The sequence below is a fragment of the Dactylosporangium sp. NPDC051087 genome, assembly GCF_055586325.1.
The window spans coordinates 315,899-358,344 of sequence record NZ_JBVJIJ010000010.1 but is presented as its reverse complement, the minus strand read 5'-3'; the positions used below and the strand labels follow the sequence as shown (position 1 = coordinate 358,344).

General features: G+C 73.6%; 31 protein-coding genes and 1 pseudogene. 15 read left to right on the top strand and 17 right to left on the bottom strand.

Going from position 1 to position 42,446, the window contains the following annotated elements; translation table 11 throughout:
- Positions 1 to 102: 102 nt before the first annotated feature.
- The 3 genes from ACZ6TV_RS21480 to ACZ6TV_RS21470 all read right to left on the bottom strand — a co-directional run bounded on the left by ACZ6TV_RS21480 (position 103) and on the right by ACZ6TV_RS21470 (position 3,212).
- Positions 103 to 882 carry a hypothetical protein gene (locus tag ACZ6TV_RS21480; RefSeq protein ID WP_465298968.1) on the bottom strand — a complete coding sequence of 260 codons (780 nt, stop codon included), beginning with the start codon at positions 880 to 882 and terminating at the stop codon, positions 103 to 105.
- Between the two features lie 262 nt (positions 883 to 1,144).
- Positions 1,145 to 1,804, bottom strand: coding sequence for a hypothetical protein (locus ACZ6TV_RS21475; RefSeq protein WP_465298967.1), 660 nt, complete (start codon positions 1,802 to 1,804; stop codon positions 1,145 to 1,147).
- 121 nt (positions 1,805 to 1,925) lie between these two features.
- Complete coding sequence (locus tag ACZ6TV_RS21470; RefSeq protein WP_465298966.1) at positions 1,926 to 3,212, bottom strand: citrate synthase; 1,287 nt, start codon at positions 3,210 to 3,212, stop codon at positions 1,926 to 1,928.
- Positions 3,213 to 3,453: 241 nt separating this feature from the next.
- Here ACZ6TV_RS21470 and ACZ6TV_RS21465 point away from each other — a divergent pair, with 241 nt between their 5' ends.
- Together ACZ6TV_RS21465 and ACZ6TV_RS21460 are read left to right on the top strand one after the other, a co-directional pair.
- Complete coding sequence (locus ACZ6TV_RS21465) at positions 3,454 to 3,927, top strand: hypothetical protein (RefSeq protein ID WP_465298965.1); 474 nt, start codon at positions 3,454 to 3,456, stop codon at positions 3,925 to 3,927.
- 35 nt (positions 3,928 to 3,962) lie between these two features.
- Positions 3,963 to 4,589 carry a class F sortase gene (locus tag ACZ6TV_RS21460; RefSeq protein ID WP_465298964.1) on the top strand — a complete coding sequence of 209 codons (627 nt, stop codon included), beginning with the start codon at positions 3,963 to 3,965 and terminating at the stop codon, positions 4,587 to 4,589.
- Here the strand turns inward: ACZ6TV_RS21460 and ACZ6TV_RS21455 are convergent.
- Entirely contained in the window at positions 4,558 to 5,676 is a 1,119-nt protein-coding gene (locus ACZ6TV_RS21455; protein ID WP_465298963.1) for a hypothetical protein, read from the bottom strand. The genes ACZ6TV_RS21460 and ACZ6TV_RS21455 overlap by 32 nt on opposite strands.
- 308 nt (positions 5,677 to 5,984) lie before the next feature.
- On the opposite strand from ACZ6TV_RS21455, the gene ung reads away from it, so the two are divergent.
- From ung to ACZ6TV_RS21440, 3 genes are all read left to right on the top strand, one after another.
- The gene (ung, locus tag ACZ6TV_RS21450; protein ID WP_465298962.1) at positions 5,985 to 6,659 is read left to right on the top strand and encodes a uracil-DNA glycosylase; all 675 of its coding nucleotides are present in this window, start codon (positions 5,985 to 5,987) and stop codon (positions 6,657 to 6,659) included.
- A 7-nt stretch (positions 6,660 to 6,666) separates the two neighbouring features.
- Positions 6,667 to 7,926 (top strand): MacS family sensor histidine kinase, encoded by a 1,260-nt coding sequence (gene macS, locus ACZ6TV_RS21445; RefSeq protein WP_465298961.1) that lies wholly within the window; start codon positions 6,667 to 6,669, stop codon positions 7,924 to 7,926.
- 133 nt (positions 7,927 to 8,059) lie between these two features.
- Positions 8,060 to 8,692: a response regulator gene (locus ACZ6TV_RS21440; protein ID WP_465298960.1), complete on the top strand. Its 633-nt coding sequence runs from the start codon at positions 8,060 to 8,062 to the stop codon at positions 8,690 to 8,692.
- Between the two features lie 3 nt (positions 8,693 to 8,695).
- On the opposite strand, the gene ACZ6TV_RS21435 is transcribed toward ACZ6TV_RS21440, so the two are convergent.
- Positions 8,696 to 8,995 carry a hypothetical protein gene (locus tag ACZ6TV_RS21435; protein WP_465298959.1) on the bottom strand — a complete coding sequence of 100 codons (300 nt, stop codon included), beginning with the start codon at positions 8,993 to 8,995 and terminating at the stop codon, positions 8,696 to 8,698.
- Between the two features lie 109 nt (positions 8,996 to 9,104).
- On the opposite strand from ACZ6TV_RS21435, the gene ACZ6TV_RS21430 reads away from it, so the two are divergent.
- Positions 9,105 to 13,469, top strand: coding sequence for an SCO7613 C-terminal domain-containing membrane protein (locus tag ACZ6TV_RS21430; RefSeq protein WP_465298958.1), 4,365 nt, complete (start codon positions 9,105 to 9,107; stop codon positions 13,467 to 13,469).
- A gap of 56 nt (positions 13,470 to 13,525) precedes the next feature.
- Here ACZ6TV_RS21430 and ACZ6TV_RS21425 read toward each other — a convergent pair whose 3' ends face one another.
- The 6 genes from ACZ6TV_RS21425 to ACZ6TV_RS21400 form a co-directional block, all read right to left on the bottom strand.
- Positions 13,526 to 14,419, bottom strand: coding sequence for a Gfo/Idh/MocA family protein (locus ACZ6TV_RS21425; RefSeq protein ID WP_465298957.1), 894 nt, complete (start codon positions 14,417 to 14,419; stop codon positions 13,526 to 13,528).
- A 44-nt stretch (positions 14,420 to 14,463) separates the two neighbouring features.
- The gene (locus tag ACZ6TV_RS21420) at positions 14,464 to 15,465 is read right to left on the bottom strand and encodes a 1-acyl-sn-glycerol-3-phosphate acyltransferase (protein ID WP_465298956.1); all 1,002 of its coding nucleotides are present in this window, start codon (positions 15,463 to 15,465) and stop codon (positions 14,464 to 14,466) included.
- Positions 15,459 to 16,295, bottom strand: a complete 837-nt coding sequence (locus ACZ6TV_RS21415; protein WP_465298955.1) for a patatin-like phospholipase family protein — start codon at positions 16,293 to 16,295, stop codon at positions 15,459 to 15,461. Before ACZ6TV_RS21415 ends, ACZ6TV_RS21420 begins: the two co-directional genes overlap by 7 nt.
- Positions 16,288 to 17,955, bottom strand: a complete 1,668-nt coding sequence (locus tag ACZ6TV_RS21410) for a protein kinase domain-containing protein (protein ID WP_465298954.1) — start codon at positions 17,953 to 17,955, stop codon at positions 16,288 to 16,290. The genes ACZ6TV_RS21415 and ACZ6TV_RS21410 overlap by 8 nt, the downstream gene beginning before the upstream one ends.
- Before the next feature lie 128 nt (positions 17,956 to 18,083).
- Positions 18,084 to 19,355 carry a glycosyltransferase family 4 protein gene (locus tag ACZ6TV_RS21405; protein WP_465298953.1) on the bottom strand — a complete coding sequence of 424 codons (1,272 nt, stop codon included), beginning with the start codon at positions 19,353 to 19,355 and terminating at the stop codon, positions 18,084 to 18,086.
- A 205-nt stretch (positions 19,356 to 19,560) separates the two neighbouring features.
- Entirely contained in the window at positions 19,561 to 21,480 is a 1,920-nt protein-coding gene (locus tag ACZ6TV_RS21400) for an amylo-alpha-1,6-glucosidase (RefSeq protein ID WP_465298952.1), read from the bottom strand.
- A 156-nt stretch (positions 21,481 to 21,636) separates the two neighbouring features.
- On the opposite strand from ACZ6TV_RS21400, the gene ACZ6TV_RS21395 reads away from it, so the two are divergent.
- On the top strand, positions 21,637 to 24,294 hold the full coding sequence (locus ACZ6TV_RS21395) for an MGH1-like glycoside hydrolase domain-containing protein (protein WP_465298951.1): 2,658 nt from the start codon (positions 21,637 to 21,639) through the stop codon (positions 24,292 to 24,294).
- Between the two features lie 35 nt (positions 24,295 to 24,329).
- On the opposite strand, the gene ACZ6TV_RS21390 is transcribed toward ACZ6TV_RS21395, so the two are convergent.
- On the bottom strand, positions 24,330 to 27,026 hold the full coding sequence (locus tag ACZ6TV_RS21390; protein ID WP_465298950.1) for a putative bifunctional diguanylate cyclase/phosphodiesterase: 2,697 nt from the start codon (positions 27,024 to 27,026) through the stop codon (positions 24,330 to 24,332).
- 47 nt (positions 27,027 to 27,073) lie between these two features.
- Positions 27,074 to 27,592: a TetR/AcrR family transcriptional regulator gene (locus ACZ6TV_RS21385; RefSeq protein ID WP_465298949.1), complete on the bottom strand. Its 519-nt coding sequence runs from the start codon at positions 27,590 to 27,592 to the stop codon at positions 27,074 to 27,076.
- 60 nt (positions 27,593 to 27,652) lie between these two features.
- Between ACZ6TV_RS21385 and ACZ6TV_RS21380 the strand changes: the two genes are divergently transcribed.
- On the top strand, positions 27,653 to 28,756 hold the full coding sequence (locus ACZ6TV_RS21380; protein ID WP_465298948.1) for an FAD-dependent oxidoreductase: 1,104 nt from the start codon (positions 27,653 to 27,655) through the stop codon (positions 28,754 to 28,756).
- 96 nt (positions 28,757 to 28,852) lie between these two features.
- Here ACZ6TV_RS21380 and ACZ6TV_RS21375 read toward each other — a convergent pair.
- A pseudogene (locus ACZ6TV_RS21375) lies at positions 28,853 to 29,599 on the bottom strand (PP2C family protein-serine/threonine phosphatase); the annotation flags it as partial.
- A gap of 63 nt (positions 29,600 to 29,662) precedes the next feature.
- Between ACZ6TV_RS21375 and ACZ6TV_RS21370 the strand changes: the two are divergent.
- A complete protein-coding gene (locus ACZ6TV_RS21370) occupies positions 29,663 to 32,539 on the top strand; it encodes a helix-turn-helix transcriptional regulator (protein WP_465298947.1) in 2,877 nt (958 codons plus the stop codon).
- A gap of 71 nt (positions 32,540 to 32,610) precedes the next feature.
- On the opposite strand, the gene ACZ6TV_RS21365 is transcribed toward ACZ6TV_RS21370, so the two are convergent.
- Positions 32,611 to 33,945: a serine/threonine-protein kinase gene (locus ACZ6TV_RS21365; protein ID WP_465298946.1), complete on the bottom strand. Its 1,335-nt coding sequence runs from the start codon at positions 33,943 to 33,945 to the stop codon at positions 32,611 to 32,613.
- 4 nt (positions 33,946 to 33,949) lie between these two features.
- The gene (locus ACZ6TV_RS21360) at positions 33,950 to 34,942 is read right to left on the bottom strand and encodes a LacI family DNA-binding transcriptional regulator (protein ID WP_465298945.1); all 993 of its coding nucleotides are present in this window, start codon (positions 34,940 to 34,942) and stop codon (positions 33,950 to 33,952) included.
- Positions 34,943 to 35,134: 192 nt separating this feature from the next.
- On the opposite strand from ACZ6TV_RS21360, the gene ACZ6TV_RS21355 reads away from it, so the two are divergent.
- The 5 genes from ACZ6TV_RS21355 to ACZ6TV_RS21335 all read left to right on the top strand — a co-directional run bounded on the left by ACZ6TV_RS21355 (position 35,135) and on the right by ACZ6TV_RS21335 (position 40,430).
- Positions 35,135 to 35,953 (top strand): serine/threonine-protein kinase, encoded by an 819-nt coding sequence (locus tag ACZ6TV_RS21355; RefSeq protein WP_465298944.1) that lies wholly within the window; start codon positions 35,135 to 35,137, stop codon positions 35,951 to 35,953.
- 190 nt (positions 35,954 to 36,143) lie between these two features.
- Positions 36,144 to 36,311, top strand: a complete 168-nt coding sequence (locus ACZ6TV_RS21350; RefSeq protein ID WP_465298943.1) for an LPXTG cell wall anchor domain-containing protein — start codon at positions 36,144 to 36,146, stop codon at positions 36,309 to 36,311.
- 3 nt (positions 36,312 to 36,314) lie between these two features.
- Entirely contained in the window at positions 36,315 to 37,625 is a 1,311-nt protein-coding gene (locus tag ACZ6TV_RS21345) for a glycosyltransferase family 2 protein (RefSeq protein ID WP_465298942.1), read from the top strand.
- A 13-nt stretch (positions 37,626 to 37,638) separates the two neighbouring features.
- Complete coding sequence (wecB, locus tag ACZ6TV_RS21340; RefSeq protein WP_465298941.1) at positions 37,639 to 38,808, top strand: non-hydrolyzing UDP-N-acetylglucosamine 2-epimerase; 1,170 nt, start codon at positions 37,639 to 37,641, stop codon at positions 38,806 to 38,808.
- A 20-nt stretch (positions 38,809 to 38,828) separates the two neighbouring features.
- Positions 38,829 to 40,430, top strand: a complete 1,602-nt coding sequence (locus ACZ6TV_RS21335; protein WP_465298940.1) for a DUF2334 domain-containing protein — start codon at positions 38,829 to 38,831, stop codon at positions 40,428 to 40,430.
- A gap of 143 nt (positions 40,431 to 40,573) precedes the next feature.
- Here the strand turns inward: ACZ6TV_RS21335 and ACZ6TV_RS21330 are convergent, their stop codons facing one another.
- Complete coding sequence (locus ACZ6TV_RS21330; RefSeq protein ID WP_465298939.1) at positions 40,574 to 40,942, bottom strand: hypothetical protein; 369 nt, start codon at positions 40,940 to 40,942, stop codon at positions 40,574 to 40,576.
- Between the two features lie 99 nt (positions 40,943 to 41,041).
- Here ACZ6TV_RS21330 and ACZ6TV_RS21325 point away from each other — a divergent pair, with 99 nt between their 5' ends.
- Positions 41,042 to 42,358 (top strand): hypothetical protein, encoded by a 1,317-nt coding sequence (locus ACZ6TV_RS21325; protein ID WP_465298938.1) that lies wholly within the window; start codon positions 41,042 to 41,044, stop codon positions 42,356 to 42,358.
- Positions 42,359 to 42,446: the final 88 nt, after the last annotated feature.

The following is a 42,446-nucleotide window of genomic DNA, read 5'->3' as shown; positions in this document are numbered from 1 at the left end:
CCTACCCAACGCCACCCACGCATACTACCTGAAATAGACATAAAACGATGGTCTGGCCCTCCGGGCCAGACCATCGTTTAACACCAGTCACCTAGTGCCGGTCTAGTACCGGTCCACGACGACGCTGGAGACGCCGGCGGCGTTGTCGATCTCGAACCGGTCCTTCGCGGCGGCGTCGCCGCTCTGGAACACGGAACCGCCGCCGACCCCGTCGTGGCGGGTGCCGTCGAGGGTGACGCTGCCGGCGCCGCCACCGGCGACGACCTTCACGGGCAGGCCCTGCGGCAGGTGGACACGGAAGGTGCTGGCGCCGCCGTTCATCCGGACGGGGACGGTGCCTTTCGCGGCGGGCAGGCTCAGCTCGATGCTGGAGACCCCTCCGACGTATTCGACGCCGCCGACCTCGCGCAGCCCGCGCAGGTCGGCGGTGTTGCTCGTGGCGCCGGCGGTGAAGCGGACGGTCCAGCGCACGTCGCGGTTGAGCTCGACGGAGACCGCGCCCCGGTCCGGCGCGCCGTTGCCGGTGTCGCTGAGCTGGACGCCGACCCGGCCGTCGAGGTCGGTGACGCTGGGGACCATCCGGCCGTCGCCGGGGGTGCGGACCCGGTAGAGGACGTCGCCGAGGTCCGCGGCGGTGACGGTGACGGCGGTGACGCCGCTGAGCAGGTCCAGTGTCGCCGCGTCGCGACCGGACACGGCCGCGGTGACGGTGTGCGAGGCACGGTCGACGGACGCGTGCCGGACCCGCCAGACGGCGACGGTGACCGCCGCGAGGATCAGGACCGCGAGCAGGATCATCCCGCCGATGAGCCACACGGTGCGCGGGGGCGGCCCGGCGGCGTGGGCGGGAGCGGTGGCGCGCGGACGAGCGGTGGTCACCATGTCGATGTGGTCTCCGCGGGCGCGCATATCGAAACGCGTCAGGCCCGCCGGCTCAAGACCGGGGCCGCCGCCACGGGGGAAGCGGCGGCCCCGGCGTCCTTGGGATGCAACGCAATGTACTCCCAACGTGAGCCACTGCACAGCCCCAAACCGTGCCGTCTTGACGGCTGGTCCGACCTGCGCCGATGGACCGTCCATTGTGGAACATCCGACCCGACGCAATCGCACAGATTCGCACACCGCCGCGGTGGTGCCGGCGGTCTCAGCACAGGGCGGCGGCGCGGCGGCCGACCTCCGCGGGGGTCAGCAGTTCGCCGTCGAGGACGACGGCCCAGAAGGCGGACAGCGGGATCCGCTCGAACAGCGGCGAGCCGAGTCCGTCGTACACCCGCTCCGGCACCAGCTTCAGCGACGTGGTGACCACGATCGTCGGGACGCTCTGCGCGAGCGCCAGGGTGCCCTTGATGTTGAGCACGCTGGTGGGGCTGATCGCGTCGGCGCCGGCGATGCCGGTCACCGGCTGCAGGCCCTCGGTGCCGGGCGCGTCGACGGTGCCGACGGGCAGCTGGGCGGCGACGGCCTTGACCAGCGCGCTGCTGGGTGCGGTGCGGGCCCAGCCGCCGCGCTGGTGCAGCAGCCGGGCCGCGGTGGCGACGCTGGCCTCGACGTCGCGGTCGAGCTGGTCGCGGATCGCGCGCAGGGCGGGGCCCGGGTCGTCGCTGTTGGCGGCGCGGGCGATGTGCCACATCGAGGCGTACCCCGGCAGGAGCCCGGGCAACGGCGCGACGACCGCACGCAGCATCGCCGGGTCGTGGACGAACTCGGCCAGTCCGTCGAGGACCTGCCGGGCCACCCCGGTCGCTCCGGAGGTCCGGTCCTGCACCGCCGCGGTGAGTAGCGGCGACAACGTTGGCGCGCTCATGAAAACCGGTCTCCCCTGTCGAAAACGGACAACGACCCCAGATGGACCTCATGTATGAGACAGCCGGGGTCGATCTCCGTCAAGGTACAAACGAGCAAGAACCGGTCGACGCTGCGGGTCTTTACCGAGCAGCAATCGGCGCGTAATCGCGGGCGCCGTAACCGATGTACACCTGCCGCGGGCGGCCGATCTTCGTCTCCGGGTCGCTGATCATCTCGCGCCACTGGGCGATCCAGCCCGGCAGCCGGCCGAGGGCGAAGAGGACGGTGAACATCGTGGTCGGGAAGCCCATGGCCTTGTAGATGAGGCCGGTGTAGAAGTCGACGTTCGGGTACAGCTTCCGGGAGACGAAGTACTCGTCGGACAGCGCGATCTCCTCGAGCTGCATCGCCAGGTCGAGCAGCGGGTCGGGCTTCGCCATCCGGCCGAGGACCTCCTGCGCGGCCTTCTTCACCAGCGCGGCGCGGGGGTCGTAGTTCTTGTACACGCGGTGCCCGAAGCCCATGAGGCGGGTGCTGGTGTCCTTCTTGTCCTTGACCCGGTTGACGAACTTGGCGACGTCGCCGCCGTCCTCGCGGATCACCTGGAGCATCTCCAGAACGGCCTGGTTGGCGCCGCCGTGCAGCGGGCCGAACAGCGCGTTGACGCCGGCGGAGACCGAGGCGAACAGGTTGGCCTGGCTGGAGCCGACGAGCCGGACCGTGGAGGTCGAGCAGTTCTGCTCGTGGTCGGCGTGCAGCAGCAGGAGCATGTCGAGGACCTTGACCGCGACCGGGTCGATCTCGTACGGGGTCGCGGGGACGCCGAACGTCATGCGCAGGAAGTTCTCGACGTAGCCCAGGGAGTTGTCCGGGTACAGCATCGGCTGGCCGATCGCCTTCTTGTAGGCGTACGACGCGATGGTCGGAACCTTCGCCATCAGCCGGATCGTGGAGATCTCGACCTGCTCCTGGTCGAACGGGTTGAGGCTGTCCTGGTAGAACGTCGACAGCGCGCTGACCGCGGAGGACAGCACCGCCATCGGGTGCGCGTCGCGGGGGAAGCCGTCGAAGAAGCGGCGCATCTCCTCGTGCAGGAGCGTGTGGTGCTGGATGCGGGTGGTGAAGTCCGAAAGCTGGGCCGGCGTCGGCAGCTCGCCGTGGATCAGCAGGTAGGAGCTCTCCAGGAAGCTCGAGCGCTCGGCGAGCTGCTCGATCGGATACCCGCGGTAGCGCAGGATGCCGGCGTCGCCGTCGATGTAGGTGATCGACGATACGCACGAGGCGGTGTTGACGAAACCGGTGTCGAGGGTGACCTGACCGGTGTCCTTGAGCAGTTTGCCGATCTCGAGACCCGCGGGCCCTTCCGTCGCCTTGCGGGCCGGCAGGTCGAGCTCGCCGTCAGGATATGTGATCTTGTACTCACTCATGCGCGTCGTTCCCGTCTCGTCCCGCAGTCCGGCTTCTGGTTGCGGCCGCCATTGCCCGCGACCGGCGCTTATGGCGCCTGCGCGCAGGATTTCAGATGCGCGAGGCCTTCCGCACGGCGGGGCGCTCACGTGCGATATTTCCTACTCGTTGCGGCCGATTCTGGAAGCCTTCCACTCTATCAGCCGAATTCCTACGCCCAGGGTGTTCAGCGGTCACCCCACCGTGACCGCCAATGGGAGCATGCGAACACTCCTGCTGTCCGGCGCCATGCTCGCCGGCACGACTGTCGCGCTCGCCGTTCCCGGCGTCGCGGCGGCCGAGGGCGCCGGCACGGTCACCCCCGAGACCGTGAGACCGGGCGGGCGCGTCACGTTCAGCACGGTCTGTCCCGACGGCGTGAAGTCCGCGGACGTCTCCGGGACCACGCTCGGGCTGGCCTCCCGCATCCCGATGGAGGCGGGCAAGTCGAACGGCACGTTCTCGGTGGCCGTCGACATCCCCGCGACGGTCAGCGCCGGTACGTTCAACGTGAGCATCGACTGCGCGGACGGCACTTCCTCGGTGGTCAAGCTCGTCATCTCACCGAGCGGCGGGGTGCCGACCGGCGGCGGGTCGACGGCGCGGGGACCCGACCGCACGCTGATGGCCGCCGGGGGCGGGCTGCTGCTGGTCGGCGCGGCGGGCGCGATGATGCTGCGCCGCAGGACGGCGTGAGCCCTGCCCACCGGCACCGCCCCCGGCACCTTCTGGTGCGCTCGAACGGGACCTGGCGGGCCGGGACGGCCGTCGGTGTCATCACCCTGGCCGTGACCGGCGTCTCGCTCATCGGCGCCGGCTACGGCACGTCCTCGCCGCCGACCGTCGTCGAGGCCAGCGGCTCGGCCGGGTTCGCCGGGGCCGTCGCGCGCGCCCCGGCGTCGGCACCGGTCGGGCTGCGCATCGACGCGATCTCGGTCGAGGCCCCGGTGGAACGCGTCGACGTCGACCGGGACGGCACGCTCATCCCGCCGTCGCTGCGGGAGGCGTCGAAGGTCGGCTGGTACCAGCGCGGACCGACACCGGGCGAGACCGGCAACGCGGTCATCGTCGGACACGTCGACACCGCCGGCAGCGGGCCCGCCGTGTTCTACCGGCTCGGGCGCCTGAAACCGGGCGATCCGGTGACCGTGACCAGGCGCGACGGCTCGGCGGTCACGTTCGCCGTGGACAGCGTGCGGCTCTATCCGAAGCACGAGTTCCCGGCCGATCTGGTGTACGGGCCCGCCGGCCGCGCCCAGCTGCGGCTGGTCACGTGCGGCGGGACGTTCGACCGGGCGACGAGCACCTACTCGGGCAACACCGTGATCACCGCGACGATGGTGTCGTGGCAACCCTGAGCCGGTCCAGGGTCACGGCGTGGATCCGGCCCGCCGGCACCGACCGCTCCAGCAGCATGTTGCGCATCACGCCGACCCCGAAGGGGGTGCCGCACAGGTAGACGTCGTGCGAGGTCCACTCGGCGAAGTCGACGACGACCTGCGGCAGGGATCCGCTGAGGTACGGGTGCGCCGGGCCCCTCGCCACGACCGCGTGCACGGTGGCGTGGGCGCACTGGGCGGCGTGCTCGCGCAGCGACTCCAGGTCGTACAGGTCGTCGCGGGTCGACACGCCCCAGAACAGGTGCACGACCCGCTCGTCCCCGCGCGCCGCGAGCTCGTCCAGCAGCCCCTTCACCGGTGCGACGTGCACATCCTCGGCGACGATGAGGATCGCCCGGCCGTGCGGCTCGATGACGAACTCACCCTCGGCCCGGTGCAGGCGCAGCGCGTCGCCGACCCTCGTGCCGTGCACCAGCGCGCCGCCGGCCTCGTCGCCCGGGCCGGCCTGGACGTGCAGCTCCAGGCGGTTGTCGCCGGTGGGCGGGGCGGAGATCCAGCAGGTCCGCCACGCGCCGGGCACCATCGGGTGCTCGACCACGGCGCGCTGGCCGGCGCGGGCCGGGTACGGCAGGTCGGTGGCCAGACGGAGCACGGCCACGTCGTCGCGGCGCTGGTCGTGGGCGACGACGGTGGCGGTCCAGAACGGGGTCTCGTCGGGCTGGAGCGCCTTGCCCTGGCGCAGCCAGCCGACGACGAACCGCCAGCCTTCGCGCCAAGCGCCCACCGTTTCGTCCTGCTGCTCCGGATTTTCGCCTTTTCCGGACGTTTCGGTCACGGCCTCGACCAGCGCCTCGCCGAAGAGGTCCAGCTGCCGGCTGCGCGGCCCGATCAGCGCGTCGAGCGCCGGTGCCAGCTGGGCGAACTGCGGCACGACGGCGCTCGGCCGGTCGAAGTGCTCCAGCAGCCACACGAACCCGCGCTCGGCCGCCGCCGGGTCGGCCGCGATCGCGCTGTGCAGGACGGTGCGCTGCTCCTGCGGCACGTCGGCGAGCCGCGCCACGACCGCCCGCACGTCGCGCACGCTGTCGCGCAGCCGCTGCTGCAACTGCGAGAGATAGCCCAGATCGCCGGGTTTCGGCCCTTCATCCGGTCCGTCCTGTGCAAGACTGTCCTTTGGCTGATCTTGGTGCCGTCTGGGTCGCGGGGACGCCGCCCGCTCCTGGCCGTTCTGCTCCAGCTGGGCTTGTCTCCATGCCCAGAGCACCGTCAACGGTTCGCCACCATGCCCGACTGGTCCCACGTGCGCCACGCCTCCAGTCTCCCGGGTTCAGCGCGGCAATGTTGGCAATTCCGACATACCCCCGCGTTTTGCCCGGCTGCAAAATGTCGTACCGCTTTCGTAGAGTGCGGTGCATGTCGTTGGATTTGCTCGAGCTGCTCCCCGCCGGCTGGCGGGACCTGATGAAACCGCACCTTGATCTCGAGATCGTGCAGAAGCTCGAGACGTTCGTGGAGGCGGAGTATGCGGCCGGCCCGGTCTATCCCCCGCTGCCGGACCTGTTCACCGCGTTCCGGCTCTGCTCGCCCGAGGCGGCCCGGGTGCTGATCCTCGGTCAGGACCCCTATTTCAAGGAGGGCCAGGCCCACGGCCTCAGCTTCTCCGTGCGCCCCGGCGTGTCGATCCCGCCGTCGCTGCGCAACGTCTACAAGGAGCTCCGCGACGACCTCGGCGTCACCCCGCCGGCCAACGGTGACCTCACCGGCTGGGCCAGCGACGGCGTCCTGCTGCTCAACGCGGTGCTCACCGTCCGCGCCGGCAAGGCCGCCTCCCACGCCAACAAGGGCTGGGAGCACTTCACCGACGCCGCGATCGCCGCGCTCAACTCGATGCCCCGCCGGGTCGTGTTCGTCCTCTGGGGCGCCTATGCCCGCAAGAAGGCCGTCCTGGTCACCAACCCGCAGCACACGATCGTCGAGGCCGGCCACCCCAGCCCGATGAACCCGGCCGGCTTCCTGGGCTCGAAGCCCTTCAGCAAGACCGACGCCGCCCTCGTCGAGGCCGGACTGCCCCCGGTCCGCTGGGTCTGAGCACGTCATGAAGGCCCTCGAGGGACCGTTGTGGCGGGCGCTGCTCGTCTTCCGCATCGCCGCGCTCGGCTACGCGGCGGTGCTGATGATCGGCAATTTCCAGCACTACCACTGGCCCCTCGGCGGCTGGCTCGTCCTGTCCGTCATGGCCGCCTGGACGGTGGTGAGCAGCCTGGCCTATGCGCGCCCCGAGCGCCGCGGCTGGCCGCTGCTCACCGCCGACCTCGCCGTCACCGCCGCCTGCCTGCTCGCCACCCGCTGGATCGTGCAGCCCGACGGCCTCGGCGTCGGCGCACCGACCCTGCCGATGGCGTGGGTGGCGAGCCCGGTCGTCGCCTGGGCCATCTCCGGCGGCCGCCGCCGCGGCGCGATCGCCGCGCTGCTGATGAGCGCCGCCGACGTGGTCGTCCGCGACGGCTTCTCCCAGGCCACCGTCAACGGGCCCGTCCTCATGCTCCTGGCGGGCGTCGGCATCGGCCACATCGCCCGCCTCGCCATCGACGCCGAGGCCCGCCTCCAGCGCGCGACCGAGCTGGAGGCGGCGACCCGTGAGCGCGAACGGCTCGCCCGCGGCATCCACGACTCCGTCCTGCAGGTCCTCGCGCTCCTCCAGCGCCGCGGCGCCGAGCTGGGCGGGGAGGCCGCCGAGCTGGGCCGCCTCGCCGGCGAGCAGGAGGCCACCCTGCGCAGCCTGGTCACGTCCAGCGGTCCGCCGCCGGCCACGACCGGTCCCCGCCGCACCACGCAGCCGGCCGCCGGGCCGGCCGCGGGCCGCGGCCCGTTCCGCCTGCCGGCCAGCCTCTCCCGCACCTCAACCCGCACCTCAGTCCGCGCCTCGGCCGGCACTCCCACCGGCTTCTCGGCCCGCGGCACCGATGCCGACCTCGTCGATCTGCGGCCGCTGCTCGACCGGCACAGCGCCACCGGTGTCAGCGTCGCCGCGCCCGCCACCGAGGTCCTGCTGCCGGCCCCGGTCGCCGCCGAGGTCGCCGCCGCCGTCGCGGCCGCCGTCGACAACGTCACGCTCCACGCCGGCCCCGACGCCAAGACCTGGCTCCTGATCGAGGAGCTCGACGACACCGTCGCCATCACCATCCGCGACAACGGCTCCGGCATCCCCGCCGGCCGCCTCACCGAGGCCGAGCAGGCCGGGCGCCTGGGCGTCGCCCAGTCGATCCGCGGCCGAATCCGCGACCTCGGCGGCACCACCACCGTCACCAGCAGCCCCACCACCGGCACCGAGATCGAGCTCCAGGTCCCCCGCTGACCCCGTCCGGCCCGCGACCTTCCGGCGTCCCGGCATCCGGTCGGGCACCGGCCGGGTGGCCGGCGGGCGGGCAGCCGTTGGTGGGGCGGGCCTATAGGGTGCTGGTGTGGACGCAGCGGGACGACTCCGGGTCATGGTGGTCGATGACCATCCGATGTGGCGCGAAGGTGTCGCCCGGGATCTGGCCGAGGCGGACTACGAGGTCGTCGCGGCGGTCGGCGAGGGAGCGCAGGCGGTCCGGATCGCCGGATCGGTCCGGCCCGACGTCGTGGTGCTCGACCTGCAGCTGCCCGACCGGTCCGGGGTCGAGGTCATCCAGGGGCTGCTCGCGTCCTGCCCCGAGGTGAAGATCCTGATGCTGTCCGCGAGCGGCGAGCAGCAGGACGTGCTCGACGCGGTCAAGGCCGGCGCGACCGGATATCTGGTGAAGTCCGCGGCCAGGGAGGAGTTCCTCGCCGCGGTGCGCCGGACCGCCGAGGGTGACCCGGTGTTCACCCCAGGTCTGGCGGGGCTGGTGCTCGGGGAGTTCCGGCGGCTGGCGACGGTGACCCGGGCCGAGGACCCGGACGCGCCCCGGCTGACCGAGCGGGAGACCGAGGTGCTGCGCCTGGTCGCGAAGGGCGTCACCTACAAGGAGATCGCCGAGCGGCTCGTGCTGTCGCATCGCACGGTGCAGAACCACGTGCAGAACACCCTCGGCAAGCTGCAGCTGCACAGCCGGGTCGACCTGGTGCGGTATGCGATCGAGCGGGGCCTGGACGAGTAGCGGTCACACGCCGTAGATGTCCAGCAGGTAGTGGCCGAGGACGGTCTCGGTCCGCATGTCGAGGACGAGGACCAGGAAGACGTTCGGGGTCTCGCAGTTGACGAGGACGTGCTGCAGTCCGCCACTGGGCATCTGCCACGCGTAGTTGACGCTGCCCTCACTGAAGTCGTGGCCGCCGAGATGTTCCTCGGGGATGGCGTCGAAGTAGGGCCAGAAGTCGAAGGGCGGCTCGTCGTCCGGGCCGATCTGCACCGGCTCGGGCTCCATCGTCGCCTTGTACTCAGCCTCCGTGAGCAACCGCATCCAGCCAGCATGCCGCGTCGCTCACCGGACAGGAAGATCCTGTTACTCAGACGAGGATGAGTAGGGCAGCCGATACCCGCAACCACCCCGCGAAGTCATCATGATCGGCATGATGACGTATCCGTGCCCGTTCTGCGGCGGCCAGGCCGACCTGGAGGCCGGTTGCTCCGGCTGCGGTCGCGCCCCGTTCCCGGACGCCGCCGAGGTGGTGCGGCTGGGCACGCGCGCCGACGAGCTGCTCGTCGAGGTCGAGGCGGCCCGCGCGCAGTTCGACGAGGCGCGGTCCAGGTACGACGCGGCGGTCCAGCGGCTGAACGCGGTGCGCGCACAGCGCAACATGCTTGCGGCGCGGGTGAGCCAGGCGGTGGAGGCCGCGAAGCGCGCACTCGGGTCCGTGGCTCCCGCGGCGGTACGCCCAGCGCCCGCTCCCCACCCGGCGGCCGCGCCGGTGCCGGGGCCGAACGGTCCGGTGTTCCACGGACGGCCGGGCGTGCCCGCGGTCAGGCCGGCCGGGCCTTCCGCTCCCACGCCGGCCGGGGCTTCCGCTCCCATGCCGGGCTGGGCACCGGCTTCCGCCGCGGGCTCGGCTTCCGGGTCGGGTCCGGGTTTCGGTCCGGGTTCGTTGTCGGGTTCGTTGTCGGGTTCGGGGTTGGGTTCGGGTTCGGGTGAGGCCAGTCCCCGGACGGTGCAGAATCTGCTGTTCATCCTCGGTGGCCTGCTGCTCGGCAGCGCGGCGATCGTGTTCGCGGCGGTCGCCTGGGCCAGCTTCGGGGTGCTGGGGCGGGCCGCGATCCTGGCGACGGTCACGCTGGTCACCCTGGCCGTGCCGCCGTTCGCGCTGTCGCGTGGGCTGCGGTCGACCGCCGAGACGTTCGCGGCGCTGGGACTGCTGCTCGTGCTGCTCGACGGTTACGCCGCCTGGTACGTCAACCTCGCCGGACTCGCCGACACCACCCGGCCGAGCACCTACGCGGGACTGGTCTGCGCGGTGACCGCCGTCATCGCCGGTGGGTACTCGCTCGCAACAGGCTTGCGCGGTCCCCGCTTCGCCGCCATCCTCACGGCCCAGCCGGTGCTGCCTCTCCTCGCCGTCGAGCGGTCGTTCGAGGCGACGGGGTGGACGGCCACGTTCGTCGCGCTGGCAGCGTTGGACGTGCTGCTCGCCCGCACGGTGGAGAAGGCGGCCTGGGCCGGCGCCGGGATCGCCGTCGCGGTCGCCGGGCCGCTCGGGCTCGTCGCGCTGTCCACCGTGGACGGCGTCACCGGCGCCCTCGGCGCGGGTGCGGTGATGCTGGCGCTGGCGGCGGTCATCATGGCGGCGAGCCTCGCCCACCGGGTCACCGCACACATCGGCGCGGCGGTCGCGACCTGCATCGTCGCGCTCGTCGCGGTGCGGATCCTCGCGGAGGCCGTGCCGGCCCGGCAGATCCTCACGTTCGCCCTCGTGCCGGTGCTCATCGCGCTCGGCGCGTCGGCGCTGCCGGACCGCGTCCGCACGGGCGCCCGCGTCGGCGCGTACATCGTCGCCGGCCTGGCAGCCGTGCCCTACACCGGCGCGGCCCTGCTCGCCGCCGGCAACGCCGTCGACCGGGCCCTGCCCGCGTGGCACGGCCCGGCGTCCACCTTGGAGCGGCTGTTCTCCTGGCAGGCCCCGGTCGCGTTGGTCACCGTCGCCGCGGCGTTCTTCGTCCTGACCCGGTCCCGCCTGGTGGTGTGGCCGGTGGTCGTGCTGGTCGCGTTCGCCGTGCCGGGCTCCTTCGACGCTCCCCTGCCGGTGGTGTCGGTCGTGGACTTCGCGGCCCTCGCCGGTCTGGCCGTCGCCGCCCTGCTCTGGTCCACCAGGCCCGGCACTCCTGCTGAGGTACCACTCGCGGCGCCACCACCTGCAACACACTTCCCGAGCGCCACCCCCGCAGACGACACCGCCCCGGCCACCGCAGGCCAGCCAGGTGGCGCAGGGCAGCCGGGCGGCGCGGGGCAGCCGGGCGGCGCGGGGCAGCCGGGTGGCGCAGGGCAGCCGGGTGGCGCAGGGGTGCCGGGTGGCATTGCGCAGGGGCCGGGTGGCATGGGTCCGGCGTGGACGGATGCCGCGGGGGCCGCGCGGGCGGGTGTCCCGGATCCAGCGCGGACCGGTGTTCCGGCAGGGTGGTGGGCGGCGTTGGGCCTGCCGGTCGTGGCGGCGCACGCGGTGCTCGTCGGGTTGGCCACTCCCCTGTCGACGCTGCTCACCATGGCCGGGTTGGTCGCGGTCTGTGCCGTGTTCGCGGTGCGGGGCACGAGGACCTGGTTCACGTTCCCCGCTGTCACGTTCGGGCTCGCGGGGCTGCCGTTGCTGTTCGCCGCGGCGGTCCGGCTCGCCACGGCCGGCAGCACGCTGTCGGTCCCGGCGCCGATGTTCGGTGCCGTGGCCGGTCTGGCGCTCGCGACGGCGCTCGTCGCCCTGGCACGCCGCAGATCCCCCGTCGCGCCGTCTGCCGTCACACCGTCCCCCGCCGCGACGCCCGCCGGCGGACCGTCTCCCGCCGCACCGTCCCCCGCCGCACCGTCCCCCGTCGGGCTGGCCGGCGCTGCGGGGCCGGCCGGCATCGCGGGAACGTCGGTCGCCACAGGGACGTCTGGCAGCGGACGAGTGGCCGGGGCGGGTGTGATGTCCGGGGCGGCCGGGGTGCTCGGCGTGATGCTCGGTGGGCTGGGGGTGACGCTGGCGGCGGTCGGGTTGTCCGCGGCCGGTGGTGGGCGGCTGCCGTTCGGGGTGTTCGCGGCCGTCGCCGTGCTGTCGGCGTGGTTCGCGACGGTGGGTGTCTCGCGTCGGACGCCGGTCGATGGTGGTCCTGCCGCGGGAGGATCGCAGCCCGCATGGCTCGTGCCGGTGTCGTTGCCCGCCGTCATCCCTGCGCTGGTCACGCTGATCGCGGTCGCGCCGGGGGTGGTTGAGGCGTTGCTGCGGCCCTATCGGTGGCTCGGCGCCGTCTGGCAGGGCGCGCCCGACGGGGTGGGGCTCGACCCGACCGGGCGGTGGTGGGCGGGTGAGGCGCCGGCGTTCGGGGCGGGACCGGCGGCGGTGGCGCTCGGACTCGTCGCGGTGCTGGCGGTGCTCGTCGCGCGGCGCACCCGGACCGCGGTGTGGACCCTCGCCGGGGCGCCCGCGACCCTCGCTGTCGTCCTGGCCTGCGTCGCCGCTGAGGCGCCGTGGCCGGCGGTGCCGGCCGTGACGCTGGCCGGTGGGCTCGCGACCGCTCTCGCGGCGGCGCTGGTCAGGCCGGGTACGCGGGCGACGCGGGTCAACGTGGGGGCGTTCACGTGCTGGTTCACCGCGGGGGCCGGGCTCGCCGGGTGCCTGGCGACGAAGCCCGTGAGCCTCGCCGCGCTCGCCGCCGTGCTCGTGACCGCCGCCGTCATCGGTGTCGCGGGCCGGTCCGCGGTGGCCAGGACGCTCGCGTGGCTGGTCGGTGCGGTCACCGCGGGCTGGCTGGCGTTCGCCGCGGCCCGTGCGGCTGAGCTGCCGCTGCGCTGGGCGGGCTACTGGGTGCTGCTCGCCGCCGCCGTCGTCCTCGCCACGTCGGTCGTCATCCGCCGGCTGCGGACGACTGCAAGCGCCTTGCAGGCAGCCCACCCGCAGGTCGGCACACAAGCAGACCACCCGCAGACCGGCCACCCGCAGACCGGCCACCCGCAGACCGGGGCGCAGGCAGACCACCCCCAGACCGGGGCGCAGACGGGCCACCCCCAGAGCGGAGCGCAGGCAGGCCACCCGCAGACCGGGGTGCAGGCGGGCCACCCGCGGAGCGGAGCGCGGGCAGGTGGTGCCGCTGGTGGTGAGGCGCTGGTGCTGGAGGTGGTCGCGCACGCCATGGCGGTGGTGGCGTTCCTGCTGACCGTCGGGGACCTCGCGGCCATGGCGGGGATCAGCAGCCTCTGGGGACTAGCCCTCGGGTTGCGGGCGCTGGCCGGGGGGCCGAGGGTCGCGTTCGCCGGGGTGGCGGGTGCGGCGCAGCTGGTCGCGTACTGGCTGGTGCTCGCGTCGAACGAGGTGGCGCTGCTGGAGGCGTACACGTTGCCGGCGGGGGCGATCGCGGCGGGCGTCGGGTGGTACGCGAGCCGCAGGCGCCAGGCGGGGGCGAGGCCGCTCGGGAGCTGGGTGGCGTACGGGCCGGCGCTGTTCGCCGCGTTCGGGCCGAGCCTGGCGTCGGTGCTGGTGGCCGAGGGCGACCCGGTGCGGCGGCTGTTGCTCGGGACCGGCGCCCTCGCCGTCGTCGTCGTCGGGGCGGTGCGCCGGCTGCAGGCCCCGACCGTCGCCGGCGCGGTGGTGCTGACGGTCGTCGCGGTGCACGAGATCGCCGTGTACTGGGACCTGCTGCCGAGGTGGGCGCCCCTGGCCGTGGCGGGTCTCGTCCTGGTCGCGCTCGCCACGACGTACGAGCGGCGCATCCGCGACGTGCGCCGCCTCCGCGCGGCCGTGACGAAAATGCGGTGACGAACCACGACAACGAAACGCGGTGAGGAAACGCCGAGACGAAAGGCGGAACCCCGCTAGACGGACACGATCATCTGGGTGCGGCGGGCCTGGTCGGCGGCGGTCAGGATGCCGGTGATCGTGGCCGCGTAGCGCACGTCGCACGGATGGGGAGTGCCGGCGGCAGCGGCGATCAGGGCCGTCACCGCGTGCCCGAAGGCGTCGACAGGCGTGTCGTCGCCCCAGGTGGGCAGGGTCAGGGCGCCGTGGTCGCCGAAGTACGAGAAGCCGAACGACGTCGCGTCGGGGGCGGCGTCGAGGGTGAGCGACAGCGTGCTCGCGGCGCCGCTGTCATGCCTGAGGAGGAGGTGCACGGTGTCGTGGGGGCCGTCGGCGGCGCTGAGGTCGACGACGGGGCCGAGCAGCGGCAGCACCACCGAAAGGGCGTGCGGGCCGAGGTCCCAGAGGCCGCCGTGCTCCTTGCGCCAGGTCGAGCCCGCATAGGGGTTGCCGGGCTGGAAGATCGAGGCGTACATGGTGGCGTGCGCGGCGTACCACCCGCCGAGTGCGGCGTTGGTGCGCAGGAAGGCGTCGACGGCCGGGACGAACCGGTTGGTGAAGAAGACGACGGACGCGACGCCGGTCGCGTCGGCCGCTTCGACGACCGTGGCGGCGGACTCGACGGTCAGCGCGAGGGGCTTGTCGAGCAGGAGGTGCTTGCCCGCGCGGGCGGCCCGGGCGGCGAGACCGGCCTGGATCTCCGGCGGGAGCGCGATCGCGACCGCGTCGACGGCGTCGAGGAGGGCGTCGACGTCGTCGTACGCCTTGGCGCCGAACTGCTCGGCGAGGGCGGCCGCCTTCGACGGGGTGCGTCCCCAGACGCCGGCGAGCGTGGCCCCGGGGTGCGCGGCCAGCGCCACCGCCTGTGTCTTCGCAGCCCAGTGTCCAGTGCCCAGCAGCCCGAATCGCATCCGGCCATTCTCCACGAACGCCACCCCGCCCGGCGCAAGAGGGGTTACGGGGAGGGGCGGTGCTGGTCGATCCACGCGTCGATGCGAGCCCACCACTCGTACAGCCAGTCGACCCGCTGCTCGTGTCCCGCCGGCACCTCGAGCGCGTCGACGGACCACCAGCGCATGGTGATGGTGAGGTCCAGCGGCAGGTGCCGCCACACGTCGCCGGCGGTGAGGAGCTTGTCGAGGCCGGTGTGCGCGACCCAGATGACCCCGGCCTCGGGCGCGGCGTCCAGCGCGGCGAGGGTGCCGCCGGGCCGGGGGGCGAGGACGTGCCGGAAGCGGGCGGCGCGTTCGGCCATGGCGTGCAGGCCGAGGTCGCGCAGCCGCTGGATGGCGCGTTCGCGGCGGGTCGGGGTGAAGTTGCCGCCCTCCGGGAAGAGGACGAGGACGTCGTTGTCGTCGAGGCCGGTGGCGAGCTGGGCGACGTGCGACGGGTCGCCGCCGCCGGCGGTGAGGAAATGGTTCGGCAGCCGGTTGAGCATGACGTCGATGACGGGGTCCCACTGCAGGGTGTCCTTGAGGATGATGCGCGGCTCCCGGTCGAACCAGTTGACCAGCGCGTGGACGAGCAGGAACGAGTCGCCAGGCCCGGCGTGCCGGCAGAAGACGAGCTCGGGCCGGCCCGGCGCGGCCACGTCGGGGTCGGTGCCGACCATCGCGACCTTCACGCCGAGCGCCCAGCGGGCCTGGGCGTACAGCACCCGCAGGAAGCGGCCGGTGAGCACGTAGTGGATCCGCTGGAACCGCGGCCCGCGCAGCCGGAGGCCGAACCCGCTGCCGACCCAGAGCGCGAAGAGCACCACCAGCGCGACCGCCTCCAGCAGCAGGTAGACGGCGAGCATCCAGGTGACCCGCAGCGCGCGCAGCCGTCCGGTCCCGAACGGTGCGAACAGCGCCGCGACGAGCAGCCAGACCGGCATGGTGAGCAGCACCGCGACGATGAGCACGAGGAAGACGGGGGTGAGCACGACCCGGCGCAGCCAGCGGGGCGGCATCAGCAAGCGTCTTGCAGATAGCGGCTCGACGCGTCGTACGCGCGGTCGATGCGGGCGCGGGCGAGGGTCATGTTGCGGTAGGACAGCGGCGAGTCGTCGCGGGCGCTGCCCCCGCCGGTGGGCAGGACGTGGACCTTCACCGACGGCGGCGCCTCGGACAGCTCCCGGGCGAAGCGGTGCCGGCGGGCGACCTCGAACGCGACCTGGGCGACCTCCCACGGCCGGCGCGGTGGGCGCAACGGCCGTTCGATGCGGCCGACCTGCATGACGAAGACGGTCCTGGCCCCGAGGGTGACGGCGCGGCCGATCGGGATGGAGTTGACGATCCCGCCGTCGATGTAGTGCTCGTCGCCGAGGTGGACGGGCGGCAGGATGCCGGGCACGGCCGAGCTGGCGAGGACGGCCTCGACGAGCGGGCCCTTGTCGAACCAGTGCTCGGCGGCGCGTTCGATGCTGGCGGCACAGCACTGGAACGGCACCGGCAGGTCGTCGAAGGTGGTGTCGGCGCCGAGCTCGCGGGTCAGCAGCCGGCGCAGCGGCGCCGGGGAGTGCAGGTGGGTGCGGCGGGCGAAGCGGCCCAGCTGCCGGGGCAGGGAGTCGCCGTAGACGGTGCGGGCCTCCGGGGACACCCACAGCTCGGTCAGCCGGTCGGCGACCCGCTCGTCCGGGGAGGCGGCGACGGCCGCGCCGTTGAACGCGCCGATCGACGTGCCGACGACGAGGTCGGGGCGGATCCCCGCGTGCAGCAGGGCGCGGGCCATGCCGACCTCGACGGCGCCGAGGACGCCGCCACCGCCGAAGACGAACCCGACGGGACCCGGGAAACGTTCATGCACGGTTCTGAACGTAACGCGACGGCGTCACCGTCGCAGTGTTCGCGGGACGGCTGCCGGAGGGGCGCGGGCCACCGCCGCCGCCGGGGTCGTCGAACCCGCCGGGCGGTGGACCAGGCGGCGGGCCGTTGGGATCCCCGCCGGGTGGCGGGCCGTCGAAGCCCTCCGGCGGCGTGGTTGCCGCCGGACGCTTGCCGGTGTCCGGCGCGGGGATCAGGTCCGTGATCGGCGGGAGGCTGGCGCCGCGCCGGAGGTCGGCCCACCGGGTGTCGCAGGCGACGTCGTTGACGGTGAAGCTGGCCGGCATCGGCATCACGCCGTTGGCGCCGTTCAGCCCGACGGTGACCGCCTTGCCGGGCGGGATCGAGTAGGCGCCGGTCATCCACACGCCGCCGCCGGCCCGCTCCCATTTGGCGAGGCCGCCGGTGACCTGCAGGACGTCCTGCCCGCCGGGCAGCAGGAAGCGCAGCGTCCACGGGTTGACGGGCCGGTTGCCGGTGTTGGCCACGACGAGCCGGGCGGCGAAGCCCCGGTCCACGCCTTCGACCGGCTCGGGGCGGCTGTAGTAGTCGACGCTGCAGGCGTACCGCGGTGCCCACGGCTTCCAGATGGCGAGCCCGCCGGCGCCGACGGCGAGGGTCACGGCGGCGACCGACGCGGCGAGGGCGCGGCTGCTGCGGCGCTTGGCGGCGCGGCGGCTGCGCGGGATCGTCACCTCCCGCCCGAACGTCGCCTCGACCGGCTCCCGGTGCCGCGGCAGCGGGGGCGTCGGGGCGTGCACCTCCTGGGTGGAGGAGCCGTCCTCCCCGGGGAGGACGACGTGGATGCCGGTGGCGGCGGCGAGGGTCCGGGCGACGTACGCCGCCGGCGGCCGCGTGTCGGGGTCCTTGGCGAGGCACTGCCCGACGAGCTGGGCGATGCCCTCGGGCAGGCCGGGGATGTCCGGCAGCGGGTGCGGCGGCTCGTAGACGTGGTTGGCGATCATCTGCGTCGGCGTGTCCGCGTGCCACGGCAGGCGGTCGGTGAGGCAGCGGTAGACGAGCAGGCCGACGGTGTAGACGTCGGTCGCGGGGATGACGCCGCCGCCGAGGAGCCGCTCCGGTGCGAGATAGGCGGGTGTACCGAAGACGGTGCCGTCCTCGTCGTCGGGGTCGAACGAGCCGGTGAGCCCGGCGACGCCGAAGTCGAGGATCTTCGCGCCGGCGGAGGTGAGCATGATGTTGCTGGGCTTGATGTCACGGTGCACGACGTGCCGCTCGTGCGCGGCGGCCAGGCCGGCGGCGACCTGGGCACAGATCTGGGTGGCGCGCCGCCACGACATCGGACCGCTGCGCAGCCGGTTGGACAGCAGCTCGCCCTCGAGGAGCTCCATGACGACGTACGGGCGGCGCCCGTGCCGGCCCGCGTGCGGGTCACCGGCCTCGCCGTAGTCGTGCACGGCGGTGATGTTGGGGTGCTGGAGGCGGGCGACGACCTGCGCCTCGGCGCGGATCCGCTCCCGGTTGCCGGGCTTGTTGGCCAGTTCCTCGGCGAGGAGCTTGATGGCCACGTCCCGGTCGAGCACGAGGTCCTGGGCCCGCCACACGACCGCCATACCGCCGGTGCCGACGGGTGCGATGAGCCGGTACCTGTTGCCGAGGACCTCGTCAGCCGTCCCGCTCACCCATCGCCGTCCTGATCGATTCCGGTCGCTGTACCCCAGGAACCCTAATCGCCTTCCGGCCGGGGCGCGAGACCCCAAATGCGAACGGTCCCGGCAAACTTCCTGCCGGGACCGTTCAAAGATGCGACTCAGATGGTCAGAAGGTTGCCGTCCGGCACGACGATCTGCGGCCGGCCGTGCTCGAGGACCGCGGCGGCCTGCCTGGCGGCGAAGCCGGGCGCCTCGGTGATGGCCGTGCGGTACACGTCCGCGGTGTTGGCCGCGATGGTGGACCAGCCGTACTTCTGGCCGACCATCGTGCGGGCCCGCTTCGCGACCCGGCGGGCGAACGGCTCGTCGTCCAGCAGGGTGCCGACGGACGCGGCGAGCGCGTCGGGGCTCTTCGCCGGGAAGGTCACGCCGGTCTCGCCCGGCTCGACGATCTCGGCGAGACCGCCGGTCGCGGCAACGGCGAGGGGCGCGCCGGCGGAGGCCCCCTCGAGGGCCACCATGCCGAACGGCTCGTAGATGCTCGGCACGACGAGGGCGTCGGTGGCCGCCATGAGCGCGGGCAGCTCGCCCTCGCCCATGAAGCCGGCGAAGCTGACGGCCCGTTGCAGCCGCAGCCGCCGCACGTCCTCCTGCAGTTCGGCGCGGTGCGGGCCGTCGCCGGCGATGACGACCCGCAGGCCGTTGTGCCTGGCGCGCAGCTCCGGCAGGGCGGCGATCAGGTCCTGCACGCCCTTCTCGTACACCAGCCGGCCGGCGTAACCGAGCAGCGGTCCCTCACCGGCGAAGCGGGCCCGGGCGGCGTTGATCGCGCGGGACGGCGCCTTCCAGACGCTGGAGTCCACGCCGTTGGCGACGACGGAGACGCGGGCGGGCGCCAGGTCGAGCAGGCGGGTGACCTCCCAGCGCATGTACTCGGAGCAGACCACCACCCGGCAGGCCTCGTGGCCCAGCCACCATTCCACGGAGTGGATGCACTTGTTCATCTCGTCGGGCAGCCAGCCCTGGTGCCGGCCCGCCTCGGTGGCGTGGATCGTCGCGACCAGCGGCAGGTCGAGGCATTCCTTGAGGGTCACGGCTGTGTGCGTGACGAGCCAGTCGTGGGCGTGGATGAGGTCGTACTCGCCGGTGGCCGCGGCACGCAGGGCGGCGCGGGTCAGCGTGTGGTTGAACGCCATCGTCCACGCCAGCAGGGTGGACGTGGCGAGGGGGAACAGCGGCGGGTCCTCCGCCGCGCGGACGACCCGGACGCCTTCGGAGTACTCCTCCAGGGGCGCGCCGGGCGCGTGCCGGGTGACGACGGTGACCTCGTGGCCCGCCGTCACCAGTGAGGTGGCGAGGGCGTGCACGTGCCTGCCCAGCCCGCCCACGACGACAGGTGGGTACTCCCACGAGAGCATCAGGATTCTCATCGGTCTCGCCGCATTTCCGATGGTCTGGTCCACGTGGCCGCCCCCACAGTTGAGTCGTCGATCAAAAACGCCCGCCCGTTACCCACGCGCGCCAACGCTGACACACGCAAATCGGACTCACGTGTGACGCGGTGGGTGGGCTTGAGACTCATCCTGCCGGGCGAGGGTTACCAGGGAGGCAAATCTCATTTCTAGGGTGTAACGGTCAACCGACATTTCGGCGGGCGCGGAGGGTCTCCGCGACGGACCAGGCCTGGAACGGGCATCCGGTGGCCCGGTGCGGCGCCTGCCCGTCGGCGGTCTCGCTGACCGATCCCACGCCCCATTCCCACAGATGCGCCTCGATGCCGGCGAGCAGCTCCCGGTGCCCGTCGCGCGTGCCGTGCCGGGCCGCGTCGGCGTACGGGCCGATCAGCCAGGGCCACACCGTCCCCTGGTGATAGGCCCGGTCGCGGTCGCCGGGCGACCCGCGGTGCGCGCCGGTGAAGGCCGGGTCGCCGGGTGCCAGCGAGCGCGGCCCGAGCGGCGTGAGCAGGCAGGACAGCGCCTCCGGCAGGGGGGTGCCGCGCAGCGGGCCGTGCGGCAGGCTCCACGCGAGGAGCTGGTTGGGGCGGGTCGCCGGGTCGTCGCCGTGGGGGCCGTCGACCACGTCGTGGAGGGGTGCCGCGTCCTGCCCGCCGCTAGCGGCGGGCAGCGTCCGGTAGCGCGACCCGAAGCTGACGGTGGCCTGTTCGCGGAGCCGGTGCAGCCCGGCGGCGTCGCCGCCGAGCCGTTCCTTGAGCGCCGCGACGGCGGCGAGGCCGTTGATCCACAACGCGTTGACCTCGACCGGCTTGCCGGCCCGGGGTGTGACGGGGATCCCGTCGACGCGGGCGTCCATCCAGGTGAGCGCGACACCGGGGGCGCCCTGGGTGACGAGGCCGTCGGCCGGGTCGACCCGGATCCCGTACCGGGTGCCGGCGACGTGCGCGGCGACGACCGCCTCCAGGCCGGGCAGGACCTCCCGGGCGAGGTCCTCGTCGTCGGTGGCGGTGACGTGCCGCTCGACCGCGTGCAGGAACCACAGCGTGCCGTCGACGGTGTTGTACTCCGTCTGCCCGGTGTCGGCGGTGTTGGCGAGCATCCCCTCGGACAGCGTGGCGGCGTACGCGCGTAGCAGCTCGCGGCCCTCGTCGCACCACCCGGTGGTCAGGAACAGGCCCTCGTAGCTGGTCATCGTGTCGCGGGCCCAGGTGCCGAACCACGGGTAGCCGGCCACCACGTCGGGGGCGCCCTGCGCGCCGGCGACGACGAACGCGTCCGCCGCCAGTACCAGAGCGGCATCCACCGCGTCGGAAGCGTCGTGCGTCAGCGCGCGGTTGCGCTCCTGCGCACGGACGACGATCCGCTCCGCGCCGCGCGCCTGGCCCTCACCGGCCCACGCCTCGACCTCCATGGCCTCACCGGCGCGCAGCTCGGCGCTGAACTCCCCCGCGTACCAGAGGTCCTCGCTCGCGTTGAGCCCGCGGGCCGCCTCCTCACGGGCGTGGGCACCCCGGTACCACTGACCGCCGGGCCGCCAGGAAGGGCCTTGCAGCCGGAACGCCCGGTCGACGACGGCACCGTCGCCGGTGGACACCACGACCGGCGGCGGGCCCGAGGCGCCGCGCTCGCCGTGGGCGTCGCGCCAGGTGACCAGGGCCTTGAGCGTGAGCGTCACCGGCCCGGGTGCGCTGATCAGCCGGTGCACGACGCCGACGTGCGGACGGCCGTGGATCATCGCGAGACTGCGCTCCACGACGACCGCGCCGATCCGCCAGCGCCAGCGGGGCAGGCCGTCGGCGAGCTCGAACCGCTCCAGGAGGGTGTGCCCCTCGGGGCTGATCACGCCGCCGTCCCACTCGTGCGTGGCGAGCGACACAGTGCCGCCCGACTCCAGCGTCAGGACGGGGTCGAGGGCGGCCAGGCCCATGTGCCGGCGGGCCGGTCGCCCGGGCTCCGCGACCACGAGGAGGCCGTGGTACCTGCGGGTTCGCAGACCTGAGACGGTGCCCATCGCATAGCCGCCGGTACCGTCCGGAACCAGCCACTCACGCTCCGCGCCAGCCGACAAATCACCGCATACCTGCGCACCGAACACCACCATGGGCACAATCTTGGTGGCAAGGAGTGGCATGACGCGAGCGACTCGCGACAAGATTATTGATCAAGGCAAGATTGGACCTACTGACAAAAGCGACATCAGCCGACAACAGGACCGCGCTCAACTTGAGCGAAACATCTGCGACGGAGAATGACTTTCGTGATCGAGGACGATGGGAACGCCGAACGCCGACGGCTCGCTGAGGCCGACAGCGGGGAGCGCCCATGGCGGGGCTGGGGGCCCTACCTGTCCGAGCGCGCCTGGGGCACGGTCCGCGAGGACTACAGCGCCCACGGCACGGCCTGGGACTACTTCCCGCACGACCAGGCCCGCTCCCGCGCGTACCGGTGGAACGAGGACGGGATGGCGGGCATCTGCGACGACCGCCAGACGTTCTGCTTCGCCCTCGCCCTGTGGAACGGCAAGGACCCGATCCTCAAGGAGCGGATGTTCGGCCTCGGCGGCGACCTCGGCAACCACGGCGAGGACGTCAAGGACTACTGGTGGTATCTGGACTCCACGCCCACCCACTCGTGGATGAAGTGGCGCTACCACTACCCGCAGCAGGCGTTCCCCTACGACGACCTGGTCGCCGAGAACTGCCGCCGCGGCCGGGACGAGCCCGAGTACGAGCTGGTCGACACCGGTATCTTCGACGAGGACCGCTACTGGGCCGTCGAGGTCGACTACGCCAAGGCCGGCCCGACCGACATGTGCGTCAGGATCACGATCCAGAACATGGGCCCGGAGCCCGCGACCCTGCACCTGCTGCCGACCCTGTGGTTCCGCAACACGTGGGCGTGGGGGCTGCCCGGCCGCGACTACATGCCGGAGATCCGCGCGAAGGACAACGGGCTGCTCGCCGAGCACCGCCTGCTGGGCCGGCTCCAGCTCACCGGCGACGGCGCGCCGCGGCCGCTGTTCTGCAACAACGACACCAACGGCGACCGCATCTGGGGCAAGCCCGGCCGGGAGTACCCGAAGGACGGAATCAACGACCACATCCTGCACGGCAAGGACACCGTCAACCCGGACCTCGTCGGCACCAAGGCCGCGCTGCACTACCTGGTCTCCGTGCCGGCCGGCGGCACCCACGAGATCCGGCTCCGCCTCAACCTCAACGCCCCCGGCGCCAAGGACCTCGCCCCCGCCGACCTGCGCACCGACTTCGACACGACGATCTCGCGCCGCTCGGCCGAGGCGGACGCCTACTTCGCCGACCTGGTGCCGCCGACCGCCACCCCGGAAGAGGTCATGATCGTCCGGCAGGGTGTCGCCGGGCTCATGTGGGGCAAGCAGTTCTTCCACTTCGACGTGGCCCGCTGGCTGGAGGGCGATCCGGTCTCCGAGCCGCCGCCGGACAGCCGCCGCCACGGGCGCAACAGCCACTGGTGGCACATGAACAGCTGCGACGTGCTGTCGATGCCCGACCCGTGGGAGTACCCGTGGTACGCCGCCTGGGACCTCGCCTTCCACTGCGTCGCCATCGCCCGCGTCGACCCCGGCTTCGCCAAGGACCAGCTGCTGCTGCTCCTGCGCGAGTGGTACATGCATCCCAACGGGCAGATCCCGGCGTACGAGTGGGCGTTCGGCGACGTGAACCCGCCCGTGCACGCGTGGGCGGCGCTGCGGGTCTTCGCGATCGACGGCTCCAAGGACTTCGACTTCCTCGCCCGCGTCCTGCACAAGCTGCTGCTGAACTTCACCTGGTGGGTCAACCGCAAGGACGCCGAGGGCAACAACGTCTTCGAGGGCGGCTTCCTCGGCCTGGACAACGTCGGCCCCTTCGACCGTTCGGCGGCGCTGCCGGTCGGCGGCCGCCTGGAGCAGTCCGACGGCACCGCGTGGATGGCGATGTACGCCCTCAACATGCTGGACATGTCGCTCACGCTCGCCGTGCACGACCGCGTCTACGAGGACATCGCCGCCAAGTTCCTGGAGCATTTCGCGTACATCGCCGACGCCGCCTACGAGTTCGGCCTCTGGGACGAGGAGGAGGCCTTCTTCTACGACGTGCTGCGCACCGCCGACGGCCAGCGCATCCCGCTGAAGGTCCGCTCCGTCGTCGGCCTGCTCCCCCTCACCGCGACCACGATCATCAGCTCCTCCACGCTGCGCCGTCTCCCGGACGTCGCCGCGCGCCTGCGCTGGTTCCTCACCAACAAGCCCGAGTACGGCGATGTGGTCGGCGCGAAGAAGAGCCGCGGCGGGCAGCAGCTGCGCCTGCTGTCGATGGTCGGGCCCGACCAGCTCATCCGCATCCTGCAGCGGATGCTGGACGAGGAGGAGTTCCTGTCGCCGTACGGGCTGCGGACCCTCTCGAGGGCGCACCTGGACGAGCCGTTCACCGTGCACATCGGCGAGGCCGACTACACCGTCGGCTACGAGCCCGCCGAGTCGACCAGCGGCCTCTTCGGCGGCAACTCCAACTGGCGCGGGCCGATCTGGTTCCCCGTCAACTACATCCTCATCGAGGCGGTCCGCCGCTTCTCGGAGTTCTTCGGCGACGACCTGCAGGTGGAGTACCCGGCGGGCAGCGGCAAGATGGCCACGCTCGCCGCGGTCGCCGACGACCTGTCCCGCCGCCTGGTGAACCTGTTCCGCGACGACGACGCCGGCCGCCGCCCCGTCTTCGGCGACGTCCCCCTGTTCCAGAACGACCCCGCGTGGCACGACCTGCTGGTGTACTACGAGTACTTCCACGGCGACACGGGCGCGGGCCTCGGCGCGGCGCACCAGACCGGCTGGACGGCACTGGTCCTCGACCTGATCCTGACCCTGCACACCCCGCCGCACCCCCGCCCGGCCGACTACTGACGCCCCGGACCCGCCTGCCCCGCGTGCCCCACGGGTCAGAGGAGGCGGGTGCGGTGGTGCTCCAGGTAGGCCTCGACGTGCTCGGCGTGGTCCGGGCGGCTCAGGAGGAAGCCCTGGCCGAGGCGGCAGCCGGCGGCCCGGACGACGTCGACGTGGGAGTCGGTCTCCAGGCCGCAGGCGACGACGTCGATGCCGAGGCGGCGGGCCAGGCCGACCACGACGTCGACGATCGGGGTGGCCGGGGCGCGCTGGCCGGCGGGCTCGCTGAACAGGACCTGGTCGATCTTCAGGACGTCGACGGGGAGGCGGCGCAGGTGGGCCAGGGCGGTGGGACCGGTGCCGAAGTGGTCGACGGCGGTGCGGACGCCGAGGGCGCGCAGGCCCGCGAGCTGCTCGACGGCGCCGGCGTCGTCGGGCAGTGACGCCTCGGCGACCTCGATGATGAGGGACTCGGCGGGGACGCAGTGGGTGTCGACGGCGGTGGCGACGGTGGCGAGCCAGCCGGGGGCGGCGAGCTGGCGGGCGGAGGCGTTGACGGACATCCACAGGTCGCGGCCGTCGGCGCGCCAGCGGGACAGCTGGCGGCACGCCTGGTGCAGGGCCCATTCGGCGAGCTCGTCGGCGAGGCCGAGCTCCTCGGCGACGGGCAGGAACTCGCGCGGCGGGACGGCGCCGAGGCGAGGGTGGCGCCAGCGGAGGAGGGCCTCGGCGCCGACGGGGTGGCGGGTGGTGAGGTCGACGACGGGCTGGAAGACGAGGTCGAGCTCGCCGCGGCCGACGACGCCGGGCAGCTGCTGCTCCAGGTCGGTGCGGCGGACGAGGGCCGCCTCGAAGGACTTGTCGTAGCACTCGACGCGGCCGCCGTCGCGGCCGCGGGACAGCTGCCGGGCGCGGCGGCGGGCGATGTCGGCCCGGCGCACGACGTCCTCGGCGTCGGTGGCGCCGACCAGGTCGGCGACGCCGACGTCGGCGGTGAGGTGCACGGTGCGGCCGGGCAGCTGGAAGGGCTCGGCGAAGACGGTGGCGAGGCGGGTGGCGAGCGCGAACGCGTGCACGAGCGGCGCGCCGGTGAGGACGGCGAACGCGGCGCCGCCGAGGCGGGCGGGCAGGTCGTCGGGGCCGACGGCGGCGCGCAGCCGGCGGGCGGCCTCGATGAGGACGGCGTTGGCGACGGTCGGGCCGTGCAGGTCGGCGACGCTCTCGAAGCGGTCGAGCTCGGCGACGAGGACGGAGCCGGCCTCGCCGGTGGCGCGGGGGTGGGCCTCGGCGACGCCGGCCAGGAAGCGACGCCGGTTGGCGAGGGTGGTCAGGTCGTCGGTCCAGGTCACCTCGTCGAGGCTGCGCTGCAGCTGGGCGCGGTCGCCGATGTCGCGGACGTGGACGACGACGCCGGCGACCTCGGGGGCGGCGCGCTGGTCGCTGACGGTGGACTCGGTGTCGCGCCAGCGGCCGAAGCCGTCGCAGAGCCTGGCCTGGACCAGGACGTGCTCACGGCCGTCGAGGACGGCGCGCAGCGCCTCGCCAGCCGGGCCGGCGTCGGCGGGGTGCAGCAGGTCGGTGAGCGGGCGGCCGAGGACGTCCTGGTCCGACAGGCCGAACTGGCGGGCCGCGGCCGGTGACTGCCACCGCACGACGAGCCCGGCGTCCAGGACGATCGCGACGTCGGTGGATCCGGCCACGAGCGTCCTGAAGTGGGCTTCCCGGGTCGCGAGGGTGCGCGCGTACCGCCGGATGTCCCGCGCGGCGAGCGCCTCACGCAGCGCGACGGCGACCGCGGCGGCCAGGCCGAGCCCGACGGCGGCGGGGTCGAAGCGGCCGCCGGTGAGCAGGTGCACGACGGACACCGCGACGGCGAGCAGGACCGGGCCGATGAGCAGCGGATAGCCGGCGAGGGTGCCGGTCGCGTCGGCGGCGTGCGGGCGGGTCGGCGTGTCGCCGGCGCGGCGGGCCCCGGCGAGGATCAGGAACGGCCCGGCGACGAGCGCGAGCCCGGCCGCGGCGAGGCCGGCGGAGACCCAGCCGGACGCCGGGCCGGACGGGTCGTGGCGGCGCAGGTCGGCCAGCAGGACGGTGAACAGGCCCAGCCCGACGACGCACAGCGCGGACCCGCCCGCGCAGGCGAGGGCGGCGGGCCGGTGCCGCACGGCCCGCAGCCCGGTGACGACGGCCACGGAGACCGCGACGCAGCAGGTCACGGCGACGGCGAGGGGCAGCGGCCCGGCCAGTACCGACGTGGCGGGGGCGGACGCGAGGACCCAGACGCTGTAGCAGAGGGTGACGCCGATGCCGGCGCCGTCCAGCAGGCGGCGCAGGCGGGCGCGGACCGTGGGTGCCGTGCCGGGCAGCAGGAGCAGGCCGAGCAGGAACATCGGCGCGGCGGCGAACGTGGTGACGGCGGCGGCGAGGCCCGGCGCGGCGATCGACGGGCTCAGCGCGACGAACCCGGTGACGCCGACGCCCACGCCGGTGAGCAGGGCGCCCATGCCCAGGAACCCGGCCCCCCGGCAGGGGCCGAAGTCGCGGCGGCCGTGGTGGATGCGCAGGGCGAGCCGGATGAGCGCCACCGCGTGGACGAGCGAGCCCGCGGCGACACCGGCGACGACGGCGCCGAAGGACAGCACGGGACCTGCGGAGGCCGCGGCGCTGAACGCGGCGGCAGCGGTGACCAGGACGAGCCAGAACGTGCGCGGGTTGCTGACCACGGTCGTGTCGCTTTCGCGAGGGGACGGCACTGGGGGATTCGTGCTCAAATCCCCCAACGATCCGCGTCGCTGCGAGGTTACTGGCCGGTTGTGACAATTTCCTGGACGGCGGCGAGGCGGGCCCGGCGCTCCTCGTCGGTGACGGTGCCGCGGGTCAGCTCGTCGAGCAGCAGCCCGTCGATGAGGGCGATCGCGAGCCTGGCCCGCTCCGGCGACCCGAACAGGTCCTCCGCCCGCCGCACGAACCCGTCGGCCAGGTCGGCCGCCGAAGGGCCCAGCTCGGCGCGGGCCTGCGGGTCGAGCATGAGCATGAAGCGGGCGCGGGTGCGGGTCGCGCCGCCGCCGCCGACCCAGCCGCGCAGGACGGTCGCGAGGTCCGCCCCGGACGCGTCGGCCAGGTCGAGGGCCGCGATGCGGGTCAGCGCGGCGGTCAGCAGCGCGGACCGGCTCGGGAAGTGGTAGCCGCAGGTGCCCTGGGGCAGGCCGGCGGCGGTGTCGACGGCCCGGTGGGTCAGCGCCCGGACCCCGCCCGCGCCGAGCACCTCGATCGCGGCGTCGGCCAGCCGGGTCTTGCGATCCGCGTCACGAACGTTCACCCGGCGATGCTACAGGTGTAGCGTTTCTTGCTACAGGTGTAGTAACCGAGGAGGCGGCACATGCGCGCGATCGTGGTGGGCGGCGGGATCGGCGGCCTGGCGACGGCACGGGGGCTGGCCCGGCAGGGCTGGGACGTCACGGTCCTGGAGCGGCGGCCGGACCTGTCGCAGGTCGGCGCCGGCATCTCCCTGTGGCCCAACGCGATGCGGGCGCTGCACGACCTCGGCGTCGGCGCCGCCGTCGCGCGCGCCGGCGGCCTCGTCCGGGGCGGCGGGCTGCGCACCTGGGACGGCCGCCGGCTCAGCCGGGTCGAGCTCGCCGCGCCGCCGGTCGTCCTGCACCGCGCCGCCCTGCACGAGATCCTCCTCGACGGGCTGCCCGCGACCGTCCACACGGGACACCCCGTCACCGACGTCGCCGCACTGGACGCGGACCTGGTCGTCGGGGCGGACGGCATCGGCAGCGCGGTGCGCGCCGCGTACGCCCCGCAGATCCGCGTCCGCGACAGCGGCCAGGTGTCATGGCGGGCCGTGGTCCCCGGCGAGGTCGACGGCGGCGGGGAGAGCACCGGGCCGCGCGGGTGGCGCTTCGGCTACGCGCCGACCGGTCCCGGCGCGGTGTACTGGTACGCCGCCGCGCCCGGCCCGCTGCGCACCGGCACCCCGGCCGAGCAGCTCGCCGAGCTCACGACCGTCCTGGCCGGCTGGCACGACCCGGTCCCGCGGCTGCTGGCCGCGACCGGCCCCGGGCAGCTGTCCCACCACCCGCTGCTCGACCTGCACCCCGTCGCCCCGATGCGCTTCGGCTCCGACGTCGCGCTGGTCGGCGACGCCGCGCACGCCATGACGCCCAACCTCGGCCAGGGCGCCTGCCAGGCCCTCGAGGACGCCGTCACCCTCGCCCGCCTGCTGCCGCCGGGCGCTTCCGTCCCCGTCGCGCTGCGGGCCTACGACCGGCAGCGCCGGCCCCGGGTGGCCGCCGTCTCCCGGCGTTCCTGGCAGGTCGGCAGGCTGGCCGGCGCCCGGGGCAGGGTCACCGGCGCCCTCGCGCGGACCCTGATCCGGCTGACGCCGGACCGCGTCGCGGTGACCGCGGCGCAGCGGGTCGCCGCCTGGACACCCGACGACGTCCGCCTCCCGGACGGCGCCGGGGCGGCGCGCTGACCCCGTCGCGGCCGGGCGGCGTCAGGCGGGCAGCCGCGCGCCGTTGACCTCGTCGCGGCTCAGCCACGACTTCAACCGGTGCCGCAGCCCCCTCGGCTCGGGCACGTCGTCGCCCACGATGTCGGCGACGACGGCGGTGATGTTGTCCGGCCCGCCGCCGCGCATCGCGAGGTCGACCAGACGGTCCGCGCACTCGTCGACGTCGTCGTACTCGCGCAGGACCTCCTCGATCGTCTCCGCGCGCAGGACACCGGACAGGCCGTCGCTGCACAGCAGATACCGGTCGCCGGCGCGGGCCGGGACCACCGAGTAGACCGGGTCGGTCGGCTGCCCCTGCAGGACCCGGCTGACCAGCGACCGCTGCGGGTGCGTCGCGGCCTCGTCGAGGGTGATGCGGCCCTCGTCGACCAGCATCTGCACATACGTGTCGTCGCGGGTCACCTGCCCGAACTCCTCGCCGCGCAGCAGATAGGCGCGGGAGTCGCCGATGTGCACGAGCCCGACCCGGTCACCGGAGAACAGGATCGCGGTCAGGGTCGTGCCCATCCCCTGCTTCTCCGGGTCGGCCTCGACCTCGTCGCGGATGCGCCGGTTCGCGTCGGAGACCGCGGTGCGCAACGCCGTCAGCAGGTCGCTGCCCGCGAACTCCTCGTCCAGGGGCGTCATCGCCTCGATCGCCAGCCGGCTGGCGACGTCACCGGCGGCCATCCCGCCCATGCCGTCGGCGACCGCGAGGAGCCTGCCACCGGCGAACATGGAGTCCTGGTTGGTGCTGCGGACCATCCCGACCTCGGTCCGGGCGGCCCACTCCAGCGCGAGGGGGCGCGGCTGCGACTCTTCCATGGCGGCAAGCGTGCCCGATCGACACACACAGCGTCTGTACGCACTTCTGCGTATCGTGGCCGCATGCCCGCCACCCCGTTCATCGGCCGAGCCGAGGAGCTCGCCGAGATCACGGGCGCCTGGGCGGCCCAATGTTCCCAGGTGGCGGCGGGCCGGGCCGCCGGCCCGCGGGTCGTGCTCGTCACCGGCGAGGCGGGCAGCGGCAAGAGCCGGCTCGTCGCGGCGGTGCTCGACCGGCTCGACCCGCCGCCGCCGGTCGTGCTCGCGGGCGCGGCCCGTACCCTCGGCGCGGCCCCGCACGACTGGCTCGCCTCCGTCCTCGGTGGGCACCCCCTCGACGGCGGCGTCCCGCCGGAGCTCGCGCAGCGCTCCCCCGCCCCCGGCGCCGCCACCCGCATGGCCCCCGCCGCGATGCTCCGGGCGGCCGTCGACGTCGTCCGGACCCTGCTGGACGGGCGGACCGGCGTCCTCGTCGTCGAGGACCTCCACGACCTCGACCCGGCCAGCCTGACCCTCATCGGCGAGCTCGCCGCGGCCGCCGCCCTGCCCGCGCTGCTGCTCGTCACGAGCCGCCCGCCGCAGGAGGCCGCGTTCGCCCCGGCCGCCGCCCGCACCCTGCGCCGGCTCGGCGGCGCACCGTCGGTGGTCCGGGCGCACCTGGCGCCGTTCGACGCCCGCGAGACCGCGGAGCTCATCGAGGCGCACCGGGGCGGCACCCCGCCGCCGGAGACCGTCCGGGCGCTGCTGACCCGCACCGGCGGCAACCCGTTCTGGCTCACCGAGCTCGTCACCGCCCGCGGCGACCTCGCCGGGGCGCCGCTGCCCGCGCACGTCGCCGGCCTGCTCGTCGAGCCCCTCGCCGGCGAGCCGGGCCTCGTCGGCCGGGTCGCGCGGGCCGCCGCGCTGCTCGGCGACCCCGTCGAGACCGACGTGCTCGTGCACGTCTGCGAGGGCGAGATCGAGCCCGCGCTGCGCCGGCTGCTCGACCTCGGGATGCTGGTCATCGCCCCCGACCTGGCCCCGGCCGGGCCGCTGCGCTTCCGGCACCCGCTGCTGCGCGAGGCCCTCGCCCGCAGCGCCCTGCCCAGCGAACGCGCGCGCGTGCACGGCCTGGCCCGGACGCTCGCCGTCGAGCTGGGCGACGACGCGGCCCTCGCCAGGCACGCGGCGGCGCTGGGCCGGCTCGCCGAAGCCGGTGCCGCCGCGGTACGAGGTGCGCAGGCCAACCTGGCCGCCGGCCTGCCGGACGCCGCCCTCGACCTGGTCGACCTCGGCGGGCGGGCGGGCGACCTGCTCGGCGTGGACGGGCACCGGGAGCTGGCCCGGGCCGGGGCGGTCGCGGCGTTCGTGGCGGGACGGTTCACGCTCGCGGAGCGGCACGCCGCCGACTGGCTGCGCCTGGCCGCGGACGCGGTGGAGACGTCCGACGCGCACCGGCTCCTCGCGGAGGTCCGCTGGTGCCTGGCGGACCGCGCCGGCCACCACGCCGCCCTCGACGACGCCCGGGCCACCCTGACCGCCCTGACCGCCCTGACCGCCGCGGACGGCACCGCCGACGGCGTGCCGCCGGACGCCGGGGCCGCCTGGGCCCGGCAGGCCGCGGCGGAGGCCGCCGGCGCGCTGCGGACGACCGGACCGGCCCTCGTCGTGCCGCTCGCCGAGGCCGCGATGGTGGCCGCCGAGCGGACCGGGGAGAGCATCGCGTCGGCCGGGGTCACGCTCGGCACCGCCCTCGCCCTCGGCGGCACGCAGGACCGGGGCGTGGCGCTGCTGCACGCGTGCCGGCAGATCGCCGAGCACGACCGCGACCCGGTGACCGCCGGCCGGGCCGTGCACAACCTCGTCGCGGTCTGCCTGCCCGGGCTCGGCGACGTGAGCGGGTGGCGGCTGTTCGACGAGGCGATGGCCGCGCTCGGCCGGGCCGGCCTGGAGTTCTGCGCCGGGCGCACGACGGCGCTCGGCGTCGCGCACGCGCTGCGGACCGGCGACCTCGCCCGCGCCGAGGCGCTCACCTGGTCGCGGCTGCCGATCGAGACCGACCCCCTGGAACGGGTCAGGTTCGCGGCGACCGCCGGGCTCCTCGCCGTCGAGCGCGGCGACGACGCCCTCGCCGCGCGGCTGCTCGCCCGCGCCGGCGGGGAGGGCCGCGACGTCGGCCTCGTCCGGGTCCTCCGGGTCGCCGTCGCGGCCCGCGGCGGGCATCCGGTGGACCCCGCGCTGGCGCTCGCCGAGTGCGTCGGCCGTTGCCGTCCCGCCCGCCTCGTCGAGGCCGCCCGCTGGGCGCTGCACGGCGGGGTGCAGGCCGCGACGGTCGAGGACCTCGTCGGCGACGCGGTCGGCGCGGCACCGCAGCTGCGGCTGCTGCTGGCCGTGGCGGCCGGCCGGGACGCGGCCGCCGTCGCCCTGCTCCCGGCCGCCCTGCACCACGCACCCGCCGCCACCCGCCCCGGCGACCCGGCGGACACCGGTCACGGCGGTCCGCCCCGGCCCGGTGCGGCGGACGTCCCGGGCGACGGCTCGGCGGCCGCACCCGACCGGCGGGCCGGCGGGCGCGTCGAGGTGGTGGAGGCCGCGCCGTACGACGCCGCCGTGCACACCGCCGCGGCGCACGCGCTGCTGCGGCTCGGCCGGGCCGGCGACGCGCGGCAGCACGCGGAGCGGGCGGTGGCGCTGCTCGCGCACTGGCCCGGCTGGCGGCTCACTGAGGCGGAGACCCTCCTGCACAGCCTGCGCGCGGGCGGGGACCTGACCGCCCGGGAGATCGAGGTGCTCGGCTGCCTCGCCGCCGGCATGTCCAACCAGCAGGTCGCGAGCTCGCTGGGGATCTCGATCCGGACCGTCACCGTCCACGTGTCCAACCTGCTGCGCAAGACGGGCGCGGCGTCGCGCACCGAGGCGGCGATGTGGGCGGTCCGGCACCGCGTCATCACCCCGACCTGAGCCCCGACCTGAGCCCCGACCGCAGCCCCGACCGCAGCCCCGACCGCAGCCCCGGCCGGGCGGGCCCGGGGTCAGGTCAGGGTGGCGCCGAAGGCGGCGACGGCGGCGTCGAGCTCCTCGTACGCGGCGGTGCTGATCGACTTCTCCATCTCGCGGCTGCGGAGCTGGTTGCGGAGCCGGTCGATGCGGGGCGCGGCGTTCGACGGCTGGTTCATGATGTTGTTGATCTGGTTGCGGATGTCCTCGACGACGTCGGAGCGGATCTCGCCGGCGGCGGAGCGGCGGTCGACGACGTCGAGGACCGCGCGGCCGGCCTGCTGCGGGGTGAGCCTGGACCCCGCCGGCGACGGGGACGCGGCGCCCGGGGGCGTGGCGGCGGGTGACGTACGCCCGCGGGTCGGCGACGGGCTGGCGCCCGGGGAGGGCTGGACGGTGACCGGCGGCGGGATCGACACGACGATGCTGACCGTCGGCACCGGAGCGGCCGTGTCGCCACGGTCCCTGTTCGTCCACGCGAGCGCGAGCCCGGCCAGTACACCGGCGACCACCAGCAGCGCGAGGGCCGGAATCCACCGCCGGCCGCGACGCTGGGCCGAGGCCTCCAGGGTGGCGGCGACCTCCGCGGCGGTGGGACGCTCCGTGGGGTCGGTGGCGAGGCAGCGCAGGCAGACGGCGGCGACGGCGGGCGGGAGACCGGGCACGTTGAGGGTGGGCCGGTGGCCGGCGGCGATGGCGCGCTCGAGCTCGTCCCACGTGGCGGCCTGCACGGGCGGGTGGCCGGTGAGCAGTTCGTAGAGCAGGACACCGAGGGCGTAGACGTCGGTGGAGCCGCTGGCGGGCGCGCCGACGAGACGCTCCGGCGCGACGTACGGCGGGGTGCCGAAGGTGAGGGTGTCGCGCTGGCCGACGTCGGCGGCGATGCCGAAGTCGAGGAGCTTGACGCCGTCGGTGGTGAGCATGACGTTCTCGGGGGTGACGTCGCGGTGCACGACGCCGCGGCGGTGGGCGGCGTGCAGGACGTCGGCGACGGTGGCGGTGACCGCGACGGCGTCGGACAGCGGCAGTGGGCCCTCGGCGAGGCGGCCGGCGAGGGAGACGCCGTCGAGCAGCTGCATGACGACGTACGCGGCGATCCGGCCGTGCGTGGTGACGGTCTCGCCGTAGTCGTAGACGCCGATGGCGTTGGGGTGCTCGATGCGGGCGGCGGCGCGGGCCTCGCGGCGGATGCGGTCGCGCTGGCCGCCGTCGGTGCCGATGGGGCCGTCGAGGACCTTGACGGCGACGGTGCGCTCCAGCGTGCTGTCCCAGGCGCGCCAGACGACGGACATGCCGCCCGCGCCGACGGGTTGCCTCAGGATGTACCGGCGGGCAAGGACATCGCCCTCCCGGAGCTGACCGTCGCTCACGTCGTTAACTTGAGGCCCGCACGATGAGCTCGGTCGGCAGCACGGGGCTGTCGTCGGAGCGTTCCAGCAGCAGGGCGGCGGCGACCGCGCCGAGCTCGGAGACCGGCTGGCGCACGGTGGTGAGCGGCGGCGTGGTGTAGGAGGCGAGCGGCGCGTCGTCGAACCCGACGACGGCGACGTCCTCGGGGACGCGGCGGCCGGCCTTGCGCAGCGCCTGCAGCGCGCCGGCGGCCATCGCGTCGGAGGCGACGAAGAGGGCGTCGAGGCGGGGCATGCGGTCCAGGAGCCAGGCGGCGGCGTGCCCGCCGGAGGCGGTGGTGAAGTCGCCGTAGGCGACGGCGGGGACCCGGCCGGCGGCCTCCATGGCGCGGCGGTAGCCCTCCAGGCGGTCCGCGGCGGCGGGCGAGTCCGGCGGGCCGGCGATCGCGGCGATGCTCCGGCGGTGGCGCAGGATGAGGTGCTCCACGGCCTGGCGGGCGCCGTCGTGGTTGTCGACGTCGACGAACGGGATGTCGAGGCCCTCCGCGGGCCGGCCGGTGGCCCGCAGCGGCACCCGGGACGCGGCGAGGGAGACCGCCAGGGGGTGGCTGCTGTGCCCGCCGAGGAGCAGGACGCCGCCGACGCCGCCGGTGGTGAGGAACTGCGTCGCCGACGCGATGGTGCCGCGGGTGGCGGACATCGTCAGCAGCGGGACGCCGTGGCGGGTCAGCTCCTCCTCTGCGCCGGCGAGGAGCCGGGCGGAGAAGGTGTCGTGGAAGAGCCGGGCGGTCGGCTCGAAGACGAGGGCGGCGACGGGGAGGTGCTGGGGCAGCCGGTCAGGGCGGCGTGGCCCGCGGTGGCGGACGTAGCCGAGCTGCGCGATGGCGTCGTGCACCGACACCCGGGCCGACGTGCTGACCCTGACCCGGCCCGTGAGGACGCGGGACACGGTGGCCGCGGAGACCCCCGCGGCGGCGGCGACCTCGGTGACGGTTGGTGGCGATGGCTCGTCAGTCATCCCGTCTCCTGTTGGAGCGATTCCTGCGGCCAGCGTCAGCCACGGTTACCCGGATGTCAACTATGGGTTTCGATCGGCTGTGTGGATCCTTTGGTGCACCCGACATATCCGTATTTATGATATCGACACGGTCTGTGGCAAACGTCGCTGGGACTTCCGCGATCGGCAGCTATTAGGGAATAGTCGGCGATTGTGTCGGAGATCGAGCTTGGCCGCAGGGTGCTGGAGCGCTTCCTGCTGGTCCGCCCGATCGCCCGCGGCGGCATGTCACTCGTCTACGAGGCCGTCGATCTGGAGCAGCTGCGCCCGGCCGCGGTGAAGGTTCTCGCGCCGGCGTTCGCCAACAACAGCAGGGCCTGCCACGCGGCGCGCCGCGAGCCGTTGCTGATGCAGCGGATGCGGCACCCGACCGTGCCGAAGATCTTCGGCTACGGCGAGCTGGACACCGGCCGGGCGACCGTGCCGTGCGTCGCGATGGAGCTGCTCAACGGGGTACCGCTGACGAAGCGCCTCGCGGAGGGCCCGCTGCCGTGGCAGCACGCGGTCGAGATCGCCGCGTCCGTCGCCGAGCTCCTCGCGGTCGCGCACCGACGGGGCATCGCGCACCGGGACCTCACCGCCGACAACGTCATGCTGACCACCGCCGGCGTGAAGATCATCGACTTCGGCCTGGCGGTGCCGTTCGCGCACCCCGCGGCCTCGCGCGTCGAGCACGCCCCCGCCTGGGACGTCTACGCCCTCGGGGTCCTGCTGTACCAGATGCTGACCGGCCGCTCGCCGCACGCGCCGGGCGCCAGGTTGCTGCAACCGGCCGCGACCCCGGTCCTGCTCGCACCGGGCCTGCCACGCTCCGTAGCGGAGCTGTGCCGGCAGTGCATGGCCAAGCGGCCGGCGGACCGGCCCGAGAGTGCCAGTGTCGCCCTGTCGCTCTGGGCGGAGTTCGCAACCGACTGGCAACACCCCGAGTCCTTCACTGAGAGCTACCGCACACGCTCCGACCACTCTGCGTAGCGGTCGCATTTTGCCTGCGTAAACGCTCTGTCAGGTCCTTGGACGGACTTGGTCCACTCGGGCGTATCCGACCATGCTCACCCATTGTGATTGCCCCTCGGCCGCTCCAAGCTTCTTGGACAAGGTGCACGACGGTTGCCAGCAAGGAGCCGCCGGGCACCGCCGGAGAGATAGCCGAGGGGAAGCTGTCATGTCAGGTACGAAGGTCACCGGCGTCATCGTGACCGGCGGATCCACCGCCGCGTCGCTGCCAGTCACCGGAAGCCCCGTCTTCGCCATCGTCGCAGCAGGTGTCGCGCTCGTCGTCACCGGCTTCCTGATGGTGCGGGCATCCCGCTTCAACCGCAGCGCAGCCTGACGCATGACGGCGATCCTTCTGGTCGGCTTCGCGCTCCTGACGCTCTGGCCGGCGTACAACCTGGCACTGGTGGCCTTCACCGCCAGTGACTCGGCCACCGCCGGCCGGCGTCGCCGGCGCGACGCAGTCGCGCCGAACGAGCACGAGCCGCTGACCTTCTGGATCGTCGTGCCCGCCCTCAACGAGGAACGGGTTGTCGGCCGGACCGTCTCCGCAGCACTGGCGCTGCAGGGTCCGGCGGGCACACGCACCAGGGTCCTGGTGGTCGATGACGGATCGGACGACGGCACCCCGGACGTGCTGGCCGCCATCGACCACCCGGGTTTGACGGTGCTGCGCAGGGACTTCCCCAACGCCCGCAAGGGCAAGGGCGAGGCGCTCAACGCCGCCTTCCGGACCATCCGGGACCTGACCCTGGCCCACGGTGAGGACCCCGCGCTGGTCGCGGTCGGTGTCATCGACGGCGACGGGCGGGGCAGCGGCAACATCCTCACCGAGGTGTCGAAGCAGATGCGGGACCCGCGGGTCGGCGCGGTGCAGACCCGGGTGCGGATCCACAACCGCAACCGTGTCCTGGGCGCCGTGCAGGACCTCGAGTTCGCCGCCATCGCCAACGCCAGCCAGCTGCTCCGCAACGCCGCGGGGACGGTCGGGCTGGGCGGCAACGGGCAGTTCGCCCGGCTGTCGTCGCTGATGCGGCTCGGCGACGCGCCCTGGTCGCACTGCCTCGTCGAGGACCTCGAGCTGGGCCTGCGCATGCACCTCAACGGCGAGCGCATCCGGTACACCTCGATGGCCAACGTCAACCAGCAGGGTCTCGTCGACGTGAAGCGGCTGACCCGCCAGCGCACCCGGTGGGCGCAGGGCAACCTGCAGTGCATCGGCTACGTGCCGAAGCTGATCGCCTCCCGGCAGATCCGCAACCACGCGCTGCTGGAGATGCTCTACTACCTGCTCGCACCATGGATGAACGCCTTCGGCACGGCCGGCGTCTTCGGCCTCTGGGGATACGCGATGTGGCGGCTCGTCCCCGGGCACGGCGAGACCTTCATGATCCACTCCTGGGCGCAGATGGGCGAGGTCGCGCTGTTCTGGGCGATCGGCATGACCGTCCCGGGCCTGGTCTGGGCCATGGTCCACCGCATCCAGCTCGGCGACGAGAAGCTCTGGCGACTGCTGGTCGCCGCCGTCGCCTACCCCTTCTTCCTCCTGCTCGGCCTGGTCTCGACCTGGCGGGCGATCGGCCGGCAGATCAGCCGGCGACAGGCCTGGGCGAAGACCGAACGCCTGGTCGAAGAGCCGGTTCTCTCGTAAAGGACGTCAGCACATGTCTCCCGAAGTCTTCCTCATCGCCGGTACCCGCCCCGAGGCCATCAAGCTGGCGCCCGTCGCCGCCGCGATGCGTGCCGCGGGCCGGCTCACCCCGGTGCTGGTCGCCAGCGGGCAGCACCCGACGATGGTGACCCAGGCGCTCGACGCGTTCGACGTCCGGGCCGACGTGACGCTGCCGCTGCAGCGGGTCACCGGCAGCCAGCCCGAGCTCCTCACCGCGATGATCGCCTCGCTGGACGCCCTCCTGGAGGAGCGCAAGCCGGCCGCGGTCGTCGTGCAGGGCGACACCACCACGACGCTCGCCGGTGCCATGGCCGCGTTCTGGCGCCGCATCCCGGTCGTGCACCTGGAGGCGGGGCTGCGCTCCGGCGACCTGGACTCGCCGTTCCCGGAGGAGGCCAACCGCAAGCTCGTCGGCCAGCTCGCCGCGCTGCACCTGGCGCCGACGGCCCTCGCCGCGACGAACCTGCTCGACGAGAGCGTCACCCCGGCCAACGTCCTCATCACCGGCAACACGGTCGTCGACGCGGCGCTGGAGATCGCCGGCAAGGAACTGCCGTTCGAGGACGCCCGCATCGCCGCCGCGGTGGACGCCGCCGAGCACGGCCAGGCCCGCGTGGTGCTGGTGACCGCGCACCGCCGCGAGTCCTGGGGCGAGCCCCTCGACCGGATCCTCTCCGCGGTGCGGCGGCTGATCGAGGCGTACCCGGACATCCGGGTAGTCCTGCCGGCGCACGCCAACCCCGCCGTCCGGGCCCAGGTCGAGGCCGGCCTCGCCGGGGTGCCGCGGGTGACGGTCACCGACCCGCTGCCCTACCCGGCCCTCGCCCGGCTGCTGTCCAAGGCGTACCTGACGCTCACCGACTCCGGCGGCATCCAGGAGGAGGCACCGTCGTTCAAGGTGCCGGCCCTGGTCCTGCGCGAGGTCACCGAGCGCGTCGAGTCGCTGCACGCCGGTTGCGCAAAGCTCGTCGGCACGGACGAGGACCTGATCGTCGCCGAGGCCGCCCGGCTGCTCGACGACCCGCTCCTGCGCCAGTCGATGACCGCCAACGGCAACCCCTACGGCGACGGGCTCGCCTCGCAGCGCACCGAACAGGCCGTCGCCGCGATGCTCGGGCTCGCCTCGCACCCCGCCCCCATGCCGACCACCGTCTCCGTCTGAGTTAGGGATCTCGTACCGACATGCGCAAGCTGATCAGTTCGCTCGCAGCCGTCACCGTGGCCGCGTCGCTCGCTCTGACCGTGCCGAGCACCCCGGCGTTCGCCGCCGCGCCGACCGCCACCCGCTCCGGGACCGGCGCCCCCGGCTCCAACGCCGCGACGAAGACGCTCGTCCTCTACGACAACACCGGCCCGTACTCGTGGCTCGGCGAGGACTACGGCACGATGGCGACGAACCTCGTCTCGCACTTCGGCTCCTGGACCGCGCACCCGGTCGGCGCCTACAAGGCCGGCGAGATGAACGCCTACTCCGCCGTCGTCTACGTCGGCTCCACCTACGACGAGCCGCTGCCGACCGCGTTCCTCGACGACACCCTCGCGGGCACCAAGCCGGTCCTGTGGATGTACAACAACATCTGGCAGCTGACCGCCCGCTCCGCGGACTTCGTCGCCAAGTACGGCTACACCTGGAAGGGCTACGACACCTCCCCGGTGTCGCAGATCGAGTACAACGGCACCACGATGACCCGCGACGTGCGCAACGCCGGCGGCATCATGGACTACGTCGTCTCCGACCCGGCGAAGGCCGTCCCCGTCGGCACCGCGGTCCGCGCCGACGGCACCACCTTCCCGTGGGGCATCAAGTCGGGCAACCTCACCTACCTCGGTGAGATCCCGCTGTCCTACATCACGTCCAGCGACCGGTACCTCGCCTTCTCCGACCTGCTGTACTCGGTGCTCGCGCCGCAGACGGCCGAGCGGCACCGGGCCCTGGTCCGCATCGAGGACGTCGGCCCCGACGCCGACCCGAACGAGCTGCGCGCCATCGCCGACTACCTGTCGAGCAAGAAGGTCCCCTTCACCGTCGCCGTCTACAGCCGCTACCGCGACCCGAAAGGCGTGAACAACAATGGCAAGGCCGAGGACTACACCCTGCGCCAGCGGCCACTGGTGGTCAGCGCCCTGAAGTACATGCAGAGCAAGGGCGGCACCCTGCTCCAGCACGGCTACACCCACCAGCTCGACGCCATCAACAACCCGTACGACGGCGTCAGCGCCAACGACTTCGAGTTCTTCATGGCGCACGTCGACGCCAACGACGCGGTCATCTACGACGGCCCGGTGAAGAACGACTCGGCGCTCAACGTCACCGCCCGGGTGCTCGCCTCCCGCGCCGACTGGGCCCTCGCCGGCCTCAAGCAGCCGACCATCTTCGAGTTCCCGCACTACGCCGCGAGCGCCCTGGACTACAAGACCATCAACACCCTGGTCGGCGTCCGCTACGAGCGTGGCCTGTACTTCCCGGGCGTGCTGTCCGGCGGCACCGTCGACAACAGCACCGCGCACATGGTCGGGCAGTTCTTCCCCTACACCGTCCGCGACGTCTACGGCTCGACCGTCATCCCCGAGAACATCGGCAACATCGAGCCGGAGCCCTTCAACCAGCACCCGGCGGTGCTGCCCGCCGACCTGGTCGCGAACGCGAAGACCAACCTGGCGGTCCGCGACGGCGTGGCGAGCTTCTTCTACCACCCCTACCTCGGCACCGACTACCTCAAGCAGACCGTGGAAGGCATCCAGGGCCTGGGCTACACCTTCGTCTCCGCGGCGGCGATGTCCTGACCTGATTGAGTTGTCAACTGCCGGGTCCCTTCGGGGGCCCGGCTTTCCGCTGTGTTCCCCCCGTGCACACAACGGTACGGCCCGGGGCCGCCGGACGGCAGTCACGGGCCGGAGCAACCGGGTTGCGGGCGCGGTGCGGCCGGCTACGTCTCCAGCAGGAGCTCGGGCATGAGCCGCTCGATCGCATACAGGTCGTAGACCCGGCGGACCTCGGCGATCAGGCCGGACTCCGTCAGCACCAGGAACTCGGCGAGCCGGAACTGCTCGACGTCCACGGCGCAGTCGTAGACGAGCGCGACCCGCAGGTCGATCACGGTGCGGGAGAAGACCGACACGCCCGTCAGGGCGGCGGCGTAACCGGTGAGCTTCTCGATGAAGTCGCCGTCGGGATCGAGGTTGGACTCGACCCGGGCACCGGCGGCGAGCAGCGTGAACAGGGTGCTGGTGCGGCCGGTGGTCCAGGCCGCGACCCAGCGATCGGTGACTTGCTCAACAGCGGTCGCGTCCATCACGCGCCATCCTGCCACGAGGCGGGCCGCCGTCGCCCCGGGGTCACGAAAGCGGCCCGCGCGGGGTTCTCAGGAAAGCGCTTTCCCCGTATCCTCGTGGGCATGTTGCGCATCGATGACGGGCTCGCGCCCAAGGATCTGCTGCCCGCGGTCGCCCGGATGTGGGAGCTGTCCGCCGGGAAGATCGACGCGATCGACGCGTCCTGCCCGCCGGGCGGCGACCAGGGAGCGCCCGTGTTCACCGTCGAGGGGCGCTACACGGCGCGCGGCTGGACCGAGTGGACGCAGGGGTTCCAGGTCGGTTCGGCGCTGCTGCAGTTCGACGCGACCGGCGACCGGCACTTCCTCGAGCAGGGCCGCCGGCACACGTTCGGCGTGATGGCACCGCACGTCAGCCACATCGGCGTGCACGACCACGGGTTCAACAACGTCAGCACGTACGGGACGCTGCGCCGCCTCGTCCTGGAGGGCCGCGCCGGCGAGGAGGACCTGACCGCTGCGGAGCTGGCGCTGAAGGTCAGCGGCGCCGTGCAGGCGGCCCGCTGGAGCAGGACCGCGGACGGCGGCGGCTACATCTACTCGTTCAACGGGCCGCAGTCGCTGTTCGTCGACACGATCCGTTCCTGCCGGTCCCTCGCCGTCGCGCACCGGCTCGGGCACGTCCTCATGGGCGAGCACGACGAGCGGATCGACCTGCTCGCACGGCTCGTGCAGCACGCGGAGAGCACGGCGCGGTACAACGTCTACTTCGGCGAGGGCCGCGACGTGTACGACGTGCGGGGCCGCACGGTGCACGAGGCGCTGTTCAACGTCAACGACGGGCGTTTCCGGGCGCCGAGCACGCAGCAGGGCTACTCGCCGTTCTCCACCTGGACCCGCGGGCTGGCGTGGGCGATGCTCGGCTTCGCCGAGCTCCTCGAGTTCGTGGGCGCCGAGGAGTCCGACCTGTTCCGGTCGGCGGCGCGAGCGACGTGCGACTTCTACATCGAGCACTCCCCCGCCGACGGGATCCCGTACTGGGACACGGGCGCGCCGGGCCTGGTGCACCTGGACGTGGACGCCCCCGCGGACCCGTACAACGCGCACGAGCCGGTCGACTCCAGCGCCGCCGCGATCGCCGCGCAGGGCCTGCTGCGGCTCGGCCACGCGACCGGCGAGGAGCGGTACACCCAGGCGGGGCTCACGGTCGCGAGGACGTTGCTGGCCGAGCCCTACCTGTCGGTGGACCCGCGGCACGAGGGGCTGCTGCTGCACTCCGTCTACCACCGGCCGAACGGCTGGGACCACGTCGCGCCCGGCCAGTCGGTGCCGAACGGCGAGTCCAGCATGTGGGGCGACTACCACCTGCGGGAGCTGGCGCTGTACCTCGGCCGGCTCGTCGACGGCCCGTACTACACGTTCTTCGGCGGTGCCGAGTGAGCGGTCAGCGAAGCGGCTCGGGCCGCTCACCATCGAATCAGTTCCAGCTCAGGCCGACGCCTGGAGCGCAGCGGAAGGTGGCGGCGTG

Bases quoted from the DNA above. Each gene is read 5' to 3' on its own strand.
- ACZ6TV_RS21480 (WP_465298968.1), bottom strand. From the start codon at position 882: ATGGTGACCACCGCTCGTCCGCGCGCCACCGCTCCCGCCCACGCCGCC.
- ACZ6TV_RS21475 (WP_465298967.1), bottom strand. From the start codon at position 1,804: ATGAGCGCGCCAACGTTGTCGCCGCTACTCACCGCGGCGGTGCAGGAC.
- ACZ6TV_RS21470 (WP_465298966.1), bottom strand. From the start codon at position 3,212: ATGAGTGAGTACAAGATCACATATCCTGACGGCGAGCTCGACCTGCCG.
- ACZ6TV_RS21465 (WP_465298965.1), top strand. From the start codon at position 3,454: ATGCGAACACTCCTGCTGTCCGGCGCCATGCTCGCCGGCACGACTGTC.
- ung (WP_465298962.1), top strand. From the start codon at position 5,985: ATGTCGTTGGATTTGCTCGAGCTGCTCCCCGCCGGCTGGCGGGACCTG.
- macS (WP_465298961.1), top strand. From the start codon at position 6,667: ATGAAGGCCCTCGAGGGACCGTTGTGGCGGGCGCTGCTCGTCTTCCGC.
- ACZ6TV_RS21440 (WP_465298960.1), top strand. From the start codon at position 8,060: ATGGTGGTCGATGACCATCCGATGTGGCGCGAAGGTGTCGCCCGGGAT.
- ACZ6TV_RS21435 (WP_465298959.1), bottom strand. From the start codon at position 8,995: ATGCGGTTGCTCACGGAGGCTGAGTACAAGGCGACGATGGAGCCCGAG.
- ACZ6TV_RS21430 (WP_465298958.1), top strand. From the start codon at position 9,105: ATGATGACGTATCCGTGCCCGTTCTGCGGCGGCCAGGCCGACCTGGAG.
- ACZ6TV_RS21425 (WP_465298957.1), bottom strand. From the start codon at position 14,419: ATGCGATTCGGGCTGCTGGGCACTGGACACTGGGCTGCGAAGACACAG.
- ACZ6TV_RS21405 (WP_465298953.1), bottom strand. From the start codon at position 19,355: ATGAGAATCCTGATGCTCTCGTGGGAGTACCCACCTGTCGTCGTGGGC.
- ACZ6TV_RS21400 (WP_465298952.1), bottom strand. From the start codon at position 21,480: ATGGTGGTGTTCGGTGCGCAGGTATGCGGTGATTTGTCGGCTGGCGCG.
- ACZ6TV_RS21380 (WP_465298948.1), top strand. From the start codon at position 27,653: ATGCGCGCGATCGTGGTGGGCGGCGGGATCGGCGGCCTGGCGACGGCA.
- ACZ6TV_RS21370 (WP_465298947.1), top strand. From the start codon at position 29,663: ATGCCCGCCACCCCGTTCATCGGCCGAGCCGAGGAGCTCGCCGAGATC.
- ACZ6TV_RS21360 (WP_465298945.1), bottom strand. From the start codon at position 34,942: ATGACTGACGAGCCATCGCCACCAACCGTCACCGAGGTCGCCGCCGCC.
- ACZ6TV_RS21350 (WP_465298943.1), top strand. From the start codon at position 36,144: ATGTCAGGTACGAAGGTCACCGGCGTCATCGTGACCGGCGGATCCACC.
- ACZ6TV_RS21345 (WP_465298942.1), top strand. From the start codon at position 36,315: ATGACGGCGATCCTTCTGGTCGGCTTCGCGCTCCTGACGCTCTGGCCG.
- wecB (WP_465298941.1), top strand. From the start codon at position 37,639: ATGTCTCCCGAAGTCTTCCTCATCGCCGGTACCCGCCCCGAGGCCATC.
- ACZ6TV_RS21335 (WP_465298940.1), top strand. From the start codon at position 38,829: ATGCGCAAGCTGATCAGTTCGCTCGCAGCCGTCACCGTGGCCGCGTCG.
- ACZ6TV_RS21325 (WP_465298938.1), top strand. From the start codon at position 41,042: ATGTTGCGCATCGATGACGGGCTCGCGCCCAAGGATCTGCTGCCCGCG.